The 56,990-nt window shown below is 62.3% G+C and carries 53 protein-coding genes and 2 pseudogenes (1 of these 55 running past the window's edge); 31 read left to right on the top strand and 24 right to left on the bottom strand.

The genetic code is table 11. From position 1 onward, the window contains the following. The 3 genes from FFS45_RS25280 to FFS45_RS25270 form a co-directional block, all read right to left on the bottom strand. A protein-coding gene (locus tag FFS45_RS25280) for a HAMP domain-containing sensor histidine kinase (RefSeq protein ID WP_137957369.1) crosses the window boundary here: on the bottom strand, positions 1-192 show its 5' portion. Its footprint begins 1,212 nt before the window's first position; the window shows 192 of its 1,404 coding nt (coding positions 1-192); its start codon is at positions 190-192; the stop codon falls past the left edge of the window. Continuing rightward, on the bottom strand, positions 189-863 hold the full coding sequence (locus FFS45_RS25275) for a response regulator transcription factor (protein WP_137957368.1): 675 nt from the start codon (positions 861-863) through the stop codon (positions 189-191). Before FFS45_RS25275 ends, FFS45_RS25280 begins: the two co-directional genes overlap by 4 nt. Before the next feature lie 63 nt (positions 864-926). Beyond that, entirely contained in the window at positions 927-2,228 is a 1,302-nt protein-coding gene (locus tag FFS45_RS25270; protein ID WP_137957367.1) for an aspartate aminotransferase family protein, read from the bottom strand. Positions 2,229-2,333: 105 nt separating this feature from the next. Between FFS45_RS25270 and FFS45_RS25265 the strand changes: the two genes are divergently transcribed. From FFS45_RS25265 to FFS45_RS25255, 3 genes are all read left to right on the top strand, one after another. After that, the gene (locus FFS45_RS25265) at positions 2,334-3,191 is read left to right on the top strand and encodes a LysR family transcriptional regulator (RefSeq protein WP_137957366.1); all 858 of its coding nucleotides are present in this window, start codon (positions 2,334-2,336) and stop codon (positions 3,189-3,191) included. A 12-nt stretch (positions 3,192-3,203) separates the two neighbouring features. Beyond that, the gene (locus FFS45_RS25260) at positions 3,204-3,845 is read left to right on the top strand and encodes an MAPEG family protein (RefSeq protein WP_137957365.1); all 642 of its coding nucleotides are present in this window, start codon (positions 3,204-3,206) and stop codon (positions 3,843-3,845) included. 107 nt (positions 3,846-3,952) lie between these two features. Continuing rightward, a complete protein-coding gene (locus tag FFS45_RS25255) occupies positions 3,953-4,552 on the top strand; it encodes a LysE family transporter (RefSeq protein WP_137957364.1) in 600 nt (199 codons plus the stop codon). A gap of 58 nt (positions 4,553-4,610) precedes the next feature. Here FFS45_RS25255 and FFS45_RS25250 read toward each other — a convergent pair whose 3' ends face one another. Next, positions 4,611-4,859 carry a hypothetical protein gene (locus FFS45_RS25250; RefSeq protein ID WP_137957363.1) on the bottom strand — a complete coding sequence of 83 codons (249 nt, stop codon included), beginning with the start codon at positions 4,857-4,859 and terminating at the stop codon, positions 4,611-4,613. A gap of 244 nt (positions 4,860-5,103) precedes the next feature. On the opposite strand from FFS45_RS25250, the gene FFS45_RS25245 reads away from it, so the two are divergent. Genes FFS45_RS25245 through FFS45_RS25235 form a run of 3 tightly spaced genes read left to right on the top strand, consistent with a single transcriptional unit; the run spans position 5,104 to position 8,005 of the window. After that, complete coding sequence (locus FFS45_RS25245; RefSeq protein WP_137957362.1) at positions 5,104-5,922, top strand: MipA/OmpV family protein; 819 nt, start codon at positions 5,104-5,106, stop codon at positions 5,920-5,922. Between the two features lie 10 nt (positions 5,923-5,932). Next, positions 5,933-6,634, top strand: coding sequence for a response regulator transcription factor (locus tag FFS45_RS25240; protein WP_137957361.1), 702 nt, complete (start codon positions 5,933-5,935; stop codon positions 6,632-6,634). A 15-nt stretch (positions 6,635-6,649) separates the two neighbouring features. Continuing rightward, positions 6,650-8,005: an ATP-binding protein gene (locus tag FFS45_RS25235; RefSeq protein ID WP_137957360.1), complete on the top strand. Its 1,356-nt coding sequence runs from the start codon at positions 6,650-6,652 to the stop codon at positions 8,003-8,005. A gap of 114 nt (positions 8,006-8,119) precedes the next feature. Here the strand turns inward: FFS45_RS25235 and FFS45_RS25230 are convergent, their stop codons facing one another. Continuing rightward, the gene (locus FFS45_RS25230) at positions 8,120-9,670 is read right to left on the bottom strand and encodes a trypsin-like peptidase domain-containing protein (RefSeq protein ID WP_137957359.1); all 1,551 of its coding nucleotides are present in this window, start codon (positions 9,668-9,670) and stop codon (positions 8,120-8,122) included. Positions 9,671-9,940: 270 nt separating this feature from the next. Next, positions 9,941-10,675, bottom strand: a complete 735-nt coding sequence (locus FFS45_RS25225; protein ID WP_137957358.1) for a TetR/AcrR family transcriptional regulator — start codon at positions 10,673-10,675, stop codon at positions 9,941-9,943. A gap of 142 nt (positions 10,676-10,817) precedes the next feature. Here FFS45_RS25225 and FFS45_RS25220 point away from each other — a divergent pair, with 142 nt between their 5' ends. Next, entirely contained in the window at positions 10,818-12,242 is a 1,425-nt protein-coding gene (locus FFS45_RS25220; RefSeq protein WP_137957357.1) for a carotenoid oxygenase family protein, read from the top strand. A gap of 18 nt (positions 12,243-12,260) precedes the next feature. Here FFS45_RS25220 and FFS45_RS25215 read toward each other — a convergent pair whose 3' ends face one another. Then, positions 12,261-12,464 carry a hypothetical protein gene (locus FFS45_RS25215; RefSeq protein ID WP_137957356.1) on the bottom strand — a complete coding sequence of 68 codons (204 nt, stop codon included), beginning with the start codon at positions 12,462-12,464 and terminating at the stop codon, positions 12,261-12,263. A gap of 126 nt (positions 12,465-12,590) precedes the next feature. Then, the gene (locus FFS45_RS25210; protein WP_137957355.1) at positions 12,591-12,974 is read right to left on the bottom strand and encodes a hypothetical protein; all 384 of its coding nucleotides are present in this window, start codon (positions 12,972-12,974) and stop codon (positions 12,591-12,593) included. A 471-nt stretch (positions 12,975-13,445) separates the two neighbouring features. Here FFS45_RS25210 and FFS45_RS25205 point away from each other — a divergent pair, with 471 nt between their 5' ends. Further along, positions 13,446-14,312: an SGNH/GDSL hydrolase family protein gene (locus FFS45_RS25205; protein ID WP_137957354.1), complete on the top strand. Its 867-nt coding sequence runs from the start codon at positions 13,446-13,448 to the stop codon at positions 14,310-14,312. Positions 14,313-14,322: 10 nt separating this feature from the next. Here the strand turns inward: FFS45_RS25205 and FFS45_RS25200 are convergent, their stop codons facing one another. The 3 genes from FFS45_RS25200 to FFS45_RS25190 all read right to left on the bottom strand — a co-directional run bounded on the left by FFS45_RS25200 (position 14,323) and on the right by FFS45_RS25190 (position 17,586). Then, a complete protein-coding gene (locus FFS45_RS25200; RefSeq protein ID WP_137957353.1) occupies positions 14,323-15,780 on the bottom strand; it encodes an MFS transporter in 1,458 nt (485 codons plus the stop codon). Positions 15,781-16,071: 291 nt separating this feature from the next. Further along, positions 16,072-16,458: a VOC family protein gene (locus tag FFS45_RS25195; protein WP_137957352.1), complete on the bottom strand. Its 387-nt coding sequence runs from the start codon at positions 16,456-16,458 to the stop codon at positions 16,072-16,074. A 153-nt stretch (positions 16,459-16,611) separates the two neighbouring features. Continuing rightward, positions 16,612-17,586: a D-2-hydroxyacid dehydrogenase gene (locus FFS45_RS25190; protein ID WP_137957351.1), complete on the bottom strand. Its 975-nt coding sequence runs from the start codon at positions 17,584-17,586 to the stop codon at positions 16,612-16,614. 222 nt (positions 17,587-17,808) lie between these two features. On the opposite strand from FFS45_RS25190, the gene FFS45_RS25185 reads away from it, so the two are divergent. From FFS45_RS25185 to FFS45_RS25160, 6 genes are all read left to right on the top strand, one after another. Then, complete coding sequence (locus FFS45_RS25185) at positions 17,809-18,174, top strand: DUF2946 domain-containing protein (RefSeq protein WP_137957350.1); 366 nt, start codon at positions 17,809-17,811, stop codon at positions 18,172-18,174. Positions 18,175-18,260: 86 nt separating this feature from the next. Next, positions 18,261-20,600, top strand: a complete 2,340-nt coding sequence (locus FFS45_RS25180; protein ID WP_137957349.1) for a TonB-dependent receptor — start codon at positions 18,261-18,263, stop codon at positions 20,598-20,600. Between the two features lie 32 nt (positions 20,601-20,632). Then, entirely contained in the window at positions 20,633-22,090 is a 1,458-nt protein-coding gene (locus FFS45_RS25175) for a PepSY domain-containing protein (protein WP_137957348.1), read from the top strand. Positions 22,091-22,152: 62 nt separating this feature from the next. Continuing rightward, entirely contained in the window at positions 22,153-22,593 is a 441-nt protein-coding gene (traD, locus tag FFS45_RS25170; protein WP_137957347.1) for a conjugal transfer protein TraD, read from the top strand. A 248-nt stretch (positions 22,594-22,841) separates the two neighbouring features. Next, positions 22,842-23,828 carry a chemotaxis protein gene (locus FFS45_RS25165; RefSeq protein ID WP_137957346.1) on the top strand — a complete coding sequence of 329 codons (987 nt, stop codon included), beginning with the start codon at positions 22,842-22,844 and terminating at the stop codon, positions 23,826-23,828. Positions 23,829-24,266: 438 nt separating this feature from the next. Next, entirely contained in the window at positions 24,267-27,467 is a 3,201-nt protein-coding gene (locus tag FFS45_RS25160) for an EAL domain-containing protein (protein WP_137957345.1), read from the top strand. Here the strand turns inward: FFS45_RS25160 and FFS45_RS25155 are convergent. After that, positions 27,437-28,714 (bottom strand): MFS transporter, encoded by a 1,278-nt coding sequence (locus tag FFS45_RS25155; RefSeq protein ID WP_137957344.1) that lies wholly within the window; start codon positions 28,712-28,714, stop codon positions 27,437-27,439. The genes FFS45_RS25160 and FFS45_RS25155 overlap by 31 nt on opposite strands. 107 nt (positions 28,715-28,821) lie before the next feature. Here FFS45_RS25155 and FFS45_RS25150 point away from each other — a divergent pair, with 107 nt between their 5' ends. After that, a complete protein-coding gene (locus FFS45_RS25150; RefSeq protein WP_137957343.1) occupies positions 28,822-29,715 on the top strand; it encodes a LysR family transcriptional regulator in 894 nt (297 codons plus the stop codon). A 69-nt stretch (positions 29,716-29,784) separates the two neighbouring features. Here the strand turns inward: FFS45_RS25150 and FFS45_RS25145 are convergent, their stop codons facing one another. Continuing rightward, entirely contained in the window at positions 29,785-30,570 is a 786-nt protein-coding gene (locus tag FFS45_RS25145) for a helix-turn-helix transcriptional regulator (RefSeq protein ID WP_137957342.1), read from the bottom strand. A gap of 75 nt (positions 30,571-30,645) precedes the next feature. Here FFS45_RS25145 and FFS45_RS25140 point away from each other — a divergent pair, with 75 nt between their 5' ends. The 5 genes and pseudogenes from FFS45_RS25140 to FFS45_RS42900 all read left to right on the top strand — a co-directional run. After that, positions 30,646-32,160, top strand: coding sequence for an efflux transporter outer membrane subunit (locus FFS45_RS25140; protein WP_137957341.1), 1,515 nt, complete (start codon positions 30,646-30,648; stop codon positions 32,158-32,160). Between the two features lie 132 nt (positions 32,161-32,292). After that, entirely contained in the window at positions 32,293-33,360 is a 1,068-nt protein-coding gene (locus FFS45_RS25135) for an HlyD family secretion protein (RefSeq protein WP_249362919.1), read from the top strand. Further along, the gene (locus FFS45_RS25130) at positions 33,357-34,952 is read left to right on the top strand and encodes a DHA2 family efflux MFS transporter permease subunit (RefSeq protein ID WP_137957339.1); all 1,596 of its coding nucleotides are present in this window, start codon (positions 33,357-33,359) and stop codon (positions 34,950-34,952) included. The genes FFS45_RS25135 and FFS45_RS25130 overlap by 4 nt, the downstream gene beginning before the upstream one ends. 113 nt (positions 34,953-35,065) lie before the next feature. Then, entirely contained in the window at positions 35,066-35,329 is a 264-nt protein-coding gene (vapB, locus tag FFS45_RS25125; protein ID WP_137957338.1) for a type II toxin-antitoxin system VapB family antitoxin, read from the top strand. Next, positions 35,326-35,547 (top strand): annotated as a pseudogene (locus tag FFS45_RS42900) (type II toxin-antitoxin system VapC family toxin); the annotation flags it as partial. The gene vapB and the pseudogene FFS45_RS42900, both read left to right, overlap by 4 nt. A gap of 81 nt (positions 35,548-35,628) precedes the next feature. Here FFS45_RS42900 and FFS45_RS25115 read toward each other — a convergent pair. Continuing rightward, positions 35,629-36,636, bottom strand: a complete 1,008-nt coding sequence (locus FFS45_RS25115; protein ID WP_137957337.1) for an aldo/keto reductase — start codon at positions 36,634-36,636, stop codon at positions 35,629-35,631. Positions 36,637-36,704: 68 nt separating this feature from the next. Continuing rightward, positions 36,705-37,031 (bottom strand): carboxymuconolactone decarboxylase family protein, encoded by a 327-nt coding sequence (locus FFS45_RS25110; RefSeq protein WP_137957336.1) that lies wholly within the window; start codon positions 37,029-37,031, stop codon positions 36,705-36,707. Between the two features lie 151 nt (positions 37,032-37,182). On the opposite strand from FFS45_RS25110, the gene FFS45_RS25105 reads away from it, so the two are divergent. Beyond that, on the top strand, positions 37,183-38,076 hold the full coding sequence (locus FFS45_RS25105) for a LysR family transcriptional regulator (RefSeq protein WP_137957335.1): 894 nt from the start codon (positions 37,183-37,185) through the stop codon (positions 38,074-38,076). 105 nt (positions 38,077-38,181) lie between these two features. Continuing rightward, entirely contained in the window at positions 38,182-38,469 is a 288-nt protein-coding gene (locus FFS45_RS25100) for a DUF1330 domain-containing protein (protein ID WP_137957334.1), read from the top strand. Positions 38,470-38,536: 67 nt separating this feature from the next. Here the strand turns inward: FFS45_RS25100 and FFS45_RS25095 are convergent, their stop codons facing one another. The 4 genes from FFS45_RS25095 to FFS45_RS25080 all read right to left on the bottom strand — a co-directional run bounded on the left by FFS45_RS25095 (position 38,537) and on the right by FFS45_RS25080 (position 42,548). After that, positions 38,537-39,337 carry a hypothetical protein gene (locus tag FFS45_RS25095; protein ID WP_137957333.1) on the bottom strand — a complete coding sequence of 267 codons (801 nt, stop codon included), beginning with the start codon at positions 39,335-39,337 and terminating at the stop codon, positions 38,537-38,539. A 74-nt stretch (positions 39,338-39,411) separates the two neighbouring features. Continuing rightward, on the bottom strand, positions 39,412-40,257 hold the full coding sequence (locus FFS45_RS25090) for a carbohydrate ABC transporter permease (protein WP_137957332.1): 846 nt from the start codon (positions 40,255-40,257) through the stop codon (positions 39,412-39,414). Then, complete coding sequence (locus FFS45_RS25085; protein ID WP_137957331.1) at positions 40,254-41,144, bottom strand: sugar ABC transporter permease; 891 nt, start codon at positions 41,142-41,144, stop codon at positions 40,254-40,256. Before FFS45_RS25085 ends, FFS45_RS25090 begins: the two co-directional genes overlap by 4 nt. Before the next feature lie 171 nt (positions 41,145-41,315). After that, the gene (locus tag FFS45_RS25080) at positions 41,316-42,548 is read right to left on the bottom strand and encodes a sugar ABC transporter substrate-binding protein (RefSeq protein ID WP_137957330.1); all 1,233 of its coding nucleotides are present in this window, start codon (positions 42,546-42,548) and stop codon (positions 41,316-41,318) included. 328 nt (positions 42,549-42,876) lie between these two features. Here FFS45_RS25080 and FFS45_RS25075 point away from each other — a divergent pair, with 328 nt between their 5' ends. From FFS45_RS25075 to FFS45_RS25065, 3 genes are all read left to right on the top strand, one after another. Continuing rightward, positions 42,877-43,650 (top strand): SDR family oxidoreductase, encoded by a 774-nt coding sequence (locus tag FFS45_RS25075; protein WP_137957329.1) that lies wholly within the window; start codon positions 42,877-42,879, stop codon positions 43,648-43,650. 56 nt (positions 43,651-43,706) lie between these two features. Beyond that, positions 43,707-44,789 carry a sn-glycerol-3-phosphate ABC transporter ATP-binding protein UgpC gene (ugpC, locus tag FFS45_RS25070; protein WP_137957328.1) on the top strand — a complete coding sequence of 361 codons (1,083 nt, stop codon included), beginning with the start codon at positions 43,707-43,709 and terminating at the stop codon, positions 44,787-44,789. A 147-nt stretch (positions 44,790-44,936) separates the two neighbouring features. After that, the gene (locus FFS45_RS25065) at positions 44,937-45,809 is read left to right on the top strand and encodes an SIS domain-containing protein (protein WP_137957327.1); all 873 of its coding nucleotides are present in this window, start codon (positions 44,937-44,939) and stop codon (positions 45,807-45,809) included. Here the strand turns inward: FFS45_RS25065 and FFS45_RS25060 are convergent. The 4 genes from FFS45_RS25060 to FFS45_RS25045 all read right to left on the bottom strand — a co-directional run bounded on the left by FFS45_RS25060 (position 45,806) and on the right by FFS45_RS25045 (position 49,863). Beyond that, complete coding sequence (locus FFS45_RS25060) at positions 45,806-46,810, bottom strand: GTP-binding protein (RefSeq protein WP_171029744.1); 1,005 nt, start codon at positions 46,808-46,810, stop codon at positions 45,806-45,808. The genes FFS45_RS25065 and FFS45_RS25060 overlap by 4 nt on opposite strands. A gap of 25 nt (positions 46,811-46,835) precedes the next feature. Further along, positions 46,836-47,879: an MBL fold metallo-hydrolase gene (locus tag FFS45_RS25055; protein WP_249362918.1), complete on the bottom strand. Its 1,044-nt coding sequence runs from the start codon at positions 47,877-47,879 to the stop codon at positions 46,836-46,838. A 197-nt stretch (positions 47,880-48,076) separates the two neighbouring features. After that, positions 48,077-48,949 carry an IclR family transcriptional regulator gene (locus FFS45_RS25050; protein ID WP_249362923.1) on the bottom strand — a complete coding sequence of 291 codons (873 nt, stop codon included), beginning with the start codon at positions 48,947-48,949 and terminating at the stop codon, positions 48,077-48,079. Continuing rightward, on the bottom strand, positions 48,946-49,863 hold the full coding sequence (locus tag FFS45_RS25045; RefSeq protein WP_249362917.1) for an IclR family transcriptional regulator: 918 nt from the start codon (positions 49,861-49,863) through the stop codon (positions 48,946-48,948). Before FFS45_RS25045 ends, FFS45_RS25050 begins: the two co-directional genes overlap by 4 nt. A gap of 292 nt (positions 49,864-50,155) precedes the next feature. On the opposite strand from FFS45_RS25045, the gene FFS45_RS25040 reads away from it, so the two are divergent. The 6 genes from FFS45_RS25040 (at position 50,156) to FFS45_RS25015 (ending at position 56,139) form a co-directional block, all read left to right on the top strand. Next, entirely contained in the window at positions 50,156-51,115 is a 960-nt protein-coding gene (locus FFS45_RS25040) for an MBL fold metallo-hydrolase (RefSeq protein ID WP_137957324.1), read from the top strand. 38 nt (positions 51,116-51,153) lie between these two features. Continuing rightward, positions 51,154-52,857, top strand: coding sequence for an FAD-dependent oxidoreductase (locus FFS45_RS25035; RefSeq protein WP_137957323.1), 1,704 nt, complete (start codon positions 51,154-51,156; stop codon positions 52,855-52,857). Positions 52,858-52,880: 23 nt separating this feature from the next. After that, positions 52,881-53,087, top strand: a complete 207-nt coding sequence (locus FFS45_RS25030; protein ID WP_137957322.1) for a DUF2783 domain-containing protein — start codon at positions 52,881-52,883, stop codon at positions 53,085-53,087. Between the two features lie 151 nt (positions 53,088-53,238). Then, the gene (locus FFS45_RS25025) at positions 53,239-53,940 is read left to right on the top strand and encodes a 4'-phosphopantetheinyl transferase superfamily protein (protein ID WP_137957321.1); all 702 of its coding nucleotides are present in this window, start codon (positions 53,239-53,241) and stop codon (positions 53,938-53,940) included. A 98-nt stretch (positions 53,941-54,038) separates the two neighbouring features. Further along, positions 54,039-54,725 carry an RNA polymerase factor sigma-70 gene (locus FFS45_RS25020; protein WP_137957320.1) on the top strand — a complete coding sequence of 229 codons (687 nt, stop codon included), beginning with the start codon at positions 54,039-54,041 and terminating at the stop codon, positions 54,723-54,725. Between the two features lie 232 nt (positions 54,726-54,957). Next, positions 54,958-56,139: a YbfB/YjiJ family MFS transporter gene (locus FFS45_RS25015; protein WP_249362922.1), complete on the top strand. Its 1,182-nt coding sequence runs from the start codon at positions 54,958-54,960 to the stop codon at positions 56,137-56,139. A gap of 95 nt (positions 56,140-56,234) precedes the next feature. Here FFS45_RS25015 and FFS45_RS25010 read toward each other — a convergent pair. Continuing rightward, positions 56,235-56,990, bottom strand: a pseudogene (locus tag FFS45_RS25010) (hypothetical protein); the annotation flags it as partial.

The raw sequence follows: 56,990 nt of genomic DNA, 5'->3' as shown, positions 1-56,990 counted from the left end.
ACCGTCGGGTGCGCGCGACACGGCTGCGAGGATGACGCCGTCGATGCGTTGATCCATCACGGAGCCGGAGAGATCCCACTGCAGAAAGTTGGTGAGCGTCAGCAGTCCCGATGCAACGGCAACCGCTAACAGGGTTCCAACCAGCGCGAAAGAAATGCGCTGCGTGATTGACAGATTCGTGAGATAGCTCATTCAGTTGTGGAAAGCAGATAGCCAATGCCGCGAACCGGCCGGATCTCGACCCCGGCGTCGTGCAATGCAAGCTTGCTGCGTAGCCGGGAGATATGAGCGTCCAGCGCGTTCGACTGGATGTCCTCATCGAGGCCATAGACACGCGCGATCAACTGATCGCGCTGCACCGTCTTGCCCGCGCGCTCGACCAGTGCTTGCAGTGCCAGCAATTCGCGCTTTCGCAGGCCGAGCGCTTCTCCGCGAACGGTGGCGGTGAGCGAGACGAGATCGATTTCGAGCGCGCCCACTGTGACTCTCTGCGTCCGTATGGCCGGCGCACGTCGCGCGAGCGCACGCAGGCGCGCGGTCAGCTCGTCCATTGAGAAGGGCTTGACGAGATAGTCGTCTGCGCCGGCCTCTAGCCCTTCGACGCGCGCCGCGATTTCGCCGGCCGCGGTCAATACGATCACGGGAATGCCCGGCGCGGCTGCGCGCAGATCGGGAATGACGCTGAGTCCGTCGCCATCGGGCAGGAACCGGTCGAGCAGCACCACCTTGTACTGACACTCCCGGATCGCGTAGCGTGCCTCGCTCAGGCTGGCCACGCAATCGACGGCGATGTTTCGCTTGCCCAGCGCGTTCTCAATTGCCGAAGCCAGTTCCGCTTCGTCTTCGATGAGCAGGATGCGCATGGGGTGCTGGGCGGTCTATGGTTGTAAAGACTAGAGTTGACCGCCCAGTATACCGCGATGGAATTACACCGAACGCTCGATCGCCCGCCCAAGCAGTTCCAGGCCCAGCTCGATCTCCTCCTCGCGGACGGTCAACGGCGGGGCGATGCGGAACACGCCGCCCATCCCAGGCAACTGCACGATGTTCATGCTGAGTCCCAGGTTCATGCACTCGCGGGTGATCTTTGCGCCAAGCCCATCCGCCGGCTCCTTCGTGCGGCGGTCCTTGACGATTTCCATACCCAGAAGCAGCCCTCGTCCGCGAATGTCGCCGATGCATTCAAAGCGCTCCATCAGATCCAGCAGGCCGCGCCTGAGCCGCTCGCCCATCAGGTTCGCACGGGCGACCAGACCCTCGCTCTCGACCACATCGAGCACGCGCAGACCGACCGCGGCCGGAAGCGGATCGGACACATGGGTCGTATAGAACAGGTAGCCCAACTCATGAGCACGCTCCTCTATCTGCGCCGAGGTGACGACGGCCGCGAGCGGAAGACCGGCGCCCAGCGTTTTCGACAGGGTGAGAATGTCGGGCGTCACACCATCGCGCTGGCACGCGAACATCGTGCCCGTGCGTCCCACCCCGGTTTGCGCTTCATCGAGGATCAGCAGCATGCCGCGCTCTTCGCATTTGCGCTTGAGGGCCGCCATGTAGCCTTCCGGCAGTTCGATAATGCCGCCGGAACTGAGGATCGGCTCGGCAATGAAAGCCGCGAGATTGCCGCTTGACTGGCGATCGATGAGATCGAAGGCATAGTCCAGCTCCGCCAGGTAATCATACGCGCCATGGCGTTCGAAACGCGGACGGTACAGGAACGGGGCGGGGATCGCGAACGAGCCGACGGCTGCCGGGCCAACGCCCTTGCGGCCGGCGCTGTAGGTTGCAGAGGCAGCAGCGCCCGTCATGCCGTGCCAGGACTGCGCAAAACCCACGATTTCATATTTACCCGTGACGAGCTTCGCCATGCGAATGGCGGCCTCGTTCGACTCCGCGCCGGTACTGAGTAACAGCGCCCGGTCGAGCCCGTCAGGCGTAATGTCGGCGAGGCGGGTCGCCAGCTCGACCACCGGCCGCGACAGCATCCCGCTGAAGAGGTGGTCGAGCTTGCCGGCGTATTCGTTGATGACCGACACGATTTCCGGGTGGCTGTGCCCCAGCACCGCGCTCATCTGGCCCGAGGTGAAATCCAGGATCGCGCGGCCGTCTGCGTCATAAACGAAGCTGCCCTGGGCGCGCTCGATGATCATCGGCTCGAAGGTGCCGCCATAGCGGATCAGGTGCTGCCTGGCGTTGCGCCAAAAGCTTGCGTCATGGTTGAGGGACACCTTGCTTCTCCTTGGCTGAGGGCGGGAATACCTTGCAGTCTAGAGGGCTCTCTGCTTTCATAGAATCGAATACTTCTTATCGAAGCTAGAAACGAGCCTAATATCTTGAGTCTTTCACTCGAAATCGATCTGCTGCGGTCGTTTATCGTCATTGCCGAGGTTCGGGCGCTGAGTCGTGCGGCCGACCGGGTCGGCCGGACGCAGTCCGCGCTGAGCCAGCAGATGAAGCGGCTTGAAGAAATCGTCGATCAACCGCTGTTCCAGCGCACGGGGCGTGGGGTCGTGCTGACGAATCCCGGTGAACGTCTGTTGATCCACGCTCAACGCATTCTGCGGTTGCACGACGAGGCGATGGCGGATCTTTCGGGCAAAGGGTTGTCGGGGACAATCCGCTTCGGCTGCCCGGACGATTACGCCGCGGTCTTTCTCCCGCACTTGCTGCGCCAGTTCTCGAGCCAGCACCCGCATGCGCTGGTGGAGGTGATTTGCGCGCCCACCCCGCGATTGCTGGAACAACTGGACATGCATGCGCTGGACCTTGCCATGATCTCGTTACCGGAGGACGCTCCGGGTGACGACATCATTCGCCGCGAACCGCTGGTCTGGGTGGGCTATCCGGGACTGGATTCCGCGCATTTCGACCCTTTGCCGCTGGCGCTTTCCGATCCGGACACGCTTGACCATGTGGCGGCCTGCGAAGCGTTGCAACGCGCAGGCAGGGCTTACCGCATCGCCTATGCGAGCAGCAGTCTTGCCGGTCTCACGGCACTGGTCCGCTCGGGACAGGCGTTTGCTGTCATCACGCAGACGGCCGTCGCTGCGGATCTCACCATACTCAATGGCGATCCTGCGCTCCCACCGTTGCCCAGCATAGGCATCACGCTGAAGTTCGAGCGGAAGCGTCCCGCTCACCTGACCACAGTATTCGCGCAGCACATCAGGCTTACATTGCCGTTGTTGTGAGGGAGAAAATCCATGACCGGTTCGACACATGACTCGTTCGACTTTCGCCGCCAGCGCGCAATCGGCATCGCCGGCATCGCGGTTGCGTCGCTGCTTGCCCTGGGGATCTGGCTTGGCATCGACTATCTGGTGTCGCCGCTGCCAGGCATGGACAGCCTGGGCGCCCGCATGCTGCTGACGTTGAAATGCTGCTGTGTTGCCGTGCTGTTTTGCCTGGTGACGGGCGTCGAAGCCGTGGCGCACGAGAGATTGACCTCGCCTGCGTTCGATCCTCTGGTGGGCTTCGAAACACGCCGGCTGCGCGTCAATCAAAGATATCTGCAGAACACCGTGGAGCAGATCATCGTGTTTGCGGTGTCGCTGTTCGGCCTGGCCGCGTATTCCCCCGATGGCTCTGCGATGCGCGCGGTTGTCGCCACCACTGTGGTCTGGATCGTCGGTCGGGCCGCGTTCTGGATTGGCTATCATCGCAGCGCGGCGCTGCGGGGACTGGGCGCGCCAGGCATGGCAGTCAGCATGATTGTGCTGCTATACGTCGTGAGCCGGTTCGGACTCGAGATCGCGGGGGTGGCGGGGGCAATTGTGCCGGTGGCGGTATTTTTCGCGGTGGAAGCGGTGTTGTTCTGGGGGACGCGTCCGGTGGACGATGCCTGATTCCATCATTCCAGCGGAACAACCCCATGCCTCATCACGCTACATGACACTTCATTGAGGTACCATCGGGCGCGATAACCTGATCCTGGCCCTCCCGCTGCTGACCCATGCTTTCAACCTCAAGTACCGCCCTGATGACGTTTGGTTGCGCGCTCGTGCTCGTCATGCCGGGGCCGACCAACACGTTGCTCGCCACTGCGGGTCTGAGGTGGGGCATAAGGCGCTCGGCCCGTCTGACCGCCGCCGAATTTGCCGGCTACCTCGTGTCGATTTCATGCTGGGGATATCTTCTCTCGCATGCGGCGACCTCGCTGGCCTGGCTGCCGGCCCTCCTGCGTATCGCAAGCAGTCTGTATCTTGCCTACCTCTCGGTGCGCATGTGGCAGACCGCGAGTTCGTTTCCTTCGTCCGCGCAAGGGGAGATCGGCCCGCGCGTGCTCTTCACCGCCACATTGCTTAACCCGAAAGCGATCCTGTTTGCCGGCACGATTTTCCCGGCGGCTGCGTTCCACAGTCTGGCTGCCTATCTTGAGGCAATGACGATCTTCACTTTGCTGCTGATCCCGATTGGCCTTGCGTGGATTGCATTTGGCGCGGAAATCGGCAGCGGCCGGCGGATACGGATCAATCCGGTCCAGGTGCAGCGTTGCGCGTCGATCGTGCTGGCGGCCTTTTCCTTGTCGCTTGTGTGGGCCGTATTGCACTAGGCGAGCCGTTCGTTCTTCGACACGGCGCCTGCCCGACGGCCTGCGGGCCGTTCAGTCGCTACCGGCTCGGATGCGAATTGACCGCGTTGATGATATCGGTAAGAAACCAAGGCAGGATCAACTGCGTGTTGGGGTCGCTCACGCCGACGGTGAGCCTGGGCTTATCCGTGGATTGCGCGTTGGCGGGCTCGGCCGCAAGCGTATTCTGCTGCGGCGATGGCGCGACCGCAGTGCCGGCATATGACCACGCCGGAGCGCAGAGAGCGGTGAACATGAGCAAACCCGCGGCAAAGCGAAGGGGTGTCATCAGCGTATCTCCAGTAAAGGGTTGGGGGCCGGCTGCCATCGGGCATGCATCACATTGATGTTAGCACCGTGGTTGTCGAGCCTGCAGATCGCGCCGGCGCCCCCGCACCATGATCGTGCCCCTCTTTCGGGGCAGGGTCGTCAGCGGCCACCTTGCGTGATCCCATGAATGTTTGAGTAAGTAACGAGTAAGTCGTTCGGTTTTACAGTCGATTCCGCTTTTTTCCTCCACCTCAGGAACGACTGTGAAAAATACGTTTCGCCGCGAGTATCCGTTGCTGCTGGCCTTTGCGTCGGTCCTTTTCTATTCAGGCGGTGCCTGGGCGGATGGCGTGGCTGAAGACCCAGCCGCGGCAAACGACTCGGGTTTCACCGTGCTTGGCAACGCGACGAACGTGACCCACTGGGGGCTGGGCATCGGCGCCGGTGTCGCTGCGTCGCCATACAAAAGCGGCAGCGCCCGGTTTTCGCCGATACCGCTAATTTCCTTCGACAATAAGTGGGTTCACGCCTTCGGCACGACGATCGACCTCAAGGTTGCCAGGTGGGACGACGTCAGCTTCATGTTGCGCGGCACTTACGCCATCGGCGATGGCTACAGGAACTCGGATGCCCCCATCCTGAACGGCATGGAGAATCGCAACGGCACGTTCTGGTATGGCCCGGCGCTCGCCTGGGAAACGGCGTTCGGCACGCTGTCGGGCGACTATCTGCTGGGCGGCAACCGGGGTGAACGCGCCAAGATCGACTTCAGCAAATCCTTCGATTACGGCCATTTCTCATTTGCGCCGCATGTCGGCCTCGAATGGCTGAGCAGCAAGTACGTCAACTACTATTATGGCGTGCGAGCATCGGAGGCGGCAGCCGGACGCCCCGAGTACACGGGCAAGGCAGCCTACGAGATGTCGCTTGGCGCGCGTGTCGGCTACAAGTTCACGCGTCAACAGATGGCGATTCTGGACTTTGGTGTGGCGCATGACACCAGCGGCGTGACCGACAGCCCGATCGTAGGACGGAAATACATTCCGCAGGCCAGACTCGGCTACATTTATCAATTCAAGTGAGCACAGCGCCATGTCGCGAGTTGCAATCGTCGAGGACCACGAACGCCTGGCGCAGATGGTGCGGCAGGCATTGGTGAGTGCGGGAATCGAGGCCGATCTGTTTCACAGCATCTCAGAGGCCCGATATGGTGTGAGCCGGGGCGGCTACGCGGTGCTGATCGTCGATCGCGGCCTGCCGGATGGCGACGGTCTGGCCTTTTTGCGGACCTTGCGCACAGCCGGTCAGATGACGCCTTGCCTGATGCTGACCGCACGCGACGCGCTGCATGACCGCGTGGACGGACTCGAGAGCGGCGCCGACGACTACGTGACCAAACCGTTTGCCATGAGCGAACTCGTGGCTCGCGTACGGACGCTGATGCGCCGGCCGGCGGCACTGACTGCGCTGGTCGCATCGTTCGCCGACCTCACCGTCGATCCCCAGCAGCGCGCGCTGCGCTGCGCCGACCATTCGATCCCGCTCGCGCCGGCTGAACTGCAGATCATGCTGAGCCTCATCAACGCGGGCGGGCAGACCGTGCGACACGCGGCGCTGGAGCATGCCGCATGGGGTCTCAACGAAGCGGTGACGCCCAACGCGCTGGAAGTCACCGTACACCGGCTGCGCAAAAAGCTGACCTCGGTCGGCACGACGATCCGCCTCGCCAATATCCGTGGCGCGGGTTTCGCGCTTCAGGCGAGCGCCGGATCGTCCGGCGTACCGTCGGCCTGACGCGGCTGATTCGCCATGCTGAATCACTGGGTCCGAAGTCTTTCCGCGCGCCTGTGGGTGACGAGCATCGTTGCGCTGGCGCTCACGCTGGCCGCGCTGACCATGGCTGTCACCTACGCGTTCAATCACTTTCCGCAGCAGATGCTCGGTCTGCACGAGCAGATGGCGCAGGCGCGCGTGGTTGCGAACGGTGTCCGCTTTGATGCAGCCGGCCGTCCGGTCTCTGTCGAGATGCACGACGCGCACGCGTGGATTTTCGACGTGGCGCCCACCGAGATCAGCTATCGCGTGCTCGACCAGCAGGGCCGTGTGTTACTTGCATCGGCCGGGGCGCAGGGCGATAAACCGTGGGTGGCGGACGAGCTCTCCAGCGCCGTGGACAAGAGCGAGCGCGTGGAGATCGGCGGCCGGCCGTTCTACATCACGACGCTCGAAATCCGCCATGAAGCGGCGCTTTTCTATGCGCAGACCGCTACCAGCGGGCGTCTTGTCGACGCAATGATCGGCTCGAAGATTCGGCCGATTCCGGTCACCGTCAGGGACATCACGCTCATTGCAGCAATCATTTTCGGGTTGACGCTGACGGTGACCGTGCATCGGGTGTTGAAGCCTCTCAGGGAAGCGTCGCGCGCCGCAGCATCGATCACGCCGCGCAACCTGACGACACGCTTGTCGCTGCAAGGCGTGCCGAGCGAAATCAAGCCGCTGATTCATGCGTTCAACGAAGCGCTGGGCAGACTGGAAAACGGCTTTGCCGTGCAGCAGCAGTTTCTCGCCTCGGCTGCGCACGAATTGCAGACGCCGCTTACCTTGTTGCGCGCGCAGATCGAGTTGCAGCCGGAGATCAAGGAGAAGGAACAGCTGTTCCGCGAGATCGACCTGCTGGCGCGCCAGACCCGGCAGTTGCTGCAGCTGGCCGAAGTCAGCGAAGCGCAGAACTTCAGCTTCGGCGAGGTGGACACGGTCGAGGTGGCGCGCGATGTGCTGGCCTACCTCGGACGCAAGGCCGACTTGAAGCGTATCAAGCTCGAACTCGAAACAGGCGATGCATCGGTATCCTTATGGGCGGACAGGAGTGCGCTGTTTATCCTGCTGAAGAACATGGTCGAAAACGCCATTAACGTTTCACCTGTTGCCAGCTGCGTATGGCTCGTCGTTGGCGCGGCCTCGATAGAGGTGCGCGACGAAGGGCCGGGCATCCGGGCGGAGTACATGCCGTTGCTGTTCAAGCGGTTCTGGCGTGCGCCGGGCGTGACGCACGATGGCGCGGGCCTGGGGCTTGCCATCTGCAAGGAAATCGCGGTCGCGCACGAGTGGCGTTTGACGGTGAGCAGCCTGAGTTCGGGTACGCGCTTCGTCGTCCAGTTTTAGGCGGCTATCCCGGGGCGCATGCGGCCCGGTGCCGTTGGCCCCGCTTCAGTCTTCTGCTTTCAGCCTCGGCCTTAGCCTTGCGCCGCCGATATGTCTGTCGACCGCGCTCGCCGGTCATCTAACCTCGACCGAAACAAAACTGCGCGCGTGGTTCCGCTGGATCAACACGGCTACCTGTTTGCCGGCCTTGGCCTCCAGCGTCGTCACGTCCGCTTGCGTTTCGACCAGCGTGTCGTTGAGCGAGAGGACGATATCGCCAGGCTGGATGCCGGCGCTTGCCGCCGGACCCTTGACGCCGTCCACCATCAGACCGACAGCCAGATCGCTGGCGCGCCGCTCGTCCTCATTCAGTGGATGCATGCTCAAGCCCAGGCGGTCTCCTGCGCTGGCTTCGGCCGGCGGCGCTTTGGGGCTTTCCTTGGGGCTGTCCGTTGACGCGCCGAGCGTGACCGCGACGGTCATCGGCCTGTGATTGCGGATCAGCCTGAGCGTAGTCTTCGTTCCGGGCGGCAGGCTGGCGGCGTCGTCGCTGAGTTCGGCCGAGTGATCAATCTCCTTATCGCCGATCCGGATGATCACGTCGCCGGGCTTGACGCCACTCGCGGCAGCCGCTGTGCCGGGCGCGACGGAATTGACCAGCGCACCGGCCGGTCGCGGCAAGCCGAAGGCTACCGCGAGGCCGGGGCCGACGTCCTGGACCTCCACACCGAGCCCGCCCGGAGCGGGCGCTTGCGCGGCCAGCGCCTGTGACCGTACCTTGGCCGCCACGTTGATCGGGATGGCAAACGCCAGGCTGGGAGACCTGTCCTGGTCCGCGTAAATCTGCACGTCGATACCGACCACCTCGCCGGCACGGTTGAACAGAGGACCGCCCGAGTTGTTCGGGTCGGCGGCCAGGTCCGTTTGAAAAAACGGAAAACTGCTGCCGTCCTCGAGCGTGCGAGAGGTGGCGCTGACAATGCCGGCGGTGACGGTGTTTTCAAAGCTGTCGGGCGAGCCGACGGCAAGCACCGACTCACCGACGCGCACGCGTGAGGAGTCGCCGAGCTTGACGGTCGGGAGCTTCGTGGCATCGATCTGGATGACCGCGACGTCGCTTGGGATATCGACCGCCAGCACCTTCGCCTTGAACTCGCGGCGATCGGTCAGCTTGACCGTTACTTCGTCGGCTTGATCCACCACATGAGCGGTGGTCAGGATGAGGCCGTCAGGGCTAACAATGAAGCCGGAGCCGCTACCCGTGATAGCGCGTGCCGAGCCGCCGTGAGACGGCTGGGATGCGGGTGCGACGTGCTTGACGAAGGCGCGTAAAGGATCGTCGGCATCGATTTCAGCGGGAGCGGATGCCGACGCTTGCTGCCCGGGTGTCGGCGCACTGGGCGCCGTCGCGGCGGGCGCCGATGCGCCAGGCTCCGTCGCGTCGGACGCCGATGTACTGGACGCCGTGGCGCTGATATGCACCACCGCGGGTCCGTATCGCTCGACGATCGTAGGGAAGTCAACCGAAGCCGAAGGATTCGCTGCCGGTACCCGGCTTACCTTGGCAGGAGGTGGCGCGGCGACTTCCGCGGCGCTCGCCTTCGGTTGCAGGCACGAGTAGGCAGAGACAACTGCCGCGATCACGGCAGCGTAGAGCAGGGTGCGGGCACGAGTGGGGTGAAGCACGGTGCACCTCCATGGCGGTCGAAATGCCAAGGTCGGGCGTGTGATCCGTGCCGATCGACAGACGAACGCACTGAATATACCGAGTGCGTCGGTTCGAATGTGCGCGGCCCCCGCCTACTCTGATTTATAGAAGAGAGGCAAAAAAATTGCAGCGAGTGCTAATCCTGGGTAGAGCCGCGACTGGGACTGCAACGTGCTGCACCCGGTTCCGAAACGACGACTCGCGTGCAGCAGCGCATCGGTTTGACGCGGCGCTGGATCGACGCTGGTTTAGCGCTTGCCGCTTTGCTTGCCATCCGTCGCCGGTGTCGAACAGCCGTTCGACACGATCTCCATCTGCTCGACGACGGCGTCGACGAGTTCGCGCGAATCGCGAAAGCTGCCCGCTGCGAGGCGCGTGAGACGGCTGTCGATAAGCAAGGACGCGAGTCCGTGGACGTACCCCCACACGGCGGTCATCGCCACTGCCTGCGAAGCGCTGAGTTCGGCAAACGCATCGTGCGCGCCGGACGCCTCGTGCAGCGACGGATCGAAGACGCCGGCGAGACCGCGCGCCGACATCCGTCGCGCTTCCACTAGCGATGGCCGGTCGTGATCGAGCAACTCGTTGCGCGACATCAGACGGAACAGATCGGGATTGTCCAGGGCAAAGTCGATATAGCCGCGCGCGACCGCCTTGCCGCGCGCCTTCCCATGCGGCATGTCGCCAGCGTGATCGGCCATGGCGGCAGCGAGGCGCCGGTGGCCACTCGCGGCGAGTTCGCTGAGCACGCCCGCCGTGTCGCCGAAGTGATGTTGTGGCGCCGTGTGCGAGACACCCGCTTCGCGGGCAATCGCCCGCAACGTGAGGCCGCGCAGACCGTCGCGCCGCAGGACCGCCTCGGCTGCCTGCAATAGCGCGTCGGGCAACGAACCATGATGGTAGGGCCGCGCCGGTGTCTGCTGTTTCGCGGTGCGGTGCGCCCCGGACGGCGCCGCGGGATCTGCTGAGGTCTTCTTCTGCATGATGGGGGCCGACGGCCCGATTGATTTTTACAATGGAAAAATATCTTGACCGGATTTGGTGGTCTAGTCAAAATCTTTCCATTGGAAACATTGCGACCGCATGAGACGGAAGCGGTCTGAGCGAACGAAACCGGAGGCTTCCATGGCTTTGCCTTTTCCGACCGACGACCCGTTTCTCACCGGCTACTACGAGCCGATTCACATGGAATGCGACGCGCCCAATCTGCCGGTAACCGGCGAGGTGCCAAAGTCGCTGCGCGGCACGCTATACCGCAACGGACCGAATCCGCAGTTCGCTCCGCGCGGACGCCCGCATCACTGGTTTTCGGGTGACGGCATGTTGCACGCCTTTCACATTGATGAAGGACGTGTCTCCTACCGCAACCGCTGGGTTCGTACACCTAAATGGTTCATGGAGAATGCGAACAAGGAAGGCATGTCCGCTTCGCTCTCGCACCGGCACCTGACAGACCCGGCCTTGCTCGAACTCAACTCCACCGTGGCCAATACCAACGTCATCTGGCACGGCAACCGCCTGCTGGCGCTCGAAGAAGCGCACGCGCCGTTTGAAGTGGATCCGGTCTCGCTGGAGCCGCGCGGATACCACCGCTTCGAAGACAAGCTGCCGGGTGCGATGACGGCGCACCCTAAATGCGATCCCCTTACCGGCGAGTTGATCTTCTTCGCTTATGCAGCGGGCGGCCGCTTTACCAGCGATCTCATGCTTCACGTAGCGGATCGCGAGGGAAAACTACAGCGCAGCGTCCATCTCAATGCACCATTCCCGAGCATGGTTCATGACTTTGTCGTGACTCGGACACACATCATCTTCCCGGTTTTCCCGCTGACCGGCTCGATGGAGCGGGCCACCAGCCAGCTTCCGCCTTACGCCTGGGAGCCGGATAAGGGCACGCATATCGGCGTGTTGCCGCGCAACGGCACTGCTGCTGACGTGCGCTGGTTTACGGGCGAGCCCAGCTTTGTGTTCCACGCCATGAACGCGTTCGATGATGGCCGGCACATCGTCTGCGACATGATGAAGTACGATACGCCCCCTCTCTTTCCGCGGCCCGACGGCTCGCCGGTGAGCAGTGAACCGCCGGCTGCGCGACTCGTGCGGTGGACGTTCGACCTGGCCGGCGACACGGCAAGCTTTAGCGAACGGCTGCTGGACGAGCGGCCCGGCGAATTTCCCCGTCTGGATGAGCGGTTTGCCATGTCGCAGTACAGGCACGGCTATTTCAATTCAGCCCCGGTGACGGACGGCGTCAAGGGAGACGCGGCCCGAGGGGGGCTCGCTCATATTGATCTGGCAACCGGCCGCACCGCCGAATGGCTGCCGCCGAACGGCGACTACTGTAGCGAACCGGTCTTTGTGGAACGCCACGCCGACGCACCGGAAGGTGATGGCTGGCTGCTAAGCGTTATCTGGCGCGGCGGCGAGAACCGCAGTGACCTTGCGGTATTCGACGCCGCCGACATCGCGATGGGCCCGATTGCGCTGGCGCATTTGTCCCATCGCGTTCCGGCGGGCTTTCATGGCAACTGGCGCAGCGCCTTGAATTGAGCGCTGCGTGGCCGGTGCCTAGTTGCCGGAAACCGTAGCTGCCGGCGTCTCAACTGCCGCGGAAAGTATCTTGAGCGACTCCCAATGCGGGTGCAGGAGCTTTAGCACTGCGAGGATCGCGCTGTTGGTGTTCTGCGACACGGTTACCAGGTCGCTCCCTGTTTGAACCGCTCTCTTGCCGTGCTGGCAATACTGATATTCGACGCGAACCGTTACTGACATGATTACAATTTCCTTGCTTTTAAGACTGAAACTTTGAGACTGACCGAGCCGGCGGCCGCGCACTCCGGGCGGCGCCAACCGATAACAGCAGGGCGTTCTACTTGAGCAAAAAACCACCTCGGGCGCTCAAGCCTCCTTTCCCTGAATCGGGTTCCCTTGCCGGGACAATAGAATGCCGTCACCCGATCCGGGCTCGGCTCGCGTGACGAATCCGCAGTCGAGCAGGATCTGGCAGAAGGCCTCAGGGGAGCAGGGCGTACCGGCCACTTCGCTCATGCGGGTGAGAACATCGGAAAACGAAGCAAGAACCCGCCAGCTGTCGAAGTAGGCGTGCAGTTGCGGCACCACCTCATTGCCCAGATTTTCCCAGCGCACAGAAAGCAGACCGACGGTTCCGCCGCCTTCCACCCGATAGAGACCGAAGGTTACGGCCGAAACAACGCCCATCACCCTGCAATAGGAAGCGCTGTTCCGATAGAACTCACGCCGAAGTTGCTCATTGCTGTCCATGGTCTCTTCCCGCTTGAGCTTTTGTGGTTACAACCCGGATAACGGCGTGCCGATGGCGATCCTTGAGGCTTGCGCGATCAACGACCCTGACACCGGGCGTCTGCAAAGGGATTCGCGTAAGCGGACACGGCACTCGCTATGAGGCGCATGCTTAATAGCCGTGTCGGCGCTCCCTGCATTCTCTGGGTTTATGACAAATTGCTTTCATCGGGGCGGCTTCAAGGGCGGCAATACGGATCGTGAAACTTGCGTTGGCGGATCAGGCGGACACGTGCGAGGATGCAGCGTAAGCGTCCAGCAACCAGGGTCTCGAGTTGCCGGCCGTTGAGCGGCAATGCGCGTTCACGAAATGAAGTTCTGGAGTCCGCCCTATGAGTCGTATGGAGTGGTCCGGTCATCTGCAGTTGAACAATGAATCCAGTCGGCACAGTCGTCGGAGAAAATTCACGGTTTATTCATAAGGAAACCTAAGTGAACTCAGAAGTCGATGTGTATGTCAGAAATCTGAAGGCGGTTCAGGATGAGCTGGCGCGGCGTGAGGCCGAGCATCAGGCGGCTGTGGCCCACGCAATGCGTGCTTTTGTTGGCGGCGCGAAACCATTGATTGGCGTAGCGGACGGCGACTCCTGGTTCGACTATCCGCTGCCGGTCCTCGACCCTAAGGATGTCAGAGACAGCTTGACCGAGCTCGGCTCTCCCAAGCCGATCATCCTTAAGCTTGCCTATATAGGCGCTGCGACAACGGCTCTACTTGGCGTCGAAAAAAGGAACCGTCTCATTGCGGCGCTCAAGAACCCGCTGAATGGACCCATAGATTTCATCATGTTCTCCGGCGGTGGCGACGATCTGGTTGGTAACCAATTTCGCTTTTGGCTCCGCGATGCCAGCGCGGCGCATGGGGATGCGCTTGGCGGAGTGGATCACGAACTGCTTGCGGATATTCTCGGCGTGGTACTCGCAGCCTATGCCGACCTTGCGCAGATCCGGCAACAATACGCGCCTCAGGCGCTGCTGCTGGTGCACGCTTATGATTTTGCCATTCCAACTGGCATTGGTGCGTGTCCGTCAGTGGGGCCCTGGTTGAAGCCGTCTCTCGATGACCGCGGGTGGACCGGACTGGCGGATGGCTCGGACATCGTGCGGCAAATACTGATCGAGTTCAAGCAGCGTCTCCAGGCGTTCTGCGCGACGGTGCCCAATGCCGTATTGGTCGACACCCAGGGAACGCTTGCAGCGGACCAGTGGGCGAACGAGCTGCATCCAACACCGGAAGGCTTTCGATTGATCGCGGAGAAATTCCGGGCGGCTTTGTCTTTCAGGTTCCCAGGGCGGATTTGATCGTACCCGGCTAAACCGGATTGATTTCATCCTGATTGCGCCGTGTCGTGCGAGGGCCGAGAGCACGTACCGTGACGGCCACCGTGAATAGCGCCGCGGCGATGATGCCGAACATGGCGCCTGCTCCCTGGTGGCTCAAAATCGGCAGCAGGACGAAAGGCAGAATGCCGCTGACAATGCGCGATAGCGAGTAAGTGCTGCCAATTGCAGTGGAACGTACGCTGGCTGGAAATATCTCAGACTGGTACACATGGTATGCATTGCTGAACACATTCGACGCACAGGTCGTCAAGAAACCAAAGCACACGATCAGCGCCGAACTGTTCGAATAGGCGAAACACAAGCCGCATGCAGCGATAGTCAGAATCGACCCGATCACCAGCGTCCGCCGTTCGATCCAGTTGAGCAAAGGAATCGACAGCAACGATCCGATCGGATAACCAAGAAACGAGAGCGCAATAAACAGCATCCCGTCGGTGACGTCATAGCCACGGCTCTTCACTACCGTGCTGGCTAGCGTGCCAAACCCGTAGTAACCGAATCCCTGCAACAGATGAAAGATGGTCAGCATCAGATAGCGTTTGCCGTAGGGCGCGCGGCGCAGCAACGTGATCCGCTCACCCAACTTCAGCGGGTGTTGGTTTGTAGTCGCTTCGGGTGCAATGCCTGGGATCGCGGTCCCCGCACTTTCAGCGAAGCGCCGCAGCATGGCATGCGCCTCATCCGTGCGTCCCTGAGCCAGAAGCCAGCGCGGGCTTTCGGGCAACCTGTGCTGCACGACCAGCACCATCACCGCGCCGAGGCTGCCGATCACCAGCATGATTCGCCAGCCCGCTACCATGCCGAAGTGCATGGGGTTGAGCCATAGCGCCAGGAATCCCACCAGCGGCACGGCGACATACGAAGTGGTGTAAGCCCACGCGGCCAGCCGGCCGCGGCGCTCCTTCGGCAGAATCTCCGACAGGAAGCTATCGGCTACCGGATAGATTGCTCCCACGCCGATACCGGTGAGTACGCGGCAGATGACGAGCATCCCGGCATTCACGGAGAATGCGCCGACTAGCGAGAAGGCGCTATACCAGGCCAGGTTGAACAGGAACGCTTTGCGCCGGCCGATACGGTCGGCCATGCTGCCCAGAAAAATCGAACCGAAGAACATGCCGATAAAAGCGGAGGCGAGCAGGAACTTGAAGTCGGTGCTGTGCCGGTCGATACCGTATTCGCCTTGTAGTGCCGTGCCGATCGAGCTGACGAGAAAGATCTCGTACATGTCGAAGAACAGACCGATGCCGATCACCCACACGACAAATCGATGCAGCGACCCCACGGGCATGTTGTCCATCCAGCCACCGAGCGTAAGAGCATGGGCGGGCTGCGCATCTGCGGCGATGGACGTACCTGGGTCTGACGAATGGGATGCCGGCTGGGCGGGTGAGCCGCTGCCCAGGTCGAGTTCGTTGATGCTCATGGTGTCTCCTAAGTTGACCAGAGCCGGCGCTTTAGCGCGTTACTCGGGTCCCATGCGAAGCACTCGCTCCGATCCCATGCAAGACGGTTGCTGAATAGACCGGATGGTGCTGCCGTTCCGCCCACGGTTCTATGCCTGGTGCGGTCAAGACGACGCTTTCAGTTGCGCCGCCTTAAGTTTTCAAACAGATCGAAATGGAGCCGTTTGCGTTTGAGCGCCGGCTACCGTGATGGCGCCTCAAATGCAAAGAACCACGCCGGACTCTGCTCCGGCGTGGCGGGCCGCGCTATTTCAGCCCAGGAGTTCGGAAATCTCGATCAGATTGAGATCGGGATCTCGAACATAGACGGAGCGGATCTTCTGGGTTGCGCCGGTGCGTTCGACCGGCCCTTCGATGATCGGCCATTCAACCTGATTCAGGTGCCTGATGACCTCGTCGAGCGGAACAGCGGCGATGAAGCACAGATCCAGTGCGCCAGGCACAGGGACGTGCGCCTTGGGTTCGAATTCCGCCCCTCGAACATGAAGATTGATTTTCTGGTTGCCGAAACGAAACGCGAGACGCCCCGCGCCGAAGGTCTCCAACTCCATCTGCATCACCTTCGTGTAGAAATTCCTGGTCGCATCGGGATCGACACACGTGAGGACTAGATGGTCGAGATGGTCAATCAACGGCATGTTCAACTCCTTGTCTAACTTGCTGCATGCATCGTGGTCCAAATTTGCCGACGTGATAATGGATGGATTCTCAAGCGGGGTTTCCTGCCGGGAAAGGCTCCGCCATCATGGCGCCCCCGGGGTGGCGCGGCGGCAGCGTGGTGGTTTACCCGGTTACTTGCCTGTCACCACATTGCGCGGATTGCCGGCCTGAAATGCTGCGATGTTCCCGACAAGCTGGTCGGCAAGGGCCTGTATCGCTTCGTCGCTTGCCCACGCCACGTGCGGCGTGAGCAGGAAGCCGGGGTGGCCAAGCACTTCCTGAAATGGATGGCTGGCGGGCATGGGTTCCTGCGTGACGACATCAAAACCGGCTCCCGATATCAAACCCGATTTCAGTGCCGCCACCAGCGCGGCCTCGTTCACCAGACCGCCACGTGCGGTGTTGATCAGTAGCGGCTTGCGCCTCATCTGGAGAAACTCGGGCTCGTCGATCAGGTTGCGTGTAGCAGCCGTAAGTGGGCAATGCAACGACAGGATGTCGCTAGTCTCAAGCACCTCGCGCAACGGCGTATACAGCGAACCCATGTCGTCGCGGCCCTTGTGCGCCGAGAACAGAACGCGGAGTCCCAGGGCGCGGCCGATATCGGCAACCGCCCGTCCCAGTGCTCCGTCGCCGATGATGCCTAGCGTCGAGCCGCGCAGATCCCTGATCGGAAAGTCGAAGAAACAGAACTGGTTCGCCTGCAACCAACGACCAGCGCGTACAGCGTCGCGATACGCCACCAGGCTGCGCCGCAATGCGAAGATCAATGCGAACGTATGCTCCGGAACGGCGTGCGTGGCGTAGTTCTGGATGTTGCTCACCACAATGCCGAGTTCGCGACAGGTCTGCAGATCGACGTTGTCAGTTCCGGTCGCCGCAATAGCGATCATCTTCAGATGCCTGGCATGCCTGAGGTCTGCTGCGTTCAGACAGACTTTGTTTGCAATGACGATATCCGCGTCGGCGATTCGTGCGGCGATCAAGTCGGACGGTGTCTGCTCGAACACCTCGAGCGAATGTGCGAAGGGCAGCGCCTTGAGAACAGTTTGCGGCGAAATGGTGGCGCGGTCGAGAAAGACCACCTTCAAGGGAGTGTTTGACATGAGCGATCGGAAGTAGGGCTTATCACGTTTGGGCGTGTGTGAGAGACGCCCCCCATTGTGAACGGCGCCTGCGCCTGCGGTTTTCTCGATCCTCAACAGGGGTTTCCTCGCGGGAAAGAAGCCGGTTGGCGGCATGCGTCAAAATGCCACGCTGCTCGCTGGCCGGTCTGGATATGTCCGGCTCGAGGTGATAGACTTCGGCGCGTTATTGCGCCCAACAACATGACCTTCTACAACCGCAAATACCTGACCGCGTGGCTTGGCCTGATCGCCATGTGGCTCATCGTATTCGCGCCGATCGTCAGTCAACTGGTCGTCTCAGCTCAAGCGCACGAACCCATTGCCGCGCTCTGCTCTGCCGATCAACCTGGTACTCCGGACCATCAACAAGGCACTGTCGATTCGCTAGCCGCCTGCGGCTATTGCGATCTGCTGGCGGGTCATATGGCGGTGCCCTCGATTCCTCCCGCAGCACTTCCCATGATCGTGCTCGTCAGCGTGGCCGCCGCGCCAGTGCTGAGCACCCGCTTTACGCCGCTTGGCGCCTTTCCTTCCGGGCGCCCACGCGACCCTCCTGCTGTTTCCTGATCGTCGTTATTGCTGCTGGCCGTGCCTGTCGATGCGCCCGTTGAAGGCGCGCGCGGCCGCTTGTCCAATGCCTTCAGGAAATTTTCATGTTCAACTTCGCTTTGCGAAGCCGGCCCCATTGCGCCCGCAGAGGGGCGCGTCACGTCTCGCATATCACGCTCGGCCTGCTGCCGCTCGCGGTTGCTCCTTCGTTTGCTCAAGCACAGAGCACGTCTAGCAATGTCACGTTGCCCTCGGTCACGATCACCGCTAGTGCAACCGCTCCGGTCGCAGTAGTCGACCCCAATCTTCCTGCGACCGTCGAGACGGTGACGCCGGCGCAATTCCAGAACTGGAATGTGGTGAACAGCGAGGATGTGCTTCAGTACATGCCCAATCTCGCCGTGCGCAAGCGTTTTATTGGCGATCTGAATTCGATCATTGCCGTTCGCGGCACGAGCAATAGCCAGAGCGCACGCGGGCTCGTTTACGCGGACGGCCTGCTGCTAAGCAATCTGCTCGGCAACAGCTATTCGTTTCCGCCTGAATGGTCGATGGTGACGCCTGATGAGATCCAGCAGGTCAGTGTCATTTACGGCCCGTTTTCCGCGGCTTATCCGGGTAACTCGCTGGGTGCAACGGTGCTCATCACCACGCGCATGCCAACGAAGTTTCAGGCCGAGGCGGACGTCAAGGGATTCACGCAGCATTTCAACCTGTTTGGCGTGAACGGCAACTTCAACGGGAGCGAGACGAGTGCTTCGATCGGCGACAAGATCGGCAATTTCTCGTACCTGCTCGACGTGAACCACCTGGAAAACACCAGTCAGCCGCTGCAGTTCGGGACGCTGGCCAAATCGAACACACCGGCCAAAGCCAGCGACATTCCTGTAACGGGTGCGTATTTTTACAACAACCAGACCAACACACCGACCGCCGTGCTCGGCGTGAATGGTGAGGGCATAGAGCATTCGATTAACGACCAGTTCAAGCTGAAGATGCAGTACGACTTCACGCCGGCACTACAGGGCGGCTTCACGCTCGGCTACTGGCACCACAGCTATAACAGCCAGACCTCGACCTTCCTGCGCGATGCCAACGGCAATCCCGTCTACAGCGGCAACGTCAACATTGGCGGCTATGAGTATGCGATTCCCGCGGCCGAGTTCGCCCCCAGTGCGGGCTACAGCGAAAACTGGCTGTACGGTCTCACGCTCAAGACGCGCAATGCGACAGGCTGGAACGGTGAAGCGATTGCCTCCTATTACGACGTCGGCAGCAGCGTGGCGCGCACGGCGAGCTCGGGCGCGCCGGGCAACGGTCCGGGAACCGTGACGTTCGGCGACGGCACGGGCTGGAAGACCCTGGATCTGAAGACGACCTATACGCCTCCCGTACCCGAGGCGGGTCTCGCGAATCACGCATTGACCTTCGGCTACCACTACGACAATTACTTTCTCGACAACACCACCTACAACACGCTCAACTGGCAGGACGGCGCGGGCACCCGCTTCGCGAATGCGTTCGCGGGCAAGACGCAGACCCAGGCGCTCTACGCCCAGGACGCGTGGCGTTTCCTGCCGCGCTGGAAGCTGGTCTACGGCGTGCGGTATGAAGACTGGCAAGCCTACGACGGGTCGCAGGCGCTAGGCGCCACGCGCTTGCCCTATAGCGACGTGAGCGACCAGCACTTCTCTCCTAAAGCCTCGCTGTCATTCGACGTGAGCAACGATCTGACCTTGCGTGCATCGATCGGGCGCGCCTATCGTTTTCCGACCGTCAGCGAGCTGTTTCAAGGACAGATCAACGGGTCGTCGATCATCAACAACAACCCGAACCTGAGACCGGAAAACGATCTTTCCAAAGAGCTCACGGCTGAATGGGCGCACTGGAACGGACTGTTTCGCTTCACGCTGTTCCAGGACGACGTCAAGAACACGATCTTTAGCCAGACCGATACGACGGTCGTACCGAACGTCACGAATTTCCAGAACATCGGCGAAGTACGTTCGCGCGGTATCGAGACAAGCTACGAGGGACAGGACGTCCTGGTGCGTGGGCTGGATCTGATGACGAGTGTGGCCTATACGCAATCGAAGATTCTCGCCAATGCGCAGAACCCCGCAACGGTCGGCAAGTATTTCTACCGCATTCCGCTGTGGCGTGCGGACCTGGTTGCGAGCTACCACCTTGACGAACGCTCGACGCTCACCGCGGGCGTGCACTACTCGGGGCGTCAATACAACACGTTGACGAACACGGACACCAATCCGGATGTCTTCGGCGGCACCAGTACCTATACGGTCGCTGACCTTAAATACACGTTCAAGCCTTCGAAGCTGAGCGAGATCGGCGTAGGTGTCGACAACCTGTTCGATGAGCGCTACTTCGTCTATCACCCCTATCCGGGCCGCACGTTTTACGTCGAAGGCAAGCTGCGGATGTGAGCGGTCTACGTTATGCCTATCAGGAGAATTGAATGTCCGTGACCACGACCAATCCCATGTCCCCGGCGCGCGCTACGGCCGGCTCTGGCTATCGCACCCTATGGCGGTGGCACTTCTATGCCGGTCTCTTCGTGATGCCGTTTCTCGTGATCCTGGCGATTACCGGCACGATCTACTGCTTTCAACCGCAGCTTGAACCGTTGCTGTACCGGGAGCGCCTTGTCGTCGAACCGCAAAGCACGCCGAGGTTGACCGAAGACGCGCTGCTTGTCCGGGCAAAAAAGGCAATGCCAGAAGGTGCACGTGCGGCGACTGCCGCGATCAACATGGACCCGGCACGCAGCGCCGAATTCGTGTTTCGCATGCCGGGCGGCGAAAAGCAAAGCGTTTATCTGAACCCCTACACAGGGGATGTGCTTGGCACCTTGAGCGTTGAGCATCGCTTCATGCAGGTAGACCGGATGCTGCATCGCAAGTTGCTGCTCGGCAAGCCGGGCGAGCTGTTGATGGAACTGGCGGCCTGCTGGACGCTTGTCATGATCGGCACCGGCATCGCGCTGTGGTGGCCGCGCGGGACGACTACCCTGCGCGAGGCATTCTGGCCGCGCTTTGCGCTCAAGGGCCGGGCGCTCTGGAAAAGTGTGCATGCGGTAATGGGCATCTGGCTCGCGCTCGGCGCCCTCGCATTCGTGCTAACCGGGTTGCCGTGGTCCGGTTCGTGGGGCAAGCAGTTCAAGGCGCTGGCGACCAGCGCCAGTCTCGGCGCCCCGGCCGGCTCGTGGGGCGGATTGCCACTGCAATCCACGTTGCCGGGGGGCGAGGCAAAAGGTGTTCCGGCTCACGCCGCCCATCATGATTCGGGCATGGAATCGATGCCGGGCATGACGATGGACGATCTGCCATTGCCCACCACGCCCTGGGCGGTCGGTAACGTGCCTGTGCCCAACTCGCGCAGCGACGAGGGCGAAGGACGCTTTTCGCTGGATCGCGTGATTGCGCTGATGGGGACGCTTGGAATCGCGAGTGGCTACGAAATCGTGCTGCCCGCCTCCGCAACAGGGGTCTATACCGTTTCCTACTTTCCGTCTGACCCAAAGCAGGAGCGCACGATCTATATCGACCAATATAGCGGTGCTGTGCTTAAGGACATTCGCTATGGCGACTACGGTGCGGTGTCGAAGGCCGTCTCTTATGGCACCTCACTGCACATGGGGCGCTATTTCGGTTTGGCTAACCAGATTCTGTGTGCGTTCATTTCGCTGGGTCTCGCGGGCATGGCCGCGACGGGTTGCGTGATGTGGTGGCAGCGCCGCCCGGCACGCTCGCTGGGTGCACCGGGCCGCGAGCGCGCCGCGCCACCCATGCGTGGCTGGAAGACCGGTCTCGTCCTGCTGGGCGTGCTATTCCCTTTGATGGGGGCGACCATGCTTGCCGTCTGGTTCGCCGATCGAACCTTGTTCGGACGGGCCGCACAACATACGGCTTCCTGACTGTTCCAGTGGCGATGGAGATCGCCCCCGACGAGTTGCCTTCACCATGACAGGACAATGCCATGAGCGATCAATGGATCAACGAACGGCTGACGCAATTGCGCAGTCATAAGGCGCTGAGCGACCATCAGCGCATGCTGTTGCTGCTGGCCGACAAGCCGGTGCGCACCGAGGACGAAGAGCGCAAACTGGCAGCGCTCATCAAGGCCGAACGCGCGGCGGAGCGGGCGCAAAAGGCACGCGCCAGCGCCTCGCGCATCATCAATGCGGAGAAGCTGGCCGAGCGCAAGACGAGGGATCAGCGTTCGATCCTGAAAGCGGCGCTGGTCGACTGGGCTGTGCTCGAAGGTCGCGACCTGGGCGAACTGCTGGGTGCGTTGCTGGAGTTTACCGAAAGCGGCATGGCTGAGGATCGGGCCAGGTGGAAGCAGCAAGGCGACACCCTGCTCGCCAAACGCAATTACATTTCGCCTGCACAGCATTCGCCGCATCGCGGCAAATAATGGACGAACAGGACGGGCGCTTGTGCGGTGCGCGGGCGCTTTTTGTCTAATGAATGATCTCGATGCGCAATCGTTTGCGCGATGGTCGCAAACCCTGGATGCCTTCAAAAAGCCGCGTAAAGATGTTGTGCGGTACTGAACTTTGCGCGCTGCGGGCCGATAACCAGTCAAGAGGCGGGAGCGTTCGATCGGTGTCGTGAGCGGCATCAGCGCGCTGTGCCCGGAAATCGAACCCGGAGAACAAGTTGATGGCAACAGATCTGCGCGTAACGGACGAACGCACGAGCTTGACCAGCTCGAATAAATTCGAGTTGCTGTTGTTTCGTCTTGGATCGGTCCCCGATAGCGATGCTCACGAGCTGTACGGGATCAATGTGTTCAAGGTGCGCGAAATATCCACGATGCCGTCGGTTACGCCGATTGCCGGTGCATCCGAGTACGTCATGGGTGCGGTCGACATTCGCGGGCAGATCATTCCCGTGATCGACCTGCCGCGACTGATGGGTTGCGAGCCGACCCGCGGCCGCAACATTCTGCTGGTGACCGAGTTCGCGCGTTCCACGCAAGCGTTTGCGGTGGAGGAAGTGGATGACATCGTGCGGCTCGAGTGGAACCAGGTGCTGACCGCCGAGGGTGCGGCCGCCGGCAAATCGATCACAAGCATCGCACGGATCGACGGCAACACGGGCGACTCGCGTCTCGCGCAAGTTATCGATGTCGAACAGGTACTGCGCGATGTTTTCCCGGCGCAGCACCCGGCCGTCGATCCGAATTCGGTCGGCGCGCACCTGAGTATGCCGGTCGGCGCGAAGATTCTCGCCGCGGACGATTCGGGTTTTGCACGCAAGCTGATCGAACAGGCCCTGGGCGCGATCGGCGCCGAGTACATCATGGCGAAAACCGGCGAGGAAGCATGGAACATGCTGCAGCAGATTGCCCAGGACGCTCAGAGTGAGAAAGTGCGTGCGCGGGACAAGATCGCCCTTGTGCTGACCGACCTCGAAATGCCCGAAATGGATGGTTTTACGCTGACGCGGCACATCAAGGGCGATGCGCGCACGCGTGACATCCCGGTGGTGATTCATTCGTCGCTGACCGGTGCGGCTAACGAAGCGCATGTGAAGAACGCCGGTGCAAACGGTTACATCGCCAAGTTTGCAGCGGGTGAACTGGCTCAGGCGATCCGCCAGGCGCTTGCCAGTTCAACCGGAGAGTTTCAGGTGCAGCCTGCCTGAATGGGCTAGCCACGTCCACGTATAACGTAACGTGAGCCTGGCGCTCAATTGAGGTCGCAGGCAACGCGGCGGCCTCAAGCCAGATGAAGATGATCTGCCGTTCTTGAAAGAGGAAGAGGGTGTTTGCAACGCTGCGAACACCCTCTTCACATTTTGGGGGCGAAGCTTTCGGTTAAGCAAGGCAGACGCAGGGGGAGCGTCAGTAAGTGAACGAGCGTCATATTTCTTTAGCGTGACCCTCGCATACTCCGGCCGGCATCGGTTTGTCCGACGGCCTGTTTCAATACCTGGCCGTTGTTTTGCCAGGCCTGGATCGACTACCCGGAACCCTTATTCCAATAGCCCCACCGGGAGGATCGCGCTGCATCTGCGCCAAGGCATTCAAGAACCGTGCGCAGCGCGCCGTTAACGCAGGGGTCCTACATTCTCGAGCGGTGTATGGTGAAGCTGAAATCCATTCGCGTATGGCGCTGGAAGGATCGCCGAAGCACCAACGTGAAGGCCGAACGACGCTCCGTTGCCAAAGAGGCGGCGCGCAAAGCCATTACGGTCGTTGCGGTGGCATTCATATTGACGGCGATTGCCCTTAGCACGTTCCTTGCGCTGCGCCAGACCCGGGAGCAGGACGAGGCCTTGCGTACGCTGCATGCATCTGGCCGTCTGAAGCGGGATCTGGACCAGGTCCAGCAGATGATGCTCGACGAGCACGGGGAACTCTATACACAGATCGAGACGCGGCCGTTTTACAAACGCGATGCGTTTACCTTTCCATTGCGCGGGCTTCTCGAGCTGACTGGCGACGCACGCGAAGGTTGCCGCCGGAACGCAAACTGCCTTTCCCACCTCTCCGACCTCGACGATATGCTGCGTAAGCTCGCCGACCGGAGCAACGTGCTGGCCGCGCGTGTCGCCCGGCACCCTGGCAGCGTTGGTGTTGGGGATCCGGCGCTTGGTGAAATCGACGCGTACTTCTATAGCGTGCTCGAACGCGTCGTGGACGTACGGATGGGCGCGGACGCCACGGTGGATTCGATCGTCAGCCAGTCTTCGACCGATTCGAAGTGGGTGTCGAACGCGCTGATGGACTGCGGCTTGACGGCGGCAGCATTGCTCCTTGGTCTGATTCTCTGGAATGCCCGCATTGCGGGCAGGTTGCGTGGCGCACTGCGCCTTGCAGAAACGGCACGCGAGAAGTACCGGCGCTTCTTTGACGAACACCCGCTGCCGATCTGGATCTTCGACGACGCTTCGCTCGATATCGTCGCCGTGAACGGCGCGGCGCAGCGGACGTATGGCTACACCGAGGCCGAATTGCTCGGCATGTCGTTGCGCGACGTGCGGCCCCCTGACGGCCTGGGGCGTCTCTACGAGGCGGTCGACACGAAACGCAAGACAAGTGTTTCCGAAACGCAGTCGGTGGGTATCTGGGTGCATAGCACCAAGTCGGGCGAGCATCGCTCAATGGACGTCCACCATCTGAGCGTGGAATTCGACGGCCGGCCCGCCACCATGTCGGTCATGGTGGACGTCACGGTCGAAGTGGTCGCCCAGGCTGAGCTGTTCAAGTCGAAGCAGACACTCGAATACATTCTCGACCATATCCCGCAAGGCATTGCATGGAAGGATGCGCAGCATCGTTACGTGGGGGGGAATGAAATCTATGCCCGTGACGCGGGGCTGACATCGCGCTTCGAGCTGATCGGCAAAACAGACCGCGATCTGCTGTGGGGCGACGATGCTCGCGTCGTGCAGGAAGAGGACATCCAGGTGATGGCGGGTGAGTTGAGCAAGCGGCACTTCGAGCGCAAGGCGTTTGCCGTGGACGGCTCGCCGGTCTGGATCTCCGAAACCAAGCTGCCGCTGGAAGACCAGAATCGCGCCATCATTGGGGTGCTGACCGCCTACGAAAACGTTACCGCGCGGCGCGATGCCGAGCTGGCGCTGCGCCTGCAAAGCCGGGCCATTGACGCGAGCATCAACGGCCTCATGATTGCGGAGGTCAAGCAGAGCCAGCATGTCGTGATGTTTGCCAACGCGGCGTTCGAACGGATCACGGGTTATTCGTCGGGCGAGGTGACCGGTATCGATTGCGAGGACCTGTTTGCACTGGTGGGTGACGCATCCCAATGGTCGGCCGTGCGTCATGCAATGAGCAGCAACACGGAAGCGAACGTGACCTTGCTCTGTACCCGCAAGAGCGGCGAGCGCTTCTGGAACAATGTCCTGGTTGCGCCGGTGCGCGACGACAATGGCCAGGTGACTCACCATGTCGGGGTGATGAGCGATGTCACCGCGCTGGTGGAATACCAGACCCGGCTGCAACATCAAGCCCGCTACGACGCGCTGACCGAGTTGCCGAATCGCAACCTGCTTGACGAGCGCCTGGCGGAGGCCATCGGACGCGCTGCGTTAACCAACGGTCAGGTGTCGGTGCTGTTCCTCGATCTTGACCGCTTCAAGGAGGTCAACGATTCACTCGGTCATCGCGTGGGCGACGCGTTGCTGACTCGCGTGGCCAAGCGCTTGCAGCGCCTCGTGCGGGCGAACGATCTGGTGGCACGTTATGGCGGGGACGAATTCATCATCGTCGCCGAGCGTACGGACGGTGCACAGCTCATTCCCATGCTTGACCGGCTGATCGTGGCGATGCGCGAGCCGTTCCATGTCAGCGGGCAGGAACTCTACGTCGAGGCCAGCATTGGCATCAGCACCTATCCGCAAGACGGCCGCGATGCCGATACCCTGATCCGCAACGCCGATGCAGCCATGTACCTGGCGAAGTCGCGCGGCCGCAATGGCTACCAGTTCTACCGGCCTGAACTGAACCGCGCGGCCGCGCAGAAATTGCAGCTCTCGACCAAACTCAAGCGGGCGGTCAAGGCACAGGCGCTGGCCGTTGCCTATCAGCCGCAAATCGACATGCAGACCGGGCATGTGGTCGGCGCGGAAGCGCTGTTGCGCTGGAACGATCCCGAACTTGGCGCCGTGTCGCCCGCGGCTTTCATTCCGATCGCCGAGGAGACCGGCTTGATCCAGGGGATCGGCGAATGGGTCTTGCGCACCGCGTGCCGGCAGGCGAGAGCGTGGCGGGATGCGGGTCTGCCGCCGATCCGCGTATCGGTCAACGTCTCGCCGCTGCAACTGGAACACTCCGATCTGGTGAAAGTGGTGCGCTCTGCGTTGGCCGAGGCCGATTGGCCAGCCGAGATGCTTGAACTCGAGGTGACGGAAGGCGCGCTCATGCGCAACGCGGATGAGGCGGCGCGCGTGCTGCACGATCTGCGTGAGCTTGGTGTCAAGATTGCCATCGACGACTTCGGCACCGGCTATTCGAGCCTCAGTTATCTGAGGCGCTTCAGTATCGACCGTATCAAGATCGACCGTGTCTTCGTTCAGCAGATTGGCCGCGATGATGGCTACGAGGCGTTGACGCTCGCCGTCATTGCGATCGCTAATGCGCTCAAGTTCGATGTGATTGCGGAGGGTGTCGAGTTCGACATTCATCGACATTTCCTGATCGAGCATGGGTGCGTCGAAGGACAAGGCTTCCTGTATAGCCCGGCGGTTTCCGGTGAGGATATTGCCGACATACTGCGTGCTACGGACAGTCAAGCCCTGAAGGTGATTGCTTCGGAGTAGGCCCTGGTTTTTACGCCAGGCACGAGCAACGTCAATCCGACGAGAATGATCGAGGCAGCCGTGGCGAGCCAGTAGACAGGCAAGAACGAACCGAACGCGGTTTTGCAAAGGCCACCGACTATGTTTCCCGATGCACCGCCTATGCCAAATGCCGCCTCGCAGATTCCGCATACGATCGCGGCGAGGGCAGGCGTGCTTGTTTTGCCGACATACGCGTGCAACAGGCCGAAAATTGGAAAGAACGAAAACCCGAACGCAATGGCCGCGACGACGAGGGCATAACTGTTAGGGCGCGAGGCTGCTATAAGCGACGCGCAGAGCAACAGCACGCCTGCGCTAACGAGCGCAGTTCGCATGCCGTCGCGCTGTGGCTGCGAGACTGGATCATGAGCGTTGCTCATGTCGCCGATCATGCCCAGCGCAAGGCCGCTCACCGCGCCTACGAGACCTACCAGCGCCCATGCGTGGGCTGTGATCGCGACTCCAAGATGCAGGTCATCGTGGGAATAAGCGGAGAAATAGGTGATGAAAGGAACGCCGGCAAAACCGCATAGCAAGGCGATGACATACACGAGCAGATACCGTCGCGTGAGAATCTGCCGACCGCTTGCAGCGTCTTGCGGTTGTTGCGCGTGACGCTGCTGCGGTTGGGCGAGGCGTGTTTTCAATAGGTCCAGCCTTGCGGACACGCTAAAGAGCGTGGCACTCAATGCCCCGGTCAGGAGTGCACTGACGAGCCACACCGAGCGCCAGCCCCACGAGGACAGCAATGCCGGCACGATCAAACCGTTCAGCAGGATGCCGTAGTTGGTCCCGCCGGAGATGACGCCTATCGCCTTTGCCTGGTGGCGCTCGTCGATCAGCGGTGCGATCAGCACCATCATAGGCACCCATGTCGCCGCTGCGCAGGCGTTGAGTGCGATGAGCAAACCTCCCATCACCCAGACCTGATTGGCGAACGCGAGACACGCGAGGCCGGCGCATGAAAGCAGCGTCGCGATGAGTACCACTCTCGCAGCCCCAAAGCGGGCCGCGGCGAATCCCGACAGAAGCGCCACGGCGACGTTGGCCAATTGCCGTGCGCCCGCAATGAAACCGGCCTGGGTGTAGTCGAAGCCGATTGCGTGCTTCATTTCGGGCAAGACCACAGGAAACAGATAAACACCGAATCCATAGGTGGCGCCGATGACGGCGCTCAGCAACAAGGTGAAGGCGAATTGCTGAGAAGCGCGGGGCAGCTTGTCCATCGCGGGTACCGGAAGAGGTCACATGGTTCATTCTCAGTGACTCGCCGCCATGATGGAAATGATTTAATTTACTATGATTGATTAAATCACTTCATCATTTGCCCATCATGAACCTCGATCCTGCGCTTCTGCATGCGTTTGTCGCTGTCACGGATGCGGGTGGCTTCACCAAGGCGGCACGGCGGTTAAACCTGACGCAATCTGCTATCAGCCACCAGATACGCCGGCTCGAAGAGGAGGTGGGACGGCCGCTTCTCTACCGGACGACGCGCAGTCTGACCTTGACCGAAGACGGTGAGGAATTTCTGCGCTATGCGCTGCAGATTCTGGATGCGATGGAAGCGGTCAACCGGCGCTTCCGCTCTTCGCCCGTCGTTGGAAGTGTGCGTTTTGGGGCACCGGATATTTTTATGGGTGAGCGGCTGCCTGTGCTGCTCACGCAATTTTCGCGTGCATACCCGAATGTGCGGCTTGATGTCAGCGTGGGTATGAGCCTCGATTCGCAGGCGATGGTCGAAGCGCACGAACTGGATCTGGCTGTGGTGCTGGGTGCGCGCCGGCAGGTCGAGGGAGACGAGGAGGGGGAAGTGCTGCGGCAGACGCGGTTTGTGTGGGCGGCAGCAGAGACGTTTGAGGTGCGAGACGGTGCGTCGTTGCCATTGGCGTTCTTTCCGGCGCCTTGTGTTAACCGGCGAGTGGCGATCGAGGCGCTCGAAGGCTTGTCGATTGACTGGCATGTTGCTTTTACTTCGTCGAGCCAGTCGGGGATTCGGGCGGCGGTTATGAGCGGGCTCGCTATTACGCCGTTGACTTATGACGACCTGGAGCCGGGTATCGCGGTTATCGACGGGCGTTACGGTTTGCCGCCGTTGCCGGAAGCGGAATTCAGGCTGCTTTGGGGGAGAGGGGACAAAACCCTGGCGGTGCAGGAGTTTGGCCGGCTCGTGCTGGATACGTCGAGCGGGCGTCCGTTTCAGACGCGAGGGATGGGGGTTGCGTGAATGGTGCTAACGCGGTAGACGTGCGCGCCATGCTTCATCAGACGGCGACAAACAACACGCTATGGAGTCCTATTTAAAATACTCACTGGGTGCGACCCCGAGCAACTTGCGAAACATCGCTGTAAAAGCACTAGGACTCTCATAGCCATGCTCCAGCGCGACTTCGAGAACCGACGCCCCAGTCGCGAGCTGCGGAAGGCTGAGCAGGACCCGCGTATGACGGCACCACGAGCCATGTGTCATACCTGTCTCCCGCTGAAACGCACGGGCGAACGTGCGTGGATTCATTCTGGCTCGCTGCGCCCAACCCTGCAACGTGGCCTCTAGCGAAGGCTGTGCGATCAATTCCGCGCATAGCTCGACGAACGCCGGATGACGCGGCATGGGCACATGCAGCAACAAGGATTCGGCTATGCAGATTTCATCGAGAATCAACTCCAGCATGCGCTGTTCACGATCGCTGTACATGCTGGCCGGGCGGATGCCGACGGCCGTCACGATCAGTTCGCGCAGTAACCCGCTCACCAGAATCACCCTGCAACTGCTGGGCAGGTTGTCGCGCGCATCCGCGGCAACGTAGACCGTGCGCATTTGCACGTCGCTGGCAATTTCAATCTCGTGCCGCACGCCGCCCGGTACCCAGACGGCGCGGCCGGTCGGCACGATCCAACTGCCGGCTTCCGAACGCACGATCATGACGCCCGAGATGGCGTAGATCAATTGCGCGCTGCTGTGCGTGTGCGGTGGGAAGCCACTGCGGGCGGGCTGGTCGGTGGCGAGCACGGCGACGGGGGCGAGTTCGAGCGCCTTCTGGCTTTCGACAAAGCTGACGGTGTCTATTTCGCGACGATGCATGGCATTTCTTCGAGAGATGATCGGTTCACACGACTCTACCATTTGTCTCTCCGAGTCCACAGTCGAGCATGAGTCATGGTTTTGCCCGGAATTCACCGCAGCTTTGTTTCGTTTGCGAGGCTCAACGGCGCGCGTTGCCGGATACCCGGGTCGCGCCGCTTCGCACACGTCGGTCTGGTGGTGGCCAGCATTGCAGCGATTACCCTCGCGGGTTCCGGTTGTTCGCTGCAAGCGCCGTATCGCGCGCCGCAGCTTGCGGCCGCGGCGTTGGCCCCGTTCGCCTCGGCCGAGCATGCCCCTGTTTCGCAGCAGCCTTTGCCTGACGACTGGTGGCGCCTGTACCGCGATCCAGTGCTGGACGGGTTGATCGAGCAGGCCCTTGCGCAGAATCGCGATCTCGCCGTGGCGGCCGCGCGACTTGCGCGCTCGCAGGCCGTGGTGAACGAAGCCGGCGCTGCACGCTTGCCCGATACGCAGCTTGCGCTAGGCGGTAACTACGGCAAGCAGAATGCCGATCAGATCGTCGCGGCGGCGCGACGCGATTCGGCAGACACGCGCTGGGCATATGCGCCGTCGCTGGCTGTGTCGTACGAAGTCGACCTTTGGGGACGCGTACGCAATCTGGTGGCGGCGGCCCGAGCCGACGCCCAGGCGCTGCAGGCGACCTCGGACGCGGTACGCGTCGCGGTCGTCGCATCCACAACCGATGCGTATCTGCAAGTGTGCTCATACGGCGAGCAGATCGATGTTGCCAACCACTCGCTTAAGATTGCCCAACGCGTAGTCGAGCTGACTAGCCGGCAACGCGATCGCGGGCTCGTTTCCGATCTCGAAGTCACGCGGGCTGACGGTTTTCTCGACGAGACCAGGGCGGCGCTTCCAACCCTGGAAGGCAAGCGTCGCGCCGCGCTCTTCGAGTTGGCCGTCCTGCTGGGCCGGCCGCCTGGCGAATTCCCGGCAACCGCCGCGCAGTGCCATGTCGCGCCGGTGCTCAAGCAGCCATTTCCGGTCGGAGACGGCGCCGCGTTGCTGCGCCGCCGCCCCGATCTGCGTGCTGCCGAACGCATGCTGGCCGCGGCCGATGCACAAGTCGGCGTTGCACTGGCCGATCTCTACCCGTCCATCGTGCTGGGCGGCTCGGTCAATCTCTTGTCGACCACGGGGAGCGTCGCCTCTCTCGGCGATCAATACGCGATGAGCTGGGGCGTTGGCCCGTTGATCAACTGGCGTTTTCCCAATCTGGCCGTGAGTCGCGCGAGGCTTGCCGAAGCGAAAGCGGATAACGCCGAAGCGCTGGCGCGATTCGAGAGCAACGTACTCACCGCGTTGAAGGAATCCGAGCAGGCGCTGACCTTTTATGGCGCGCAGTGGCAACGCCAGCAGGCACTACAGGCTGCGCGAGCTAACGACGCTCGTGCGCTGCATCTCGCGGAGCTGAATTACAAAGCGGGTGCGCTGGATTTTCTCGACGTGCTCGACGCCGAACGCAGTCTCGTCGCAACCGACGCAGCGCTTGCCGCCTCCAGCGGGACGCTGGCATCGGATCAGGTCGCCGTTTTCAAGGCGCTTGGTGGCGGCTGGCAGCAGTAGCTTCATCGCGCCGTGCGCGAATGCATTAGCGGACCTGCTGAACGGCCGCTCTTACTTTTCCATCAAGGTCTTGATATGAGTACCACTGTTGTTCCGGGGAAGGCTTCACCGTTTAGCAGGAAAAATCTGGTCTTGGCGGCTAGCGTCGTTGCTGGCGTTGCAGTGGCCGTGATGGCGCTGCGCTGGTGGAGCGTCGGCCGGTTTATCGAAAGCACCGACGACGCCTATGTCCGCGCGGACGTGGTGACCGTGAGTTCGCGCGTGCCCGGCTATGTGACGAGCGTGGCTGTCGCAGACAATCAGCCGGTGCGCCAAGGGGATCTGCTCGCACAAATAGATAGCGCCGACTACGCTGCTAAGGCCGCCCGGGCTCGGGCGAGTGTAGACGCTGCGCTCGCGACGTTGCGCGCGGAACAGGCAAACGTTGCGACGCTCGATGCGCAAGTTACCCGCGAAAGCAGCCTGACAGCGGCAGCGCAAGCGGATGTCGCCGCGGCGCGAGCCGATGCGGGCCGCCGCAAGGCTGACGACGAACGCTACAGGCAACTCACGGCTGAACAGGCCTCGAGCGAGCAACGTTGGGAGCAGGCGCATGCCGCAGCACTCACGGCCGATGCTCTGCTCGCCAAGGCCGATGCGAGCGTCGAGGCACAGCGCGGCGAACAAGCCGTGCTGCTCAAGCGCAGGATGCAAGGCATGGCCGCGATTGCGCAGGCACAGGCGCAGGTAGAGGTCGCGCGTGCCGCTCTGGCGCTCGCGCAGCTCGATCTCGATCACACGACAATTCGCGCGGCCAGCGATGGCGTAGTTGGTCAGCGCACCGTGCGCACGGGGCAGTATGTCGAGACGGGCCAGCCGTTGCTCGCTGTCGTGCCGCTGCAGGACGTTTACGTGATCGCCAATTTCAAGGAAACCGAGGTGGCGACAATGAGCGCCGGCCAGCCGGTCGAGATCGACGTCGATAGCTATGGCGGGCATACCTTGCACGGCCGCGTGTTGAGTATTGCACCCGGTTCGGGAGCCCAGTTTGCGTTGCTGCCGCCCGATAACGCGACCGGCAACTTTACCAAGGTTGTGCAGCGCATCCCCGTCAAGATTGCGGTGGACGCCGGGCAGCGCGAGGCAATCGCCCTGCGGCCAGGCATGTCGGTCGTCGCACGCGTTCATACCGGTACACAAACCTCCGCGAGTCGTTCATGAGCGCTACCACTACTGCTGCCACGACTCATGAGCCGGTGTCGTTGCGTGCCTGGATTGCGGTGCTCGGTGGCGTGTTTGGCTGCTTCATGGCCGGTATGAACGTGCATGTCACCAATGCTTCGCTACCCGATATCCGTGGTTCGCTTGGTGCGAGTTTCGAGGAAGGTTCGTGGATTACCACGGCGTATCTGGTTGCGGAAATCATCATCATTCCACTGACCGGGTGGCTCGTACAGGTGTTTTCGATCCGACGCGTGATGCTGGTCGGAACGAGTGGGTTTCTGGTCTTCTCGCTCGTGTGTTCCGTAGCGCCGACCATCGACGCCATGATCGTTGCCCGTGCGTTTCAAGGCGCGTTCGGCGGTGTGCTGATTCCGCTCTCGTTTCAGCTGATCGTAACGAAGTTGCCACCAGCGCGGCATCCGCTCGGTATGGCGCTGTTCGCGGTTGCCAACAACGTCGCGCAGGCGGCAGGGCCCTCCCTGGGCGGCTGGCTGACCGACATGTATTCGTGGCGCTGGATTTTCTATTTGCAGATTCCACCCGCGCTCGTTCTGCTGGCGGCGATCGGTTGGGCGATCAAACCTGAGCCGGTGCAACTGGACCGGCTGCGCAGCGCGGACTGGCTCGGCATCACGACGATGGCGATCGGACTCAGTGCACTGCAGATCGTGCTGGAGGAGGGTGGGCGCAAGGACTGGTTCGGCTCGGGTTTCATTACGAACATGTTTCTGGTTGCGGTCGTTGGGCTCGCTGTCTTTGTGATTGTGCAGCTTCGTCGCGATGAACCGTTTATCAATCTTCGGCTGCTGGGGCGTTATAACTTCGGTATTGCGAGTCTGATGCAGTTCCTGTTCGGCGGGGTGGTGTTCGCGGTCGTGTTTCTGGTGCCAAACTATTTTGCCGAACTGCAGGGCTACAGTGCCCGCGATATCGGCGTGATGATGGTGCCGTACGGGCTTGTGCAGTTCGTCATGTCATTTTTGACGCCGCCTCTGATGCGCCGCACCAGCGCTCGCACGACGATCATTGCCGGCTTTGTGCTGGTGGCGATCGGATGCCTGATGAACATTCATCTCGACGTGGATGCTTCTGCGAACGTGGTCGTGCCGTCGCTGATCGTGCGCGGAATCGGGCAATCGCTGGTGGTCGTCGCGCTGGGCGTGATGGCGGTCAACGGCATCGAGAAGAGCCAGCTCGGATCGGCCTCGGGTCTGTTCAGCATGGTGCGCAACCTGGGTGGCGCGATCGGGATTGCGATCGCCAGCCAGATCGTGGTGGAACGGGAAAAGCTGCACGCCGCGCGCATTGGCGAAGCGATTACGCCGTTCAATGGGGCGTTTCAGGAGCGCATGATCGATATGGTCAGGGTGCTGACCGGTAGCCATGTTGGCCGGGGCGACGCGCTGGCTGCCGCGGGGCTCGCCGGCAGCCGCGAAGCGGCGCTTGGCATTATCGATAAGGTGATTGGCCGCGAGGCGCTGTTGATGGCTTATAGCGATACCTTCCTCGTGGCCGGTATCGCGATGCTTGGATGTACGCTCGCGGCGTTTGCGTTGCGAGGGAGGGGAAGCTTTAGCGCCTCGCCGTAGCCATCCCACTGCGCTTCGGTACGCGGACCCGCAATCGCGCTGCCGGTGTCAAGTTGGCATATGCCAACATATGGGTAAAATATCGGCATGTTTCACCCGCTCCGGGAACTGTCATGCGCACCGTTTCCATTTTCAAGAACAACGCTAGTCAGGCCATCCGCATTCCCAAGGACATGCAGTACGAGGGAGTGACTGAACTCGACATTCGGCGGGATGGGGATACGCTTGTTTTGCGTCCTGTTCGTCCCAATTGGTCCTCGTTCGCGAGCGAGCCGTTGGCCGATGCCGATCTCCTTTCAGATCGCCCACCGGTGATCGAGTCGGGCCGTTTCGATCTGACGGAGAGTGATGACGAAGGTTCGGAGTCGAGCCAGTGACGCAGATTGACATGCTCGACACGAACATCTGTTCGTTCATCATGCGGGAGCGTCCGTCGAAGGTTCTTGCGCATCTACAAGACTGTGTGGATGCTCAAGAGTGAATCGTCGTGTCCGCCATTACAGACGCCGAAATGCGTTTCGGTGCGGTTGGTAAAAAGGCGTCGCCCAAGCACGGTACCTTGGTCTCCGCTTTTGTTGCTTGTCTTAATGCGCTTTGAAGATTGGGCCACGTCCGAAGATAGTGGCCCGACTTCCAGTTAGCGCCGGCGATTTGCCGCGCCCCTTAACCTGGCCGATTACCCGACCACCCGCCGCCCCTCAACCGGATACCCCGGATCGGTATACCCCGGCGTCGACGCATGCCCCGGCACCACCAGGCTATCGACGAACTGCTCATCTTCCGAGGTGAGCGAAAGCTTTAGCGCCTCGCCATAGCTATCCCACTGCGCTTCAGTCCGCGGACCGGCAATCGCGCTGCTGACGAACCGGTTTTTGAGCACCCAGGCGAGCGCAAACGCAATCGAAGTCGTCCCGCGCTTCGCCGCATGTTCGGCAACGGCCTGGGCGATCCTCAGCGACTCCGGTCGCCACTCGGTCTGCTGGATACGCTTGTCGCCGCGGCCTGCACGCGAATCGGCCGGCGGCGGGGTATCCACACCATATTTGCCGCTCAGCACGCCACGCGCCAGCGGGCTATACGGAACCACACCCAGTCCATAGTGAGCCGCAGCCGGTAGTTGCTCGACTTCAGCGGTACGGTCGACGATGTTGTAAAGCGGCTCGCTCGCGACCGGCCGATCCATGCCGAGCTGATCGGCAAGGCGGACGATCTCGGCGATGCGCCAGCCACGGAAGTTCGATACACCGAAGTAACGGATCTTGCCTTGACGGATCAGATCGCCAATCGCGCGCACCGCTTCTTCGAGCGGCGCATCGGTCAGCGCGCGGTGAAAGTAGAGGATGTCGATATAGTCGGTGCCGAGCCGCTTCAGGCTCGCGTCAACCGACTGCACGATCCACTTGCGCGACTGACCCTGTTCGTTCGGCCCCTGCGTGGCCGGATAACCGAACTTGGTCGCGACCACCCAGCTATCGCGCCGCGAAGCGATGGCGCGTCCGACGATCTCTTCCGAACGTCCCGCGTGATAGACGTCTGCTGTGTCGATGAAATTGATGCCCTGATCGTAAGCCTTGTCGATGATGCGCTTCGAGGTGGCCTCGTCGGTCTCGCCGCCGAACATCATCGCGCCCAGGCACAGGGGCGAAACCTTGAGGGCGCTGCGGCCCAGATACCGGTAATCCATTGAGAGTGCTCCGTGCAGGCAAGGCCTGCGTTAGATCGTGCTGAAACAGGCCGCGCGGTTCGATCCGCTCAAGCCTCGCGCGCCTCGAAGACGCGCTTGGCAATCGGCCATGCGGTGGCGGCAGTCGGCCAGCCTGAATAAAAGGCAAGGTGGGTGATCAGTTCGATCAGTTCGTCGCGTGTGATGCCGTTGTCGAGCGCCTTGCCGATATGGAAAGGCAGCTCGTTCGTGCGATATAGCGCGACAAGGCTGGCAACGGTGATCAGACTGCGCTCGCGAGGCGAAAGTCCGGGACGTTGCCAGACGTCGCCGAACAGCACTTTGTCCGTGTATTCCGCCAGCGCGGGTGCGAAGTCGCCAAACGCTTCACGCGCTGCGGTGGGTTCTTGAGCCATGACGTTCTCTCCAACTTGGGTCGGGATGGTGATGAGTCGCGCAGGCGTCTTGCACCCGCGCGGCCGGTCATCTGCAAAGTCGAATTTACAGAGTGCGGCCAGGCGCGACTAGACTGTAGAATCGGCATGCACCTATGAACTGGGCTCATCAATGGCACGCGAAAACTTTAACGACCTGCTGGCGTTTCTCGCGGTGGCGCGCGAACGCAGCTTTACCCGGGCGGCGGCCAGGCTTGGGGTGTCGCAATCGGCGTTGAGTCACACCATCCGCGCGCTGGAGTCCCGATTAGGCCTGCGCTTGCTCACGCGCACCACCCGCAGCGTGGCACCCACGCCGGCCGGCGAGCGCCTGCTCGCCACAGTGGGACCTCGCTTCGAAGAGATCGACGAGGAACTGGCGGCATTGAGCGAGTTGCGCGACAAGCCGGCCGGCACGATTCGCATCACCGCTGACGAAGTCGCCGCTCGCGAAGTGCTATGGCCGAAGCTTGCGCGCGTCCTGCCGGACTATCCGGACATCAAGGTCGAGATCGTCATCGACTTCGGGCTGACGGATATCGTCGCGCAGCAGTTCGACGTGGGGGTGCGCCTGGGCGATCAGGTGGCGAAAGACATGATTGCGGTGCGCGCCGCGCCGGATATGCACATGGCGGTGGTCGGTGCTCCATCCTACTTTGCGAAGCACGGTCGTCCTAGAACACCGCAGCAGTTGACCGAGCATAGCTGTATCAATCTGCGGCTACCCACCTACGGTGGTCTGTATGCATGGGAGTTCGAAAAGGCGGGGCATGAGCTGAAGGTTCGCGTGGAGGGCCAGTTGGTGTTCAATACGACATCGCTGATGCTGGAGGCGGCGCTCGACGGCTGTGGTCTTGCGTATGTACCGGAAGACGTGGTGCGGCCTTATCTCGACGACAATCGCCTCAAGCTTGTACTCAAGGACTGGTGCCCGACCTTCCCAGGCTACCACCTCTATTACCCCAGCCGCAGGCAGTCCTCACGCGCGCTGGCGGTGTTGATCGAGGCCTTGCGCTACCGGCCGTGACGCCCGCGTGCGGCGTTGCCGGCGAGGCTGGGCAGCTTGCCGGAACGCGACACGATTTCGTGGCATGATCTCCTCCACCTTCACACCACTGCTGGAGCGTATGTCATGGCGACTTATATTGTCTTCACACGAGAAAGCACGCAGGATCAGGCTGAGCTGGATATTTACCAAAGCAAGGTTGGTGCGACCTTCAAAGGTCATCCAATCAAGATACTTGCTGCCTATGGACCGCAGCAGGTGCTCGAGGGCGATGCGCCCGAGGGTGTGGTGGTGGTTGAGTTCCCGTCCACGGAGGCGGCACGCGCCTGGTACGACAGCCCCGAGTACCAGGAGGTCGTGAAGCACCGTTTCAAGGGTTCAACCTATCGCGCTGTACTCGTCGAAGGCGTTTGACGAAAACGGACAGGTGCGTTGCGCCGCTGTGCCGGCTGTTCATCCAGCCTGTCCACGCGGCGCAGCCTCAGTTCGACAAATGCAGGTTCTTCGCCAGCACCGTACCCGTCTGCGGGCTGATCAGCCAGACGGCGCGGACATGAGTGTATAGAACCGACGTGCGGGTCGTGATATCGGTCGGCTCGTCGTCGGTGGGATCGCTATGTTCGCGCTGCTCGCTCAGATAGGGCGGCGCGAGATCGCACATCAGCGCAATGGCGAAATCGCCGTCAACTTTGGCGAAATCAGCCGGCGAGAGCGAGAGGTGGGCACGGACCTTGGTCTTGCTGGATTCGCCAGGCTTGAGTTCAATCAGATCGATTCGCTGGATATATCCCTTCGCTTTCGCTTCCGCGGCTACCACCAACCCCCGGCCGCTCGGTCCGATCACGGTTTTCTTGAGCGGGATCACGCCCGGCGCTTCCTCGTCCGCCAGATCCGCGTTGACTGTCAGCGAGTGGTTTTTCGAACGGTACAGCACGCCATAGGACACGGGGACGACGAATACCAGTTCACGGTCGAGATTGACCTTCGCGAGGTCGAGATCGTGCGGTACCTGGCGAGTGGGAATCAGGTCGCGCAGACGCTCGGTCAAGGTGGGCGAGCTGGCGTGAATGCGTCCCGTCGCCAAGGTGTCTCTGACGGCGCCGGCGTCGTCGCCGACAATAGGCCGCTGCGCCAGCAGTGCCGCAGCCTGCGAGGTCTGTGTCTGGCTCGCGGCGTTGGCGGCGGGAACCTCTTGCGAGGAGGCCGCGTGCGCCAGCATCTGAACACACGTCAGGGCGCAGGCGGCGCTCAGGTGAAGCAGTCTGGGTTTCAGGTTGGACACGTCTAAGCCCTCCGGGACGACCGCAGTCTAGCGCAACGGCGTACCGGATGGTTGGGTCGTATTGGCGGTCACGCTTACTTCACTGCTCCCAGAGCGAGACCCTTGACGAGATACCGCTGCAGCCACGCGAACACCACGGAGACCGGCAAGGTCGCGCACAAGGTCGCCGCCATGACCAGATGCCATTCCACGACGTACTTCCCTGCCACCATGTCGGTGACCTGCACGGTGAGGGTCTTGTTCTCCGGCGAACGAATCAGCGTATAGACCACCGCAAACTCGTTCCACGCGTTGATAAATGTGAAGATTGCCGTGACGACGATAGCGGGGACGGCCAACGGCAGAAACACCTTGAACACGGCCTTGGCGCGGCCGCATCCTTCGAGCCATGCTGACTCTTCGAGATCGCGCGGCACAGTTTGAAAGTAAGACGACAGCATCCACACGGCAAACGCGATGTTGAACGCCGCATACGAGACGATCACCGCGAGCTTGGAGTCAACCAGGTTGCCGTCGCCATAGGGAATCATGGCGGCGAGGCGGAACAGGCCGACCACCAGCAGAATTGGCGAGAGCATCTGCGTGACGAGCAGGAACTGCCGGTACAGGCCGCGCCCCTTGAACGGAAAGCGCGCGAGCGCGTAGGCCGCGGGCACGCTGACCGCCAGCGCAAGCGCCATGGAAAGCAGGCTGATTACCACGCTGTTGCGCAAGGCCACGCCGAAGTTGGCGGCCTGCCACATATCTGCGAAGTTGCTCCATTGCCAGTGCACCGGCAGCCAGCGGGCCGGGTAAACGAAAACCTCATCGGCCGGTTTGAGCGCGGTGAACAGCATGATCGCAAACGGGAACAGCACGAGGACGATCAGCGGAGACAGCGCGAGCCAGCACCATAGCGTGCGTTTCAGTTTGGTGCTCATGCGTTTTCCCCTTCCTTCGCCGGCTGCATGCGCAGATACAGCATCGAAAACACGAACAGCATGATCAGCATGATCAGCGACACCGCTGCCGCCTGGCCCGGACGCCCCAGCCGGAAGCCGACCTCATACAGATAGGTGACGAGAATATGCGTGCTCTCGTCCGGGCCGCCTTGCGTCATGACCCAGATGATCGGAAACGAGTTGAAGACGTAGATCACATTCAACAGGATCGCCATGTTGACGAAAGGCTTGAGCAAGGGCAGCGTCAGCTTGCGGAACTGCTGCCATGCGCTCGCGCCGTCGATGCGTGCCGCCTCGTAGATGTCGCCCGGCACGGACGACAGGCCGCCCAGCAGGATAGTGACCGTAAACGGAATCGACACCAGAATCCCGACCGCAATTTCCACCGGAAACGCGAGCTCCGGCGTCGCCAGCCAATGAATCGGCCCGTTGATGATGCCGAGCCGGTGCAATGTGACGTTGACCATGCCGTAGTCGTCATTAAAGGCCCAGCGCCATACCACGGCGGTCATCGTGAGCGACACGGACCACGGCAGCATCACGATAGTGCGCGCCACGCCGCGTCCATAGAAGTCCTGGTTGAGAATAAGTGCGACCGGTACCGAGATTAGGACGGTGCCGCCCACGACAAAAAACGTCCAGTAGATCGTGCGCTTGAGCGCGCCGAGAAATTCCGGATCTGCGAACACGGTGTAGAAATTCGCGAGGCCGGTAAAGTCGCGAATTGCGCCGAAGCGCGAGACATCGTGCAGCGACTGATACACGATGTTGAAAATCGGATAGCTGATGATAAACAGCGCCAGGATCAAACTCGGCGCAATCAGCAGCCAGGGCGCCGACAGGCGCAGGGAAGCAGGACGGCTCATGCGTGCTCGGTCGTAAGTAGCGCTTGAGCCTCGACCCGGCTTCAATGTTGCCTCGAGGCCGGCGCGACGGGATGGGCCGGATACAACACGGTGCGCGCCGCCTGACAGCAGCGGCGCGCACCGGTCTACATTAACGCGGTTCTACGTCAACTCGGCGTTGACTCAACGCCATTACTTGCCGAGCGATTGATTCGCCTTGTCGGCCGCTGCGTTCAAAGCTGCTGCCGGCTGAGCCTTGCCGAGATAGATCGACTGCATGGCGTCCGACACAGCCTTCGCGGTGTCTTCCCAACCCGTAATCGTCGGCGCAAAACGCGCGCTCGGCAGGAGCGCGATGAACGCCTTCGTGTCAGGATTGTTGAACGCCGGGTCGGTCGCTTCGGCCTTGGTGGTCGGCAAGAAGCCTTCCGTGTTGGTGAACTGCACACGCGGCTCCTTCGTGAACAGATAGTCGAGGAACTTCCAGGCGCTCTTCTTCACCTTGGAGTTCTTGAACATCACGATCGAGTCCGTCACCGCATACGTGGCGTGAGTCGTGCCCATCGGGATCGGGTCGATGCCGTACTTCAGGTTCGGCGCTTCCTTGGCGATCTGCTTGGAGAGGAACGGCGCCGAGATGACCATCGCCACACGGCCCTGCTTGAACAGGTTCTGCACGTCTTCGCGGCTGTAGCCCGTCACGCCCGGTTCGGTCAGACCATCGTCGATCAGCGTCTTGTACAGCGTCGCGGCCTTCACGCCAGCCGGCGAGTTGAACGCTGCCTTGCCGTCCTTGCCGACGACTTCGCCGCCGTAGCTCCACAGCGCATAGTAAAAGTAGACGTCCGTTTCGATTTCCTTGCCTTGCAGGCCGAAGCCGGCAATGCCTTGCGCCTTCAGTTTCTTCGAGGCGTCGATCACGTCATTCCACGTCTTCGGGCCGTCCGGATAGCCGACCTTCGCCAGCAGATCCTTGTTGTAGTAAAGCGCGCGGGCCGATGCGGCGATCGGCAGGCCGTAGACCTTGCCGTTGATCTCGCCCGGGGCGAGGAACGGACCGATGAAGCGGTTCTTGAAGCTGGCGTCCATGTAGCCGTCGAGCGGTTCGGCCACGTCGTCCTTGACGAAATCGAGCAGCCAGCGGGTGCCGACAATCGCCAGGTCGGCGTTGGCGCCGCCGGTAATGTCCGTTTGCAGCTTCTGTTGCAGCGTGTCCCAGCTCACGTCCTCGATCTTGATCGTCGTGCCGGGGTTGGCTTTTTCGAATTCCTGAGCCACTTTTTCGAAGTACGGTGCGGTCGCATCGCTGTAATGGGCGACGGTAACGCGGACCGTGTCGGCGTGCGCCGCGACGGCCATACCTGCAAACGCAAGCGCCACGGCAATCTTGCCGAGCGCGAAGGAAGCACGGGCTTGCAACGACATTTCTCTCTCCTGGGGTGGTCTGCTGCCGTCGCCGGCCGCTGGGTTGTTAAATTGTTTGAAAAAATCCTACATGACGCAAAAAAGCTTGTCACGTAGGGACTACGATATTTTTTATCGCCGCGTTTTTTGCCTAAGATGCTGTAAAGAAGGCGTATTTTGTGCAGTGCGGACGCAGGCAGTATGAATGGCGGTGCGCCTAGGATAGGCTTGAAAAGCGTGTCGTGTTGGAAATTTACAAGACGGAAAGCCTGTGCAGTGCGGCCTGAGAGAGCGTAGCCGGGGCGTGGTGCAGCGCCCCGGCGCCGGCAAGCAAAGTGTGAGGATAGACATGAAGCGAGTGGTTTTGGTCACAGGCGCCTGTGGCGGGATCGGTAGCGCGCTGTGCCGGCGGTTTGTGGAGCAGGGCGAGGCCGTGCTGGCGCTCGACATCAACGCAGCGGCGCTCGATGAGCTCACCGCTGCGCTCGGTGCGGCGCATGTCACGCCGGTGGTCGCTGATCTGGCGGACGCGGCGGCGGTGCAGGAGGCCGTGGCGCAGGCGGTCAAGTTGCGCGGGCCGGTCGACGTGCTGGTCGCCAATGCCGGTGCAGCCAAAGGGCTGACGCTGGCGACAACCGACGCCGCAAGCTGGCAGCGCGACGTCCACCTCAACCTGAACGGCACCTACCACACGGTGGAGGCGGTGCGGGCGTCGATGATCGAGCGGAAACAGGGCGTGCTGGTGCTGATCGGCTCGGTCAACGGCATGGCGGCGCTTGGGCACCCGGCGTACAGCGCGGCGAAGGCGGGCCTCATCAGCTATACGAAAGCGCTGGCGCTGGAGTTGGGGCGCTACGGCATCCGCGCGAACATCGTGTGCCCGGGCACCGTCAAGACCCAGGCCTGGCAGGCGCGGGTCGACAAAAACCCACAGGTCTTCGAAGACCTCAAGAAATGGTACCCGCTGCGCGACTTCGCTACACCGGACGACATTGCCGATGCCGTGCAGTTTCTCGCCTCGCCGATGGCGCGCGTGATCACCGGCGTGGCGCTGCCGGTCGACGGCGGCCTGATGGCCGGCAACCGGCTGATGGCAGAGGAACTGACGCTCGAGACGCTTTGATCCAGTGAACGTGGTGCAACCGCGTGACGGTTGCGCCGGATGACGATGAGGACAGCATGGCAGCAGTGCAACTGAGCGGCATTTTCAAGCGTTATGGCGACACCCAGGTGGTGCACGGCATCGACCTGCATATCGACGACGGCGAATTCGTCGTGCTGGTGGGGCCGTCGGGTTGCGGCAAGAGCACGCTGATGCGCATGGTGGCGGGTCTCGAAGAGATCAGCGGCGGCGATCTGATGATCGGCGGCACGCGCGCCAACGCGCTCGCGCCGCAGCAGCGCAATATCTCGATGGTGTTCCAGAGCTATGCGCTGTATCCGCACTTGAGCGTGTACGAGAACATTGCGTTCGGGCCGCGCATTCGCAAGGAAGCATCCACGAGTTTCAAGCCGCGCATCGAAGCTGCGGCGAAGATGCTGAACCTCGGCGGCTATCTGGACCGCTTGCCGCGTGCGCTCTCGGGCGGCCAGCGCCAGCGGGTGGCGATGGGCCGCGCGGTGGTTCGTGAGCCGTCGCTATTCCTGTTCGACGAACCCTTGTCGAATCTCGATGCGAAGCTGCGCGTGCAGATGCGCACCGAGATCAAGGCGCTGCATCAGCGTCTGAAGAATACGGTGATCTACGTCACGCACGATCAGATTGAAGCGATGACGATGGCGGACCGGATTGTTGTGATGAACGCAGGCCGTATCGAGCAGATCGGGCGGCCCCTGGATCTCTACGATCGCCCGGCCAATCTGTTTGTCGCGAGCTTTCTCGGCTCGCCTGCGATGAATTTTGCCGAAGGCGTGCTGGTGAGCGGCGCGGACGGTCTTGCGCTGAAGCTCGCCGACGGCAGCGAGGTGGCCTTGCCGCAAACGCCGGCGCCGGCGTCTGCGCAGGCCGGCGCGAAGCTCACGCTGGGCGTGCGGCCCGAGCACATCGAAACAGTGGCGGCACCCTCGGATGTCGTGATGGAAGTGGAAGTGGTGGAGCCGACTGGCGCCGAGACCCACTTGTACGGGAAAATAGGCGGCAGCACGTGGTGTGTCACGACCCGCCAGCGTTCGTCGATCGAACCCGGCCAGCGCGTGGCGTTGCGCCTGCCGGCCGAGCATGTTCATCTGTTCGATACGGAGAGTGGACGCAGGCTTGCCTGATACCGCGTGCGGTTGCCGTGAAGAGCGCCCCCAAACCTGGCGCTTCGCGCCAGGCCCCCGAGGGGGCAAGCAAACTTGGGGCGGCCCTGCGTTTGCTTGCGACGCCAGACGCGGATTCCAGACCTTGAACCCATAAGGAACACACGGGTGTCCGCTCAGAACCTGATTCCCCACATACGCGGCGCATTGACCGAACTACGCCCAGCCGAGCGCAAGGTCGGCGAGATGGTGCTGAGCGACGTCGACTTTGCGATGCGCGCGAGCATCACCGAGCTGGCGCAGCGTGCGGAGGTCTCCGAGCCTTCCGTGACGCGCTTTTGCCGGGCGGTCGGGGCGAACGGTTTGCGCGACTTCAAGATGCAGTTGGCGCAGAGCGTGGCGGGGGGCTTGCCGTATGCGTCGACCGCCGTTGCGCGCGACGACGATGTTCAGACCTTGCTCGACAAGGTCGGTGAAGCGGTGGTCGAGGGCATCACCCATGCACGCGGGGCGCTCGACCCGGTAGTGGTGGAAGCGGCGATTGCCGCGTTGGCCAATGCGCGCCGCGTTTATGTGTTCGGCGTGGGCTCCGGTTCGGGACTGGTGGCGCAAGATGCGGCGCTACGGTTTCTGCGCCTCGATATTGCCGCCAGTGCGTTTACCGATGGCCACTTGCAGCGGCTTTACGCGGGCTTGCTGGAGCCGGGCGATGTGGCGCTTGCGATCTCGCACTCGGGGCGCAGTGTCGAGGTGAACGAAAGCATCCAGATTGCCAAGGAGCGTGGCGCGACCACGATTGCGCTGACCAACGCCGGATCGCGGCTCGCATGGCTCGCGGATATTCCGCTGCTGCTGCGCGTGCCGAGTCCGATTGATCCGAATACGCCGGGTGTGTCGCGGCTCGTGCATCTGTGCATCGTGGATGCGCTCGCGATCGGCGTGGCGCTCAAGCTTGGGCCGAAGACGCTGGAGAAGATGCGGCACGCCAAGTCGCGCCTGTCACATGAGCCGGAACCGGCTGCGGGCGAGTCGTCGTCCTAGCAGGACGTGCAGCCTGCTTCGCGCAGGAAATGCGTGAGGGTTTCTTCGATCACGGAACGGGCCAGTCCCTGCACGATAAACACCAGACGCGTCGAGCGATCTTCATCGGGCCATTGCTCGAGTTTGAGTGGTTCGTGCAGCAACTGCTGCACGCCATGAAAGACGACCGGCCGCGACTCGCCGATGAAGTTCCCGATGCCCTTCACCCGCAGGATGCGCTCGCCGTGATAGCCGAGCAGTACCGTCAGCGCGGTCTCGAGCGCGTGCATCGGTAGAGGTTGCGCGTAGCTCAGGCAAAAGCTGTCGATGTCCGGATGACTGGCGAGGCTTGCCGCTGCGGTGCGCACCGGGCTCATCAGCTTGCGCGGTGTCGCGGGTTCGGTGCGCAGCCATGGACGTAATTCGCGCGGTGTCAGGATATCGAGCAGATGCGCGGCATCGATTTCGCCGTTGCGTACCGGCATCCTTGGCGCGCCGGGGTTCAGCGTTTCTAATGTCGCTTCGAGTTCGGCCAGCGCCGCTGCATCGACCAACTCCGCTTTGGTCAGCAATATCCGGTCTGCCACAGCCACCTGCTGGCGCGACTCTTCATGGCGAACGAGTTGTGCCGCGCCATGTTTCGCGTCCACGGTCGTGACAATGCCGTCGAGGCGCACGCGTCCTTCAAGCGCCGCGTCGCCGAGCAACAGCGAAATCACCGGGCCGGGACGCGCGAGTCCGGTTGTCTCGATCAGCAATCGCTCGAACGCGGGAATCTCGTCGCGCACGCCACAGCACAGGCAACCGTTTTCGAGCAGAGCGATGGTTTCGTCACGCGAGGTCTTGACGAACAGATGGTCGAGACCGATTGCGCCCAGTTCGTTGATGATCACCGCGCATTGTCCGAGTGCCGGTTGTGGCAACAGGCGGTTGAGCAGGGTGGTCTTGCCCGAACCGAGAAAACCGGTCAGAAGCGTGAGGGGTATCGGCGCGGGTTGCGTGGTGGCAGTCATTGCAGTCATAGACGTCGCACGGGCTGGCCGGCGCCTAGATAACCTGCAGGTCTTTACCGACGACGATTTCCCCGGAGAAATGCTGACGCACGTCGGCGGTCCACATCTCGTCCGTTATTGCGGGGTCGCCGCCCGGCACGAAGTGGCTCAATACGAGCGTCTTCACGCCCGCCGCTGCGGCAATCTTGCCGACCTGTTCGGTGCTGGTGTGGCTCTTGACGAGGTGATCGAGCAGGGTTGGCGCGTTGTCGACGGTTTTCATCAGCTTTTGCAGCGCCGGCAGGTACATCACTTCGTGCACCAGGACGTCGGCGCCTTTGGCGAACTCCGCAAGCGGCGGGTAGTACGTGGTGTCGCCGGAGAACACGACCGTGCGATCACGGGTCTCGAAGCGGTAAGCGAAGGCTGGCTTGATCGTGTAGTGATCGACGAGCATCGAGGTGACCTTGACACGTTCGTCTTCCATCACGAGGCGCGGGCCGTCGAACTCGTGAATGTTGATCAGCGGCCGGAATGCCGGCCGGCCCTCCTCGCGCATGCGGACTTCCAGGTCGATCGCGTTCATGTCGACGAAATCGTCGATCATTCGCGTGATGCGCGGCGGTCCGTATAAGTTGACGGGTGTGTGCAGCCCGGTGGCCCAGGCGAGGAAGACGAGATTGCCCAGATCGGCGTTGTGGTCCGAATGATGGTGTGTGAGGAAGATGTCACGCAGGCCCGGCAGTTTGATGCCGGCCTTGGTGAGTTGCAGCGCGACGCCGTTGCCGCAATCGACCACATAGGGCTGGCCGTCTACGACCAGCACGTTTGCTGGTGCAGCGCGCAGGTCGGACGGAGTGGGGCCGCCTTTGGTGCCGAGCAGGATCAGGTGGGTGCCTTGGGGCGGATGGGCTGTGGCGAGCTGGCCTGTGGATGGGGCGGTGGCGTTGGCGGCATTCGCAGGCGCGGTCGCTGCATTGGTGCTGGCTGGCGTCTGGGCCTGGGCGTCCTTCAGCCACGGCAAGGCGGCTGTGCTGCCGGCCGTGACGGCAATGCGCATGAAATCGCGGCGGGAACGTCCGAACGGCTGATCGCTCATGGGGTATCTCCTGGGGGGCTATCTGTTAACCGCTGCCTTGATCCGCAGGACTCGGGCTGGTCAGTCGGGAAAAATCTTTCCGCATAGTAGCAAGCCTGGCTGTGCTTGCGGTCAGCGCTTCGCGTTGCTCGCTCACGCGAATGATGGCCCATGTTGCGCATGCATCATTAGCGGCGCTATCGCAAGGCAAAGGCCGCCTAACCCGCGTGCTCTCCCGCAATCCACCCAAAGCGCCGCGACAGCCTCTGCGTCGCCGCGCTCAAGATCCGCGCCGGGTCGCCCGTCACGGCGTTGTCGAAACTGCCGCTCGGCCCCATCAGCGCGAGCACGAGGCAGATGCTGCCGGTGTGGTCCAGCACCGGCGCGGCCAGCGTATCGATGCCCGGCACAGGGCGGCTCAATGCCGTGTCGATGCCGTCCGCGCGAATCCGTGCGAGCCGTTGTGCGTAGTGCGGATCGAGCGGCGGGATGGTGTCGCCTGCGCCCGGCTTTTGCAGCAACGCTGTACCGTCGGTCCCCGCCAGGCGCAAATGATCCTGCGCTAGCAGACGGTGACGCACATCGTCGGCCACATACGCGGAAAACACGCGCCCGATAGCCGTGTTGACCAGCGACATCACGGTCCCCACCCGCAAGCTCACATGCAGCGGCCGCGCCGATTCCTCCAGGCGCACGACGGTGGGCCCGAGCGGCCCGAGCACTGCCATGGCGACGCTCATACCTGTCGACGCAGCCAGTTCGACGATCTCCGGTTCCGCTTCGCGCGTCGGCGATAAACGTTGCAGGCCGATCAAGCCCAGTTCGAGCGCCAACGGCCCGGCTTCGAAACAACCGGCAGCATCGCGGCTCAGCAGGCCGATTTTTTGCAGACTGACCAGGTGTGCGAACGCCTTCGCCGGCGGCATGCCCGCCGCGGCGGCGAGATCGCGCAAGCTGAGCGGGCGGCCTGCCGCGACCAGCGCGCCAAGCAGTTCGCCCGTGCTGTCGAGCGACTGGATGCCACGCTGTTGCCGGGCTTCTGATCCAGAGGCAGAGGATAGAGAGGAGAGCGTATCGTTCACGGCTATCAGGGAGCGGGGCTCGGTGAGGTGGCTGCAAGTTCGGCACTGATGTCCCGCACGGTGGCCTGTAGGGCACGTGCGGTCGGCCCGTTCCATTTCACGTCGATCGAACCCGTTGAACCTATCACGGTGAGCGCGAGACAGAGCACGCCCGACGCATCGAGCACCGGCGCGCTCAGGCTGCTGATCCCCGGGCTCGGCGCGTCGACGCTGCGTTCCAGGCCGCGCTCACGCAGCGCCGCCAAGGTCGCTTCGAACGCCTCGCGTCCGGCGGGTTCGGTCATGCTTTGTCCGTGCTGGCTGGACTGATTTATCCACATGGCTTGCACCGTCTCCTCGGGCAGATAGGCGCAGAACACACGCCCCGTCGAGGTGGCCGGCAACGACATGACTGTGCCCACGTGCAGATTGACGTGCAGCGGAAAGCCGCCATGCTCGTACCGGACGATGGTCGGCCCTTGCGGCCCGGCAATGCAGATTGCCACGCTAAACCCGATCGCCTCCGCAAGCGCCGCGACGCGAGGCACCGCGGCGCGAAACGCCGGCTGGTGCTCGAGATGCAGCAGGCCGAGCCTTAGTGAGAGCGGCCCTGGTTCGTAGCGGCCCGTCAGTTCGTCGCGCTTGATGAGGCCAAGGCGCGTCAGGCTCACCAGATAGGTGTGCGCCTGGCCGGGCGTGAGCGCGGCATTGGCAGCCAGATCCGACAAGGCGAGCGGGCCGCGCGCCTGTGCCAGCGCGTGCAGCAGTCTGCCGCCCACTTCGACGCTCTGAATGCCGCGCTGCGGTTTGCCGCCTTCGGCCGTTGCCGCGCCGGCGCGCGGACTGGCTGCAGCCTGCGTGCCGCCCGTTGCGCCTGCAGGGTCCTCGCTGCTGTTGCTCTTGCTGTTTCCGCGCCTCGCGGTCAGTTTGGCTGCTCTCGTCACACCCGCACTCATTCCTGAAAAGGGTCCATGTTAAACGAAGCCCGTTCCGCCCCGGCCCTCGTCTGACGCTGCATTAGTGTGCGTGATGAATTTGTGTATGGCAACATGATTCGCTATTGACAAATAAATCTTGCCAGCCATAAGATGCACTCACCCCGGCAAACCGCCGCAGTCACAGAGTCAGAAACGGGGCGAGACATTTCCTGCAATACAGCCTGCCTGCGCGCCTCGTTCCGAGCGGCGCTCGCGCGGGTCGTCTCGCCTCACATCCACCTTTTGAGGGAGACAAAGCATGGCCAAAGCATTCGCATCCCAAGCCGATCTGGAAGAAAAGAAAGTCACCTGGACGCAACTGTCCGAGAACGCCTACGCCTATACGACCGAGGGCGACCCGAATTCGGGCGTGATCATTGGCGACGACGGCGTGCTGATCGTCGACACTACGGCCACGCCCGCCATGGCCCAGGATCTGATCGCGAAGATCCGCAGCGTGACCGACAAACCCATCAAATATGTCGTGCTGTCGCACTATCACGCGGTTCGCGTGCTCGGCGCGTCGGCGTATTTCGCTGAGGGCGCGCAGCAGGTGATCGCGAGCCGCGGCACCTACGAGATGATCGTCGAGCGCGGCGAGCAGGACATGAAGTCGGAAATCGAACGCTTTCCGCGGCTGTTCGCCGGCGTCGAAACCGTGCCCGGGCTTACGTGGCCGACACTGGTTTTCGAGCGCGAAATGACCTTGTTCCTTGGCAAGCTCGAAGTGCGCATCGCGCATCTGGGCGCCGGACACACCAAGGGCGACACGATCGTCTGGCTGCCGTCGCAGAAGGTGCTGTTCTCCGGCGACCTCGTCGAATATGACGCCGCCTGCTATTGCGGCGACGCCCAGCTTACCGAGTGGCCGTCCACGCTCGAAGCGCTGCGCGCGCTCAACGCCGAAAAGCTGGTGCCGGGGCGCGGTCCCGCGCTCACCACGCCTGCAGAAGTCAACAAAGGTCTCGATTACACGAAAGACTTCGTCACAACACTGCTGCAGCAAGGCCGTGAAGCCGTCGAGCAGAAGCTCGACCTGAAAGCGGCGATGGCCCATACGCGCAAGGCGATGGACCCGAAGTTCGGCCATGTCTTCATCTACGAGCATTGCCTGCCGTTCGACGTCTCGCGCGCGTTCGACGAGGCGAGCGGCATCACCCATCCGCGCATCTGGACGGCGCAGCGCGACAAGGAAATGTGGGACGCGCTGCAGGCCTGATAAAAAACGTGGCACGCAGAGAGGGATGGAGACACAAGATGAGTATCAACTACCAGGCGCTGTCGTTCGAGTATCAGCCGTGCCGCGAGCAGCAGGGCGGCGCGCAGGCGGCGGTGTATCCGGTGATCGTGGTCGGGGCGGGGCCGGTCGGCCTCGCGACGGCAATCGATATTGCGCAGCAGGGCGTGCCGGTCGTGCTGGTCGACGACGATTGTTCGCTGTCGAGCGGCTCGCGGGCCATCTGTTTTTCGAAGCGCTCGCTCGATATCTTCGACCGGCTGGGCTGCGGCCAGCGCATGGTGGACAAGGGCATTAGCTGGAACGTCGGCAAGGTGTTCCTTAAGGACGAGCTGGTGTACACCTTCAATCTGCTGCCTGAGTCCGGCCACCATCGTCCTGCGTTCATCAATCTTCAGCAGTACTACGTGGAAGGTTATCTGCTGGAGCGTGCTCGCGAACTGCCGAATCTCGAGATTCGCTGGAAGAGCAAGGTGGTGGGGGTGCAGCAGGAAGGCATGGATGTCACGCTGACAGTCGAAACGCCTGACGGGCGCTACGCGCTGCATGGCCGCTATGTCGTGGCTGCCGACGGCTCGCGCAGTCCAATGCGCAGCCTGATGGGACTCGACAGCCACGGCCGCACCTTCAAGGATCGTTTCCTGATTGCCGACGTGAAGATGGAAGCGGATTTCCCGACCGAGCGCTGGTTCTGGTTCGATCCGCCGTTTCATCCGAATCAGTCGGTGCTGCTGCATCGTCAGCCGGACAACGTTTGGCGCATCGACTTCCAGCTAGGCTGGGATGCCGACCCGGTCCTCGAGAAAACACCGGAGCGGGTGATTCCGCGCGTGCAGGCCCTGCTCGGTCCAGATGCAAAGTTCGAACTGGAATGGGTCAGCGTCTACACATTCTCGTGCCTGAGGATGGATCGCTTTCGCCACGGCAACGTGCTGTTCGCGGGCGACTCGGCGCATGGCGTTTCACCGTTCGGCGCTCGGGGTGCGAATAGCGGCGTACAGGACGCGGAGAATCTCGCATGGAAGCTGGCAATGGTGCTGGCGGGCCGCGCGTCGGACGCGTTGCTCGACACGTATGCGAGCGAGCGCGAATATGCCGCCGACGAAAACATTCGCCACTCTACCCGCTCCACCGATTTCATTACGCCGAAAAGCGCCGTCAGCCGGGTGTTTCGCGATGCCGTACTGAAGCTGGCGCGCGATCATGCGTTCGCGCGGCAACTGGTGAACAGTGGGCGCTTGTCGGTGCCGGCGGTGTTGCGCGACTCACCGCTGAACACGCCGGACAGCGACAGCTTCGCTGGACAGATGGTGCCGGGCGCACCGTGCTGTGACGCGCCGGTTCATGTCGCGGGGCAGCCGGGATGGTTGTTGCAGCATGTGGGGCAAGGCTTCACGGGGGTGCTGTTCTGCGGCGCGAATGGCATCGACGCGGCGGCGCGCGAAGCGCTCCAGGTTTTACAGCACGGGCCGATTCCATTGACGCTGGTGCAGGTTTCAAGTGCGGGTGCCGAAGTGAATCAGAAGGCGCAGGGAGAAGCGCGGCCGGATGCCAAGCTTGTGCAGGACAGCGAAGGCCTCGCGCGCATTCGCTACGATGCGACGCCGGGCACCTTCTATCTGATTCGTCCAGATCAACACGTCTGTGCCCGCTGGCGCACGCTGGATGTAGAGAAAGTCGAGCATGCCCTAAAGCGCGCGTTATGCGTGGCCGGCTCGGCGTAGGCGCACCAAAGGCAGACACAACCATGACTCTCAACACGCAACCCAATCTCACCCGCCCCGACGATTTCTACGAAGCGTTGATCGACATGCACCGTGATTTCGACGATGCCCAAAGTCAGTCAGCCAATGCGCAATTGATCCTGCTGCTGGCGAATCACATTGGCGATCACGCGACCTTGCTCGAAGCCTTGCAGCATGCGCGCGCCGGCGTCGTGAGGGCCAGCGGCTGACATCGGGTACAGTGGCGCATCCCGCGCGTAGCGCCGGGCATGCGCCGGTCGTCCTCTCTAACGCAGACGTATCACATCGTTGACGAGCGGCTTCCGGATTGCCCGCGTGTCCGCGCCGCGGTAAGTCCTGGAAACGAAGCCTGACTCTGCAATGACGCGCATTCCTCTCTTCCCGGTGCCGCATGACGGCCCGCCCGATGTTCATGTGTGGCGGGTCGATATCCGCATCGACTCGACACTGGAAAGCGACACCTTCACCGCGCTCTCCAGCGACGAGCGCGCGCAAGCCAAGGTGTTTCGCCGCAGCGAAGACGCGCTTCGCTTCGCGACCGTGCGGAGCGCCTTGCGCGAACTGCTGGCGGGTGCGCTCGGCATGGAGCCGCATGCACTGCGCTTGACCCGCGATGCGATGAAACGCCCCTGCCTGGCCGATGCTACGCCGGTTGATTTCAACGTCTCGCACTCCGGCGCGCACGGCCTGATCGCATTTTCCACGCGCCGCCGCGTTGGGGTGGATATCGAGCAGCGCAATCCGCAACTAGACTGGCGCTCGCTGGCCGCGCTAACGCTCGCCGATAGCGAAACCGGCGTGCTCGATCGACTCGACCCCGAAGAACGTCTCGAACGCTTCTACGATGCCTGGGTCGCCAAGGAGGCGCTGCTCAAGACCACGGGCGTCGGCGTGGTGCGTGGCCTGCAACGCCTGACGGTGCTGCCGCGCGACGGCGTGCGCGTTGCCTTGCGCGATGACGTGCCGGACGAGGTGCACGGCCTTGCGGCGAGTTGGCTCGCGGCACCGGCCGGCTATGCCGCTTGCGTGGCGTGGTCGATGACGGCCCAAAGCCCCGGCTGAATCCCGCTCCCCCGGTAGGGGTATGGATAAATCGAATTGAGAACTATTCGCATTTGAGTTAGATTACAGCCTCCCAATGAATTGACGGAGGCGAACCGATGGCTGACGCACCCGCAGGCCAAGTCCTGCTGCTGGAACCGCGCCGGCCACCCCAGGCAGTCCACGCGACGCGTGACGACACTCGCGATGCGCCGCGCCGGAGCGCCCGTGCATCAGCTGGATGCGGTGGCGCCCTGCTGGATGTGCTGATCGAACATCGCCCCATGCTGGTCGCGCTGGCGGGCTCGTTTGTCGGATGCGGCAGTCGCGCGGAGGATGTGGTCCACGACGTGTTCGTGAAGCTCACCGCCTTTCCCAATCAGGATGCAATCCGCCAACCGGTGGCGTATGTCACGCGGATGGTGCGCAACGCTTCCATTGATGCATGCCATCGTCAGACGCTCGAAAGTGCCTGGCATGACGGCGAAGAAGTCGGCTTCGACGTGCCGTCGCCCGAGCCGGGCCCCGAAGCTGCGCTGGCGACGCGCGATGCGCTGCGCCATGCTTTCGATGCGCTCGCGCAATTGCCGGAGCGCACGCGCACAGCCTTCGAACTGGTGCGCCTGCGGGAAGAGACGTTGCAGGACACCGCGCGCACGCTGAACGTGTCGCAGACGCTGGTGCACTTCATGGTGCGCGACGCGGCGAAGCATTGCGCAGACTGCGCGCATGCGGGGCAACCGGGCCCGCGCTGCGCCAAGACCTCTGCGCGTGGCAAGAAAGTCCGTGCGACGGAGCTGAACTAGACAGCCACGCGATTCTGCCGCTGCGAGTGAAACGTCCCGCAGGGGGAATGTTGTCCATGGCGATTCAATCCCGGCACGCACGCCGCTATGATGGCAAGGATTGCAGCACACCTGCTGCGTCCTTGCCTGATTCAAGTCCGTGCCACGCTCGCCCATGCTCGCAGAACTGATTCGCTGGAAACGTCCGCGCGCCGATGCGCGGCATGAAACGCAAGCCGAAACCCCGAACCGGATGGAGACGCTGCTGCTAGCTGTGGCGCTCTCCCTGGGCAGCGCAATTGCCCTCGGACTCGCACGCTTTGCTTACGCGTTGCTGTTGCCTGCGATGAAGCTCGATCTGGGCTGGAGCTTTGCGCAGGCAGGCGCGATGAATACGGCCAATGCCGTGGGCTATTTGCTGGGGGCACTGACTTTTCCGCGCCTGTCACGACGCGCGTCGCCGGCGGCGTTGTTTGTGGCCGGATGTGTTGCGACCGCGCTATTGATGGCGGTGAGCGGCGTGCTGATCGATACCCATGCCTTGCTTACCTTGCGCGTGATCACCGGTGCGAGCAGCGCGTTGATTTTCATCGGCGGCGGTGTGCTGGCGGCGCGGCTCGCGTCGGCACGGCCACGCGATGCAGGGCTGGTGCTGGGCTTGTACTACGGCGGCACGGGCTGGGGCATCGTCGCTTCCGCGATCCTCGTGCCGTTCACGATCGTGCATGTGCTGCATGGCTGGCAATTCGCGTGGTTTGCGCTCGCGGTTGCCTGCCTCGCTTTCGCGGTGGTGGCGATCGGTGCCGCGCGCCGCATCGAACGCGACTATGCGGCAGTGACGAAAGCGGCTGCACAGCCGGCCCACAGCGATGCGTTGCACTGGCCGCGCTTCGGTCTTGCGCTAGCGGGCTACGGACTGTTCGGCGTCGGATACATCGGCTACATGACGTTTATCGTCGCGCTGCTGCGCAATGCCGGGATGAGCGCTGCAATCGTCACCAGTTTCTACATCCTGCTCGGTGCCGCGACCATCGTCTCGGCGCGCCTGTGGTCGGGGCTGCTCGACCGGATGCGCGGCGGTCAGGCGCTCGCGGTGCTCAACGGGCTGCTCGGCCTTGCGACCTTCCTGCCTGCACTGGCCACGCATCCCATTGCCGCGTTCATTTCGGGCGCATTGTTTGGCGCAACGTTTTTGTCCGCTGTCGCTTCCACGACCGCCTTCGTGCGGCATAACCTGCCCGCCACACATTGGGCCAAAGGCATCAGCGCGTTTACGATCGTGTTCGCGTTTGGGCAGATTGTCGGCCCGCTGGCGATTGGCTGGATCTCGGATGGCGCGGGGTTGGCGCGCGGGTTGGTCTACTCGGCTTTGTTGCTGGTCGCCGGCGCCGTGCTTGCGGCGTGTCAGAAGCCGGTGGGAGAGCGCCGAAGGTGAAGTCCGCCGGCCGCGGGAGGGTCGGCGGGGCGCTTCTTGCTGTGCCCCGGGCCTGGTGGTGCCTGCCATGCCCGGGGTTTTGCGCGCAGTGCTCGCTAGTGTTTCGGAGCGAGTGTCGTGGACAGCAAACCGCTACCACCGCTCGTTGAGCCAGTCAGTCCACCGAGCAGGCTCGTCACTGGCGAGAGCAGGGACGATGCGCCACTCGTGCCAGTGGTGCCGCCAAGCGCACCGGTGAGCGTGCCGGTCAGCGTACCGACCAGGTTGGTCACGGGAGCAAGAGGACCTGACGAAGACGTGGTTACGAGGCTAGTCAACGATCCGCCATGCGAGCCGCCACCCAGTACGCCGGTCAATCCGCCTAGCACGGTGGTGAGCGGGGCCAGCGGGCTGCTGCCTTGGGAGCCGCCCGAGACCAGCGAGCCGCCGCCTAGTGCGCCGGTCAATCCGCTGAGCAAGGTGGTGAGCGGAGCGATTGGGCTACTGCTGCTGCCTTGTGAGCCGCCCGAGAGCGGCACAAGTTTCAGGCCGCCGAGCAAGGTGGTGACGGGGGCCAGCAGGTTGTTGCCGCCGTAGCTGCCCGCTCCGACCGGGGTGCCGGAGTGGCCTCCCTGCGAGCCGTTGCCGACACCATTGCCGTTTCCGCTGCCGCTGTTGTTGCCGATCGTGATCGGCACAATCGGCACGCTGATCGCGCCGACGTTGACCACCAGGTCGACGATAGGATCGAGCAGCCCGCTGGTGATCTGGTTGCCGTTGCCTGAGCCTGAGCCGGAGCCCGAGCCGGAGCCACCAGAGCCGCCGCCATGGCCCGAGCCACCGGAACCGCCCGAGCCACCCGAGCCACCCGA

It is taken from the genome of Burkholderia sp. 4M9327F10, from assembly GCF_005503145.1.
Taxonomy (GTDB): domain Bacteria; phylum Pseudomonadota; class Gammaproteobacteria; order Burkholderiales; family Burkholderiaceae; genus Paraburkholderia.
This window is presented reverse-complemented; position numbering and strand designations above follow the sequence as displayed.

Excerpts from the sequence above, each read along its gene's own strand:
- FFS45_RS25275 (WP_137957368.1), bottom strand. The coding sequence starts at position 863 with ATGCGCATCCTGCTCATCGAAGACGAAGCGGAACTGGCTTCGGCAATT.
- FFS45_RS25260 (WP_137957365.1), top strand. The coding sequence starts at position 3,204 with ATGACCGGTTCGACACATGACTCGTTCGACTTTCGCCGCCAGCGCGCA.
- FFS45_RS25255 (WP_137957364.1), top strand. The coding sequence starts at position 3,953 with ATGCTTTCAACCTCAAGTACCGCCCTGATGACGTTTGGTTGCGCGCTC.
- FFS45_RS25250 (WP_137957363.1), bottom strand. The coding sequence starts at position 4,859 with ATGACACCCCTTCGCTTTGCCGCGGGTTTGCTCATGTTCACCGCTCTC.
- FFS45_RS25240 (WP_137957361.1), top strand. The coding sequence starts at position 5,933 with ATGTCGCGAGTTGCAATCGTCGAGGACCACGAACGCCTGGCGCAGATG.
- FFS45_RS25235 (WP_137957360.1), top strand. The coding sequence starts at position 6,650 with ATGCTGAATCACTGGGTCCGAAGTCTTTCCGCGCGCCTGTGGGTGACG.
- FFS45_RS25225 (WP_137957358.1), bottom strand. The coding sequence starts at position 10,675 with ATGCAGAAGAAGACCTCAGCAGATCCCGCGGCGCCGTCCGGGGCGCAC.
- FFS45_RS25220 (WP_137957357.1), top strand. The coding sequence starts at position 10,818 with ATGGCTTTGCCTTTTCCGACCGACGACCCGTTTCTCACCGGCTACTAC.
- FFS45_RS25215 (WP_137957356.1), bottom strand. The coding sequence starts at position 12,464 with ATGTCAGTAACGGTTCGCGTCGAATATCAGTATTGCCAGCACGGCAAG.
- FFS45_RS25210 (WP_137957355.1), bottom strand. The coding sequence starts at position 12,974 with ATGGACAGCAATGAGCAACTTCGGCGTGAGTTCTATCGGAACAGCGCT.
- FFS45_RS25200 (WP_137957353.1), bottom strand. The coding sequence starts at position 15,780 with ATGAGCATCAACGAACTCGACCTGGGCAGCGGCTCACCCGCCCAGCCG.
- FFS45_RS25195 (WP_137957352.1), bottom strand. The coding sequence starts at position 16,458 with ATGCCGTTGATTGACCATCTCGACCATCTAGTCCTCACGTGTGTCGAT.
- FFS45_RS25190 (WP_137957351.1), bottom strand. The coding sequence starts at position 17,586 with ATGTCAAACACTCCCTTGAAGGTGGTCTTTCTCGACCGCGCCACCATT.
- FFS45_RS25185 (WP_137957350.1), top strand. The coding sequence starts at position 17,809 with ATGACCTTCTACAACCGCAAATACCTGACCGCGTGGCTTGGCCTGATC.
- FFS45_RS25180 (WP_137957349.1), top strand. The coding sequence starts at position 18,261 with ATGTTCAACTTCGCTTTGCGAAGCCGGCCCCATTGCGCCCGCAGAGGG.
- FFS45_RS25175 (WP_137957348.1), top strand. The coding sequence starts at position 20,633 with ATGTCCGTGACCACGACCAATCCCATGTCCCCGGCGCGCGCTACGGCC.
- traD (WP_137957347.1), top strand. The coding sequence starts at position 22,153 with ATGAGCGATCAATGGATCAACGAACGGCTGACGCAATTGCGCAGTCAT.
- FFS45_RS25165 (WP_137957346.1), top strand. The coding sequence starts at position 22,842 with ATGGCAACAGATCTGCGCGTAACGGACGAACGCACGAGCTTGACCAGC.
- FFS45_RS25160 (WP_137957345.1), top strand. The coding sequence starts at position 24,267 with ATGGTGAAGCTGAAATCCATTCGCGTATGGCGCTGGAAGGATCGCCGA.
- FFS45_RS25155 (WP_137957344.1), bottom strand. The coding sequence starts at position 28,714 with ATGGACAAGCTGCCCCGCGCTTCTCAGCAATTCGCCTTCACCTTGTTG.
- FFS45_RS25150 (WP_137957343.1), top strand. The coding sequence starts at position 28,822 with ATGAACCTCGATCCTGCGCTTCTGCATGCGTTTGTCGCTGTCACGGAT.
- FFS45_RS25145 (WP_137957342.1), bottom strand. The coding sequence starts at position 30,570 with ATGCATCGTCGCGAAATAGACACCGTCAGCTTTGTCGAAAGCCAGAAG.
- FFS45_RS25140 (WP_137957341.1), top strand. The coding sequence starts at position 30,646 with ATGGTTTTGCCCGGAATTCACCGCAGCTTTGTTTCGTTTGCGAGGCTC.
- FFS45_RS25130 (WP_137957339.1), top strand. The coding sequence starts at position 33,357 with ATGAGCGCTACCACTACTGCTGCCACGACTCATGAGCCGGTGTCGTTG.
- vapB (WP_137957338.1), top strand. The coding sequence starts at position 35,066 with ATGCGCACCGTTTCCATTTTCAAGAACAACGCTAGTCAGGCCATCCGC.
- FFS45_RS25115 (WP_137957337.1), bottom strand. The coding sequence starts at position 36,636 with ATGGATTACCGGTATCTGGGCCGCAGCGCCCTCAAGGTTTCGCCCCTG.
- FFS45_RS25110 (WP_137957336.1), bottom strand. The coding sequence starts at position 37,031 with ATGGCTCAAGAACCCACCGCAGCGCGTGAAGCGTTTGGCGACTTCGCA.
- FFS45_RS25105 (WP_137957335.1), top strand. The coding sequence starts at position 37,183 with ATGGCACGCGAAAACTTTAACGACCTGCTGGCGTTTCTCGCGGTGGCG.
- FFS45_RS25100 (WP_137957334.1), top strand. The coding sequence starts at position 38,182 with ATGGCGACTTATATTGTCTTCACACGAGAAAGCACGCAGGATCAGGCT.
- FFS45_RS25090 (WP_137957332.1), bottom strand. The coding sequence starts at position 40,257 with ATGAGCACCAAACTGAAACGCACGCTATGGTGCTGGCTCGCGCTGTCT.
- FFS45_RS25085 (WP_137957331.1), bottom strand. The coding sequence starts at position 41,144 with ATGAGCCGTCCTGCTTCCCTGCGCCTGTCGGCGCCCTGGCTGCTGATT.
- FFS45_RS25080 (WP_137957330.1), bottom strand. The coding sequence starts at position 42,548 with ATGTCGTTGCAAGCCCGTGCTTCCTTCGCGCTCGGCAAGATTGCCGTG.
- FFS45_RS25075 (WP_137957329.1), top strand. The coding sequence starts at position 42,877 with ATGAAGCGAGTGGTTTTGGTCACAGGCGCCTGTGGCGGGATCGGTAGC.
- ugpC (WP_137957328.1), top strand. The coding sequence starts at position 43,707 with ATGGCAGCAGTGCAACTGAGCGGCATTTTCAAGCGTTATGGCGACACC.
- FFS45_RS25060 (WP_171029744.1), bottom strand. The coding sequence starts at position 46,810 with ATGACTGCAATGACTGCCACCACGCAACCCGCGCCGATACCCCTCACG.
- FFS45_RS25055 (WP_249362918.1), bottom strand. The coding sequence starts at position 47,879 with ATGAGCGATCAGCCGTTCGGACGTTCCCGCCGCGATTTCATGCGCATT.
- FFS45_RS25040 (WP_137957324.1), top strand. The coding sequence starts at position 50,156 with ATGGCCAAAGCATTCGCATCCCAAGCCGATCTGGAAGAAAAGAAAGTC.
- FFS45_RS25035 (WP_137957323.1), top strand. The coding sequence starts at position 51,154 with ATGAGTATCAACTACCAGGCGCTGTCGTTCGAGTATCAGCCGTGCCGC.
- FFS45_RS25030 (WP_137957322.1), top strand. The coding sequence starts at position 52,881 with ATGACTCTCAACACGCAACCCAATCTCACCCGCCCCGACGATTTCTAC.
- FFS45_RS25025 (WP_137957321.1), top strand. The coding sequence starts at position 53,239 with ATGACGCGCATTCCTCTCTTCCCGGTGCCGCATGACGGCCCGCCCGAT.
- FFS45_RS25020 (WP_137957320.1), top strand. The coding sequence starts at position 54,039 with ATGGCTGACGCACCCGCAGGCCAAGTCCTGCTGCTGGAACCGCGCCGG.
- FFS45_RS25015 (WP_249362922.1), top strand. The coding sequence starts at position 54,958 with ATGGAGACGCTGCTGCTAGCTGTGGCGCTCTCCCTGGGCAGCGCAATT.